This window comes from Ruegeria sp. CDSA034 (assembly GCF_059612275.1).
In genome coordinates this window covers 168,037-216,176 of sequence record NZ_JBXWQH010000006.1, presented here as the reverse complement: position 1 = coordinate 216,176, position 48,140 = coordinate 168,037, and the positions used below count along the sequence as shown (strand labels likewise).

At 56.4% G+C, this 48,140-nt stretch carries 52 protein-coding genes and 1 pseudogene (1 of these 53 running past the window's edge); 26 read left to right on the top strand and 27 right to left on the bottom strand.

From position 1 onward, the window contains the following. The 3 genes and pseudogenes from AC2FLJ_RS12925 to AC2FLJ_RS12915 all read right to left on the bottom strand — a co-directional run. On the bottom strand, positions 1-2,411 hold a 2,411-nt coding region (locus tag AC2FLJ_RS12925), incomplete at its 3' end, for a calcium-binding protein (RefSeq protein WP_496706119.1). A 19-nt stretch (positions 2,412-2,430) separates the two neighbouring features. After that, complete coding sequence (locus tag AC2FLJ_RS12920; RefSeq protein ID WP_496706117.1) at positions 2,431-3,015, bottom strand: hypothetical protein; 585 nt, start codon at positions 3,013-3,015, stop codon at positions 2,431-2,433. Between the two features lie 628 nt (positions 3,016-3,643). Continuing rightward, a pseudogene (locus AC2FLJ_RS12915) lies at positions 3,644-4,588 on the bottom strand (IS110 family RNA-guided transposase); the annotation flags it as partial. Positions 4,589-4,641: 53 nt separating this feature from the next. Here AC2FLJ_RS12915 and AC2FLJ_RS12910 point away from each other — a divergent pair. Continuing rightward, positions 4,642-5,399 (top strand): IS5 family transposase gene (locus tag AC2FLJ_RS12910; RefSeq protein WP_496706115.1). Its coding sequence is split into 2 segments (ribosomal slippage): positions 4,642-4,963 and positions 4,963-5,399, totalling 759 coding nucleotides; the frame shifts between segments, so codons are not numbered across the junction. Between the two features lie 99 nt (positions 5,400-5,498). On the opposite strand, the gene AC2FLJ_RS12905 is transcribed toward AC2FLJ_RS12910, so the two are convergent. Further along, entirely contained in the window at positions 5,499-6,611 is a 1,113-nt protein-coding gene (locus AC2FLJ_RS12905) for a thermonuclease family protein (RefSeq protein ID WP_496706113.1), read from the bottom strand. Between the two features lie 358 nt (positions 6,612-6,969). Here AC2FLJ_RS12905 and AC2FLJ_RS12900 point away from each other — a divergent pair, with 358 nt between their 5' ends. Further along, a complete protein-coding gene (locus AC2FLJ_RS12900) occupies positions 6,970-7,452 on the top strand; it encodes a hypothetical protein (RefSeq protein WP_496706111.1) in 483 nt (160 codons plus the stop codon). 38 nt (positions 7,453-7,490) lie between these two features. Here the strand turns inward: AC2FLJ_RS12900 and AC2FLJ_RS12895 are convergent, their stop codons facing one another. Beyond that, on the bottom strand, positions 7,491-8,414 hold the full coding sequence (locus tag AC2FLJ_RS12895; RefSeq protein WP_496706109.1) for a hypothetical protein: 924 nt from the start codon (positions 8,412-8,414) through the stop codon (positions 7,491-7,493). 511 nt (positions 8,415-8,925) lie between these two features. Here AC2FLJ_RS12895 and AC2FLJ_RS12890 point away from each other — a divergent pair. From AC2FLJ_RS12890 to AC2FLJ_RS12880, 3 genes are all read left to right on the top strand, one after another. Beyond that, positions 8,926-9,279, top strand: coding sequence for a hypothetical protein (locus AC2FLJ_RS12890; RefSeq protein WP_170467168.1), 354 nt, complete (start codon positions 8,926-8,928; stop codon positions 9,277-9,279). Positions 9,280-9,442: 163 nt separating this feature from the next. Then, positions 9,443-9,643 (top strand): hypothetical protein, encoded by a 201-nt coding sequence (locus AC2FLJ_RS12885; RefSeq protein WP_496706107.1) that lies wholly within the window; start codon positions 9,443-9,445, stop codon positions 9,641-9,643. A gap of 583 nt (positions 9,644-10,226) precedes the next feature. Then, positions 10,227-10,511: a hypothetical protein gene (locus AC2FLJ_RS12880; protein WP_170467164.1), complete on the top strand. Its 285-nt coding sequence runs from the start codon at positions 10,227-10,229 to the stop codon at positions 10,509-10,511. Between the two features lie 346 nt (positions 10,512-10,857). Here AC2FLJ_RS12880 and phbB read toward each other — a convergent pair whose 3' ends face one another. The 8 genes from phbB to AC2FLJ_RS12840 form a co-directional block, all read right to left on the bottom strand. Further along, on the bottom strand, positions 10,858-11,580 hold the full coding sequence (gene phbB, locus AC2FLJ_RS12875; RefSeq protein WP_109312925.1) for an acetoacetyl-CoA reductase: 723 nt from the start codon (positions 11,578-11,580) through the stop codon (positions 10,858-10,860). Positions 11,581-11,768: 188 nt separating this feature from the next. Beyond that, positions 11,769-12,944 carry an acetyl-CoA C-acetyltransferase gene (locus AC2FLJ_RS12870; RefSeq protein WP_109312924.1) on the bottom strand — a complete coding sequence of 392 codons (1,176 nt, stop codon included), beginning with the start codon at positions 12,942-12,944 and terminating at the stop codon, positions 11,769-11,771. Positions 12,945-13,127: 183 nt separating this feature from the next. After that, a complete protein-coding gene (locus AC2FLJ_RS12865; protein ID WP_496706104.1) occupies positions 13,128-13,961 on the bottom strand; it encodes an EAL domain-containing protein in 834 nt (277 codons plus the stop codon). Between the two features lie 103 nt (positions 13,962-14,064). Next, positions 14,065-14,253 carry a hypothetical protein gene (locus tag AC2FLJ_RS12860; RefSeq protein ID WP_282120095.1) on the bottom strand — a complete coding sequence of 63 codons (189 nt, stop codon included), beginning with the start codon at positions 14,251-14,253 and terminating at the stop codon, positions 14,065-14,067. A 90-nt stretch (positions 14,254-14,343) separates the two neighbouring features. Continuing rightward, positions 14,344-15,315, bottom strand: a complete 972-nt coding sequence (locus AC2FLJ_RS12855; protein ID WP_058278810.1) for a sterol desaturase family protein — start codon at positions 15,313-15,315, stop codon at positions 14,344-14,346. Next, entirely contained in the window at positions 15,312-15,698 is a 387-nt protein-coding gene (locus tag AC2FLJ_RS12850; RefSeq protein ID WP_496706102.1) for a hypothetical protein, read from the bottom strand. Before AC2FLJ_RS12850 ends, AC2FLJ_RS12855 begins: the two co-directional genes overlap by 4 nt. 60 nt (positions 15,699-15,758) lie before the next feature. Further along, entirely contained in the window at positions 15,759-16,088 is a 330-nt protein-coding gene (locus AC2FLJ_RS12845) for a hypothetical protein (protein ID WP_058278908.1), read from the bottom strand. A 92-nt stretch (positions 16,089-16,180) separates the two neighbouring features. Then, entirely contained in the window at positions 16,181-16,747 is a 567-nt protein-coding gene (locus AC2FLJ_RS12840) for a TlpA disulfide reductase family protein (RefSeq protein WP_058273552.1), read from the bottom strand. A 21-nt stretch (positions 16,748-16,768) separates the two neighbouring features. On the opposite strand from AC2FLJ_RS12840, the gene argH reads away from it, so the two are divergent. The 5 genes from argH (at position 16,769) to AC2FLJ_RS12815 (ending at position 22,473) form a co-directional block, all read left to right on the top strand. Continuing rightward, entirely contained in the window at positions 16,769-18,157 is a 1,389-nt protein-coding gene (gene argH, locus AC2FLJ_RS12835; RefSeq protein ID WP_496698740.1) for an argininosuccinate lyase, read from the top strand. Further along, positions 18,157-18,339, top strand: a complete 183-nt coding sequence (locus AC2FLJ_RS12830; RefSeq protein WP_496698742.1) for an argininosuccinate lyase — start codon at positions 18,157-18,159, stop codon at positions 18,337-18,339. Before argH ends, AC2FLJ_RS12830 begins: the two co-directional genes overlap by 1 nt. A gap of 82 nt (positions 18,340-18,421) precedes the next feature. After that, positions 18,422-18,571, top strand: coding sequence for a hypothetical protein (locus AC2FLJ_RS12825; RefSeq protein ID WP_496706099.1), 150 nt, complete (start codon positions 18,422-18,424; stop codon positions 18,569-18,571). A 53-nt stretch (positions 18,572-18,624) separates the two neighbouring features. After that, on the top strand, positions 18,625-19,890 hold the full coding sequence (gene lysA, locus AC2FLJ_RS12820; protein WP_496706097.1) for a diaminopimelate decarboxylase: 1,266 nt from the start codon (positions 18,625-18,627) through the stop codon (positions 19,888-19,890). Between the two features lie 36 nt (positions 19,891-19,926). After that, on the top strand, positions 19,927-22,473 hold the full coding sequence (locus AC2FLJ_RS12815; RefSeq protein ID WP_496706095.1) for a TIGR02302 family protein: 2,547 nt from the start codon (positions 19,927-19,929) through the stop codon (positions 22,471-22,473). A gap of 6 nt (positions 22,474-22,479) precedes the next feature. Here the strand turns inward: AC2FLJ_RS12815 and AC2FLJ_RS12810 are convergent, their stop codons facing one another. Then, on the bottom strand, positions 22,480-23,211 hold the full coding sequence (locus tag AC2FLJ_RS12810) for a zinc-ribbon domain-containing protein (RefSeq protein ID WP_496698748.1): 732 nt from the start codon (positions 23,209-23,211) through the stop codon (positions 22,480-22,482). A gap of 184 nt (positions 23,212-23,395) precedes the next feature. Between AC2FLJ_RS12810 and AC2FLJ_RS12805 the strand changes: the two genes are divergently transcribed. Genes AC2FLJ_RS12805 through AC2FLJ_RS12790 form a run of 4 tightly spaced genes read left to right on the top strand, consistent with a single transcriptional unit; the run spans position 23,396 to position 26,301 of the window. Then, positions 23,396-24,073: a cell division ATP-binding protein FtsE gene (locus AC2FLJ_RS12805; protein ID WP_058273548.1), complete on the top strand. Its 678-nt coding sequence runs from the start codon at positions 23,396-23,398 to the stop codon at positions 24,071-24,073. Continuing rightward, complete coding sequence (locus tag AC2FLJ_RS12800) at positions 24,070-24,969, top strand: cell division protein FtsX (RefSeq protein WP_282120101.1); 900 nt, start codon at positions 24,070-24,072, stop codon at positions 24,967-24,969. The genes AC2FLJ_RS12805 and AC2FLJ_RS12800 overlap by 4 nt, the downstream gene beginning before the upstream one ends. Then, positions 24,969-25,709 carry a lysophospholipid acyltransferase family protein gene (locus AC2FLJ_RS12795; RefSeq protein ID WP_496698751.1) on the top strand — a complete coding sequence of 247 codons (741 nt, stop codon included), beginning with the start codon at positions 24,969-24,971 and terminating at the stop codon, positions 25,707-25,709. Before AC2FLJ_RS12800 ends, AC2FLJ_RS12795 begins: the two co-directional genes overlap by 1 nt. Continuing rightward, on the top strand, positions 25,696-26,301 hold the full coding sequence (locus AC2FLJ_RS12790; RefSeq protein WP_282169813.1) for a pyridoxamine 5'-phosphate oxidase family protein: 606 nt from the start codon (positions 25,696-25,698) through the stop codon (positions 26,299-26,301). The genes AC2FLJ_RS12795 and AC2FLJ_RS12790 overlap by 14 nt, the downstream gene beginning before the upstream one ends. Positions 26,302-26,309: 8 nt before the next feature. Here AC2FLJ_RS12790 and AC2FLJ_RS12785 read toward each other — a convergent pair whose 3' ends face one another. Then, positions 26,310-26,903, bottom strand: a complete 594-nt coding sequence (locus tag AC2FLJ_RS12785; RefSeq protein ID WP_496698753.1) for an NAD(P)H-dependent oxidoreductase — start codon at positions 26,901-26,903, stop codon at positions 26,310-26,312. Between the two features lie 101 nt (positions 26,904-27,004). On the opposite strand from AC2FLJ_RS12785, the gene AC2FLJ_RS12780 reads away from it, so the two are divergent. Continuing rightward, the gene (locus AC2FLJ_RS12780; protein WP_496706094.1) at positions 27,005-27,583 is read left to right on the top strand and encodes a TetR/AcrR family transcriptional regulator; all 579 of its coding nucleotides are present in this window, start codon (positions 27,005-27,007) and stop codon (positions 27,581-27,583) included. A 19-nt stretch (positions 27,584-27,602) separates the two neighbouring features. Here the strand turns inward: AC2FLJ_RS12780 and lpdA are convergent, their stop codons facing one another. The 10 genes from lpdA to mdh form a co-directional block, all read right to left on the bottom strand. Further along, on the bottom strand, positions 27,603-28,991 hold the full coding sequence (gene lpdA, locus AC2FLJ_RS12775) for a dihydrolipoyl dehydrogenase (RefSeq protein ID WP_496698757.1): 1,389 nt from the start codon (positions 28,989-28,991) through the stop codon (positions 27,603-27,605). Between the two features lie 89 nt (positions 28,992-29,080). Continuing rightward, complete coding sequence (locus tag AC2FLJ_RS12770; protein WP_472722843.1) at positions 29,081-29,470, bottom strand: MAPEG family protein; 390 nt, start codon at positions 29,468-29,470, stop codon at positions 29,081-29,083. A gap of 84 nt (positions 29,471-29,554) precedes the next feature. Continuing rightward, complete coding sequence (locus AC2FLJ_RS12765) at positions 29,555-29,824, bottom strand: hypothetical protein (RefSeq protein ID WP_058273540.1); 270 nt, start codon at positions 29,822-29,824, stop codon at positions 29,555-29,557. A gap of 2 nt (positions 29,825-29,826) precedes the next feature. Next, positions 29,827-31,341 carry a 2-oxoglutarate dehydrogenase complex dihydrolipoyllysine-residue succinyltransferase gene (gene odhB / locus AC2FLJ_RS12760; RefSeq protein WP_496698760.1) on the bottom strand — a complete coding sequence of 505 codons (1,515 nt, stop codon included), beginning with the start codon at positions 31,339-31,341 and terminating at the stop codon, positions 29,827-29,829. A 3-nt stretch (positions 31,342-31,344) separates the two neighbouring features. Then, positions 31,345-34,302: a 2-oxoglutarate dehydrogenase E1 component gene (locus AC2FLJ_RS12755; protein ID WP_058278793.1), complete on the bottom strand. Its 2,958-nt coding sequence runs from the start codon at positions 34,300-34,302 to the stop codon at positions 31,345-31,347. After that, positions 34,299-34,841, bottom strand: a complete 543-nt coding sequence (locus AC2FLJ_RS12750; protein ID WP_496706093.1) for a DUF805 domain-containing protein — start codon at positions 34,839-34,841, stop codon at positions 34,299-34,301. The genes AC2FLJ_RS12755 and AC2FLJ_RS12750 overlap by 4 nt, the downstream gene beginning before the upstream one ends. Further along, positions 34,838-35,350, bottom strand: coding sequence for a DUF805 domain-containing protein (locus AC2FLJ_RS12745; protein WP_496706092.1), 513 nt, complete (start codon positions 35,348-35,350; stop codon positions 34,838-34,840). The genes AC2FLJ_RS12750 and AC2FLJ_RS12745 overlap by 4 nt, the downstream gene beginning before the upstream one ends. Positions 35,351-35,499: 149 nt before the next feature. Then, positions 35,500-36,381, bottom strand: a complete 882-nt coding sequence (sucD, locus tag AC2FLJ_RS12740; protein ID WP_058273535.1) for a succinate--CoA ligase subunit alpha — start codon at positions 36,379-36,381, stop codon at positions 35,500-35,502. 83 nt (positions 36,382-36,464) lie between these two features. Then, entirely contained in the window at positions 36,465-37,658 is a 1,194-nt protein-coding gene (sucC, locus tag AC2FLJ_RS12735) for an ADP-forming succinate--CoA ligase subunit beta (RefSeq protein WP_058273533.1), read from the bottom strand. A 363-nt stretch (positions 37,659-38,021) separates the two neighbouring features. Continuing rightward, positions 38,022-38,984, bottom strand: coding sequence for a malate dehydrogenase (gene mdh, locus AC2FLJ_RS12730; RefSeq protein WP_496706090.1), 963 nt, complete (start codon positions 38,982-38,984; stop codon positions 38,022-38,024). Positions 38,985-39,144: 160 nt separating this feature from the next. Here mdh and AC2FLJ_RS12725 point away from each other — a divergent pair, with 160 nt between their 5' ends. Then, positions 39,145-39,900, top strand: a complete 756-nt coding sequence (locus AC2FLJ_RS12725; RefSeq protein WP_496706088.1) for a sulfite exporter TauE/SafE family protein — start codon at positions 39,145-39,147, stop codon at positions 39,898-39,900. Here AC2FLJ_RS12725 and AC2FLJ_RS12720 read toward each other — a convergent pair whose 3' ends face one another. After that, positions 39,901-40,200 (bottom strand): hypothetical protein, encoded by a 300-nt coding sequence (locus AC2FLJ_RS12720; protein WP_282120109.1) that lies wholly within the window; start codon positions 40,198-40,200, stop codon positions 39,901-39,903. It abuts the gene before it with no gap. Positions 40,201-40,370: 170 nt separating this feature from the next. Between AC2FLJ_RS12720 and AC2FLJ_RS12715 the strand changes: the two genes are divergently transcribed. From AC2FLJ_RS12715 to AC2FLJ_RS12670, 10 genes are all read left to right on the top strand, one after another. After that, the gene (locus AC2FLJ_RS12715; protein WP_058278787.1) at positions 40,371-41,228 is read left to right on the top strand and encodes an HpcH/HpaI aldolase/citrate lyase family protein; all 858 of its coding nucleotides are present in this window, start codon (positions 40,371-40,373) and stop codon (positions 41,226-41,228) included. A 6-nt stretch (positions 41,229-41,234) separates the two neighbouring features. Further along, on the top strand, positions 41,235-41,789 hold the full coding sequence (locus AC2FLJ_RS12710; protein WP_058273530.1) for an NnrU family protein: 555 nt from the start codon (positions 41,235-41,237) through the stop codon (positions 41,787-41,789). A gap of 12 nt (positions 41,790-41,801) precedes the next feature. Further along, positions 41,802-42,008, top strand: coding sequence for a DUF1737 domain-containing protein (locus AC2FLJ_RS12705; protein WP_496698764.1), 207 nt, complete (start codon positions 41,802-41,804; stop codon positions 42,006-42,008). Further along, positions 42,008-43,036 (top strand): MaoC family dehydratase, encoded by a 1,029-nt coding sequence (locus AC2FLJ_RS12700; RefSeq protein WP_496698766.1) that lies wholly within the window; start codon positions 42,008-42,010, stop codon positions 43,034-43,036. The genes AC2FLJ_RS12705 and AC2FLJ_RS12700 overlap by 1 nt, the downstream gene beginning before the upstream one ends. Before the next feature lie 57 nt (positions 43,037-43,093). Then, positions 43,094-43,756, top strand: a complete 663-nt coding sequence (locus AC2FLJ_RS12695; RefSeq protein WP_109312898.1) for a DUF1194 domain-containing protein — start codon at positions 43,094-43,096, stop codon at positions 43,754-43,756. A 200-nt stretch (positions 43,757-43,956) separates the two neighbouring features. Further along, the gene (gene sdhC, locus AC2FLJ_RS12690; protein ID WP_058278905.1) at positions 43,957-44,340 is read left to right on the top strand and encodes a succinate dehydrogenase, cytochrome b556 subunit; all 384 of its coding nucleotides are present in this window, start codon (positions 43,957-43,959) and stop codon (positions 44,338-44,340) included. A gap of 11 nt (positions 44,341-44,351) precedes the next feature. Next, a complete protein-coding gene (gene sdhD / locus AC2FLJ_RS12685) occupies positions 44,352-44,723 on the top strand; it encodes a succinate dehydrogenase, hydrophobic membrane anchor protein (protein WP_496698770.1) in 372 nt (123 codons plus the stop codon). A gap of 24 nt (positions 44,724-44,747) precedes the next feature. Continuing rightward, on the top strand, positions 44,748-46,556 hold the full coding sequence (gene sdhA / locus AC2FLJ_RS12680; RefSeq protein ID WP_496698772.1) for a succinate dehydrogenase flavoprotein subunit: 1,809 nt from the start codon (positions 44,748-44,750) through the stop codon (positions 46,554-46,556). A gap of 133 nt (positions 46,557-46,689) precedes the next feature. Next, positions 46,690-47,301 (top strand): class I SAM-dependent methyltransferase, encoded by a 612-nt coding sequence (locus tag AC2FLJ_RS12675; protein ID WP_282169801.1) that lies wholly within the window; start codon positions 46,690-46,692, stop codon positions 47,299-47,301. A 34-nt stretch (positions 47,302-47,335) separates the two neighbouring features. After that, positions 47,336-47,992, top strand: a complete 657-nt coding sequence (locus tag AC2FLJ_RS12670) for a hypothetical protein (protein WP_496698774.1) — start codon at positions 47,336-47,338, stop codon at positions 47,990-47,992. 13 nt (positions 47,993-48,005) lie between these two features. Here AC2FLJ_RS12670 and AC2FLJ_RS12665 read toward each other — a convergent pair whose 3' ends face one another. After that, positions 48,006-48,140, bottom strand: the end of a protein-coding gene (locus AC2FLJ_RS12665; RefSeq protein ID WP_496706085.1) for a glycosyltransferase family 4 protein. 867 nt of this gene lie beyond the right edge of the window; only the last 135 of its 1,002 coding nucleotides appear in the window; its start codon lies off the right edge, out of view — the gene reads right to left on this strand; it ends in the stop codon at positions 48,006-48,008.

The window sequence follows — 48,140 nt, the reverse complement described above, 5'->3', positions numbered from 1 at the left end:
CCATAGATAACGTCGTCGCCCGCGCCGTTTTGATCGTTGATCGATTTGGTGACGATCTCCTGGAAGTTCAGCACCGTGCCATCGGCAAACTCGATCTCTTCCATATCATAGGTGCTGCTTCGGAAGTGATCCGTGACCGTCACGGTTTCGCCGTTGCTGAGCGTAATCACCAGATCCTGGCCCGCGTTCTGCGAGAAGGTCACATCATCGACATTCACATCCGTAAAGACCAGTCGGTCCAAGTGGCCACCAGCATAGCTTGAGTCAGATATCACATCATTGCCGTCGCCGAGGCTGTAGATATAGGTGTCAGCGCCTTCCCCGCCATTCAACGTGTCGTTGCCGAAACCACCCAAGAGAAAGTCGTCTTTGGCACCCCCATTGACGGTGTCGTCTCCAGCGTAGCCGAAAAGGAATTGTGGGGCCTCGTTTGCCGGAGAAAGATCGTCTGCAATATCTGTTCCAGCAACGAACTCATAATTAGCGCCGAACAAAATTCTTGCAAAGAACTCGTCTTGAAGGGTTAAGCCCAAATCTTGCCCAGCACTTCTAACATTCGCCTCAAACTCTGCAGCAGTTGGTCCAAAGTCATATGTTAGTAGGTGCCCGATGGAAGCCGCGTCGGCGTCGGCGAGGCTCCCGTCTATGACTAGATTCCCTAAAACTGCCAAAACAGTTCCGAGGCTGCCTTTAAGTTGCGTATCGTTTTCTGAATTCAAGTCTACGAGATAGGTCAGTCTATGGAGCGGGTGGTCCGCAAAGTCTTCCATAATCGACTGCCAGTCTGACTGATCCGGATTTTTCAGCATGGTTGAAGACGTTGCAGATTGAGCAACAAACCGGATAGACAGCCAATCACGGATAGCATCGTAACGAGCATTCAGTTCAGGGCCTGAAACATAGGTTGGCGTATCGCTGACAGAGATAACCTCACCAAAGAGCCCCAATTGGGTTTCAGTGTAATCTTGCCCGTAGATTGCTTCCAGCGCAGCAAGTTTTTGACCATCGACGTGAGGTCCACGCCCGTCGGAGTCAGCCGCGTTAGCACCTGTCCATTCCATAAAAAAGGCATCAAATGCATCGCGATAGGCAACTATGTTGCCCGCTTCCAGAAGGGTCAACAGATGGTCAGCCTGTTCCTGTAAAGCAGGATTCAATGTGAAAGCCACATCGGTTGAGGCAATTGCACCGGTGCCCGGAAGGTGCGGCATAAGCGCCGCCTCAGGGTCTATTTCAAAATCAGGATCGAGGACCGGAGTGCTGACAAACGGATTGCGCGCAAAGAAAACAGCAGCTATTTCTGATTGAGTTCCATCCGTGAAAGAAACTGTAGATGTTTTCGGAACCCAGTTCCCTTCGATCGATTGATTGGCTGTAGATGTGGCCAAGCTGATTGCTTCAATGCCAATGTCCTGAAGCGAAAAGAGTTCTCCATCGTCCGAAACACCATCCTGGTTCAGATCGCGCCAAATACTCAGACTAGTGAACACAGAGTCTGACGCGTCGATAACGCCGTCTAGGTTGCTGTCGAAGCTGGCAAGATTGAGGAAACCGTCTTCGAAGCCGTCGGTGTCCCCAAACATTTCAGAAATATCTTGAATGACCCCGTCATCGTTCAAATCTCTGACTAGGAAACCATCATCGGCACCCACCCAGCCAGTTCTTTCAGCAAATCCATTTCCATCCAGATCAAAGAGTGCTGACGAACTTTCTAATGCGACCAACTCGATACCATCGTTGTCTAGATCAATAACCAGTGGATCGCTTATCGTCTTACCAAAGCTACTTCCTTCGGCAGGAGATTCCTCTTCAGCTTCATTAGGTTCATCACAATCATGTGATTCTTCTTGGTTCTCTTCGTCGTCGCCAGAGTCCGGTTCCGGATCAACGTTAATGGGATTCGAAAAGGAAAGATCAAACCCGGGAATGCTTTTTATGACAGGGTTCCCGTCTGGGTCAGTTGCAAAGCCAGTTGCTTCCGGCAAGCCCGCGGCAATCAACGCCTGGTTGGCAAAGGTATTGCTGTTCTGTGATAATGGTCTGTATTCATAACCAGACGCGTCGATGCTGTGCTTAAACGATCTAATCGAATCCCACTGAGCACTTAAGTCGCTTCCTGTGGCGATACTTTCTGTTGGGTATTTCGCGTCATTTGCGGTCCCATCTCGTTCATACGTTTTCACATTTCCAAACGGTGAATCGCAATTTTGCTCCCCATTACTTAAAGCTTCTTCCTGAATCATTGCTATAGCCTTATCAAAATTGTTGTCAAAGCTATTGGTGGGACCCGCCTCAATAACATGGTGGTTTCCATCAGAATCAATGTAATTGATCGCCAAATGGGAGCCGCCCTCAATTCCAGTATGGGTCAGACCAGAGGCGAGGGAGTAAGACACGTAAATTCGTTCCATTTAAATTTTCCTGCTGACGTTATTTTCTTACAATTACATATGGTCGACGGTATTTGGTCTCCAATTCAGAGAACCCTATCCCCAAAGTGAAGACCTTGTTTTGAAAGGATACTGAAACTACTTTGTTTGTGTTTCCCGCCGTATAAAGACCTTGGAAGCCATACGTTGATTCAAAGTCTTCCAATATACTTAGCGGATGGCAAGAGCTTCCCACCCAGGAATTTATCTGTGTTTCAAGAACGCTTCCGCTTATGGATTCATTTGAAAACCAATTGCTGTATATTTCATCCTGCCTCTTCAATTCATGGCCAATTATGGCAAGGCTTGATATAATGCCCTGACAGGTTCTGTCAGTGTCCTTGATTTGGATTTCCACAACATAATACTCCTCAGGAGCAGTGAGCTTTCCCGCGATTGGCTTTCCATGCAGTGTTATCGGGTGATCATCATTTGCCTGATGACTAGCAGAGTATTCAAAATTTTGTTTTTCCAAGTCTTCTTGCAAAAGCTCCATTTCACCCAAAGCATGCAAGGGAGAAACAAAAAAATAAATTGAAACAGTGGAAAGAAAGAAAACGAAACTGAAAAAAGGATGTTCGGTCAAAAAAAAATCCCAACAATGCAATAAGTTATCGCTCAGGTTGCATAAGAGAAACAGTAAATGCGGGAGCTGTCAATACAGGATTTCATGCCTAAGCCCGGGTCCCGTTCATTTCTGAGTAGCGGCTTGGTTCACCGCTTGTGAAGCGAGCGATGATCGAAATACTGACATGGTCCCTGCTTATTTGTATAAAAGCCAATCCAAAACGTGGTCCGAACAGAACGCGCAGTCATGCATCTGGACCGGGAAAAATACAAGACAAATCAATAGCATAAAAGTTGCGCGTCGAACCGCGGCAAACTTTTGTATGAAACAGATTGCATCAGGGCTCTGTGCCGGAATAGCTGCGCACCACACGAATGGTTTCTCTATATTCCGACCGCCTTAAACGCGTCTCTCAAAATCCACCGCTGGTTACATGCTTCCGTCCGTAGTCAGCGTTAAGCTGCCACATGATACCTTGTCCAGACAGTTCCCGTGTGCCGATCTTGGGAGCGTATTTGACCTTGAAGTCAACACCAGGTTGAAAGCGGCATCAACGGGGACTGCGTCCCAGCGAGGGACCTCGGGTGATCAGCGCAATCAGCGCCACCCTATTCTCCTGTTAGATAAATCCTTTTGTTTGACCGATTCAGCAGGCCAGTTCTTCACGCGTAAACTTGAATGGCTGACCGTCGCACCACATACGATGCAGGACAATTCCGATGCGTCGGGCCAGGGCAATCGTCGCCCGCTTTTTGCCCCGGCGCTTTGCAACATCCATCGCCCAAGCCGTCAGCCAGTTGTGCTTGCCACGATTCAGCATCACTGTCGCAGCCTGATAGAGGGCCGTTCTTAATCCAATGTCGCCAGCCTTGGATATCTGGCCAACAATGTCTTTCTCTCCCGACTGATTGCGCCTCGGTGTCAGGCCAACCCAAGGCCCGACATCTTTTGATGACCGAAATCGTTCAGGGTCATCAATCGCTGACTTCACCGTAAGTGCGATCACAGTCCCTATTCCGGGCATAGTCATCATCAGTCGGCAGACCCCATCGTCCTTGGCCAGATCGAGAATACACTTTTCCTGCCGCGCAAGCTGTTCACGCAAAACCGTTCTGGCCGTCAGGATGGGGTCCACGGCGGCTTCCAGCATTGCATTGCCATCAGCCAGTTCACGGATGCGGGCTTCGTAGTTGCCTTTACTTACAGTCCCGATCTTGAGGCCAAAGTTGCGCAGGAGACCTCGGACTGAAAGCTCCATATTTGTGATAGCCTGTTTGAGTGTCTTGCGAGAACTCGGCAAAGCCCGTGTTTCCTGGGAAGAGATTGATTTGCAATGAACCGGCCGAAACCAACCCATCTGCAACAGGCGAGCAATCCCTTCCGCATCTCGCCGATCCGTCTTGATAGGCATCGCTTTCAGTGCACCCTTGACCTGACGGGTTTCCATCAAGACGGCGTCAAGCCCGATATCCGTCAGAGCTTTGTGCAACCACTGGGACAAAGGCCCCGCTTCGAGGCCAATTCTTGATATGTCGTATTGCAAGTTCTGAACAAAGCGCACAAGCGCCTCCGGCTCGCTAGGGTCAGGACCCATTGATTTTCGTTTTGCAGCATGATTCACGGTTCTAAAACTGAGCGGTGAACATGTCTGATCTCTTCTGGCTGACGGATGCGCAGATGGCGCGTATGGAGCCCTACTTTCCAAAGTCCCACGGCAAGCCACTCGTCGATGACAGGCGCGTCTTGAGTGGGATTATCTTCATCAATCGCAATGGCTTGCGCTGGCGCGACGCACCTAAGGAATACGGGCCGCACAAGACGCTGTACAACCGTTGGAAACGGTGGAGCGACAAGGGCATCTTCGCGCGGATGATGGCCGGTCTGGCCGCCGAGCACGGCGAACAGAAGACCGTCATGATCGACGCCACCTACCTGAAAGCGCACCGCACGGCGTCCAGTTTGGGCGTCAAAAAGGGGGGCGTGGACGCCTGATTGGCCGAACGAAGGGCGGCATGAACACCAAGTTGCACGCCATCTGCGACAGTCAGGGACGCCCGCTGAACCTGTTCGTAACCGCAGGACAGGTCAGCGACTACATTGGCGCGCGGGCGTTGTTGAGCGGCTTGCCAAATGTCGACTGGCTGCTCGGAGATCGCGGATATGATGCCGATTGGTTTAGGGAAGCGTTGAAAGACAAAGGGATACGCGCTTGCATCCCGGGCCGAAGGCAGCGCAAGAAACCTGTGAAGTACGACAAGCGTCGTTACAAAAGACGGAACCGGATTGAGATCATGTTCGGCAGATTGAAGGACTGGCGACGTGTGGCAACCCGCTACGATAGATGCCCGAAAGTCTTCCTGTCAGCCATCGCACTCGCCGCACTCGTCATCTATTGGCTATGAGTCCTGAGCCTAAACCTAACGGAAAGAGACAATCGGTGATACGGCGAGGTGAAGCCGAAAAGGTCGCCTTGTGGCGCTGACCGGTAATTCTATTGGAAATCAGGGGTAGGCTGCCCGATTTGAAATTCCAAAGCTGAGAACTTCAGTGCCGCAGGCGTCTAATATAGACGCGAGTACGTCACGAAACTGGTTGGTTTTGCAAGTTCCCAACTCAGCGCAGACAGCGGCCTCAAGGCTGGTTGTCGTATCGCAGAACTCTCCGCCACTTGCCTTGCAGATGCCCTGACCGATATTGGTTACAGCCCCACAGAACTCTCCGCCACTCGCTTTACATATACCTTGTCCAACATTGGTAACAGACCCACAGAATTCACCACCCGCCGCTTTGCATATACCTTGCCCAAGATTGGTTACAGTTCCGCAGAATTCACCACCCGCCGCTTTGCAGATCCCTTGCCCAAGATTGGTCACAGTTCCACAGAACTCGCCCCTCGCTGCTTTGCAAATACCTTGCCCAAGATTGGTTACAGTCCCGCAGAATTCGCCACCTGCTGCCTTACAGATCCCTTGCCCGATACTGGTTACGTCCCCGCAAAACTCTCCGCCTCCGGCTTCGCAAATAGCAGTTCCACTAGCTTCCACATAATCCAAGACTTCTGGGAGCCACATTTGGGCTGTATAACAGAATCCACGGTGAGCGTTCAGTTTAGGGTGTTCTGTATCCTCCCTTCGCCATTCCCACGGCTCTTGGACGTATCCCGACCAGATGTTTTTCTTGCCTCGCATCGCAGACAATTGGTCCTGGGCATAGTCTGTTGAATACTCCAGATAGGCCATTGCCCAACCTTGCTGTACCATCCAACGACCTATGTCGGTAATCCCGGCATGACATACGGTCACAAAGCGCCCGTATCGATCAACGGTGTTTGCTTTGCAGTTCAACAATCTCGCGCCAATAAATTGGTCTAAAGCAAGCGCTGCACGCTGACCGCAACGCCATTGCTCCCCGTTGGGGCGCTGGCAAAGCTGGCTCGCTTCGGGCGCATCAATTCCATGCAATCGTAAAGGGGTTCCATTAATTTCGATCGTGTCACCATCGATCACGGATGGGATACCGGTAATGGTCTGAGAGGCAGACGGGCTTGCTAGAAACAAAAAACAAAAAAACAAAGCATTCAGTACATGCCCTGGAGCAGTGAATGGTAGTGACATTCTGTCCTCAAATATTTGATTTAAAATGGGTTAATAGATTTTCTGCATAAGCGTCTTCAGTCTTGTGGCAAAACAACACCACAGGATGAGGTAATTCAACCCCTTGGGGGGCGGGGATCGGCCAAAACAACTGTGAGGGGCGCCAACCGCGCGGGGGAGGTTAGTTTACTGGTTTGCGCGGGTTTCGGCCCCAAAAGGCATTCCTAAGAGCAGCTTTCCGGATGTTCCCGCATCGGTGAACCAGTCAGCCCGATCTCAACGTTCCACAGTGTGGAGAGCGGTTTCGGCAATTTCACGTTAGTCTCCCGGGTTTTTACCCGTTATCTGTATACCGTCGCATACATAGCCGGAGTCCAAAATGTCAAACGTCGCAATCGAGAATCAGCCGAAACTGCAATACCTCCGAGCTCCACGGACACTGGAGACCGACGCACAGAAAGAAATCTTCCACCGGGTTGTGCATTCAATGCCAGCTGGTCATTTTACTGCTGAACACTTTGACTTGCTCGTAGCGTATACTAAGTCTGCGGACGAACTTACTGCTTTGACCAAGTGGAAAGAGGATCGTCTGGAAACACTGCCGGTTGAGCAGGCGTTGATGGAGCTTAATCCGACTACTGGAGCCGCCAAAATCCACCCTTTAGTCGGTCGTCTTGAACGCCTAACCAATGAGCTACAGAGTTTAGCGACTAAGTTACGTATTTTGCCATATGCAGCGCGCAACGAAGCGGCCAAAGAGCGTCAGAAGCAACTCGAGAAAACGCTTTCGGACGATGTGCACGGGTTGCTTGCCGGTTCCGGCAATCTGCAAGCTAATTATCAGGGTTCAAAATCCAGCTAGCCGCTTTCTTTGCCTAAGAAACAAATGGTCGGCTGCATTTAAGCGCAGTCATGAACTTGAGCCGAGAAAAGAGTATCCTGGCCTTCAGGCAAGGGAGTTTCTTCGCGGTATCTGTGGGTAACGCTTCCTTCGCTCGTAACTACTTTCCATTCCAGTTCGGGTAGACCCTGAAAAAGCCTTGGAAGTTCACCGGGAGGCGCCAAGCAGCCGATTACTCGAGTAGATTTGTTCCACTCCAGTGCCCAAAACCATTCATTATCAGGGGCTTCTCGTTTCATTAGCGCTTTGAAGTACCCATTGGCGGTGCTTATATTCGCGTAGCATGGCCACTTTTCGCAGCGGCGAGTAACTTCGATCAATTGTGAATTGCCCCAATCAGACCTTGGATAGCATCCCAGCACCCAGCAATTTTCCGATGGCAGCAAACCGACACTCAGCTTGTTTGTTGGATCTGATGAGGTGATCAACGCATAGAGACCCTGCACCTGAAGAAGCGCCAGCCGGTTTCGGTACCTTTCATTGGTTTGAGGTGGAGCTACTAGTCCAAATGAAAAATCCCCGAAATTCAAAGTAACAGACTCATTTGAGTCTGCTAACTTCATACTCTTTTGGGTTGGGTGATACGAACTATTGGACTTGCGTCGCGCAAGATCATCGACATTCTCGTCCATACCACGACCAGGGCTACTAATTAACGTTGTCGCCGAAACGTGATCTTCCAACCTGCTTTTGTCGGTATTGCATTGTTCACAAGCGCGGAAGACAAAATTAAACGCCCGGCCATTGTCAAAGCTGCCACCGGGAACAAAATTTTTGCCGATGAGGTGCTCTTTGTTTGACGGAATTTCTGACCCTTCGCCTATGAACCGCTGGCAATAGAGACAATACTGGTTTGAGCGTTTCTTTCTTCGATCATACCAAGTCACGGGTTGACCTAGTTTATAGCGGAAAATCCCGGTCATTCAATTTCGACTTTTCATTATTTTTGCAGCCGTTTGTGTAACTTATTCATTGGGGATCATAGTTCAAGTTCCGAGCCTTGCACTGCTTCGAGCGTTTCAAGCTGTGGAGTATTTCGCCGACAGCCCCATTCGGGCCTGAAGAAACACTTCTTGGGAAATCGGTTCACCCTCGCAAGCAACTTTGCGAAGGTGACGATGGTAGGGCCACGACTTAGTGCTCAATTCGCCAGTGAGCTCTAGGAGATGAGGACGTACACCAAAATCGCATATGCGATGGCATTAGTATGCTTTGTGCTCGGTGAGTGGGGCATAGCGAACTGGATTTCTTAGGATCGAGGTAGCTAACCAAAATAGTCTTTGTGTTGTTCTGTCCATGAACCTCGGGGCGCTGGTCCAAGATCAGCTGTAATTTCGGCAAGCAGTCAATAATCTGACAACCGGCTGAATCTTGGCGAATAATCGCAAGCCAGTTTGACCCGGCCTGAATATATGGCCGCCAGGAGTTACGGAAATGAAAAAGCTAATCTTCCCCGCGTTAGTGGGTTCTCTTTTGACGTCTGCATGCGCCCAGAAAGCCGAAAAGGTCACTGCCGCTTATGTGCCGACGACGTTGTACAGCGGCGAAAGCTGCAAGGACTTGAGGCTGGAACAGGCGCGCGTTGTCGCGCAGGTAAACCACCTTGCCGGTGAGCAGGACAAGAAGGCGCAAAACGACGCCGTGGCAATGGGAGTTGGGCTGGTGGTGTTTTGGCCTGCCCTGTTCCTGATGGCCGCAGACAAGGACGAAAGCAGTCAACTGGCCCAAATGAAGGGTCAATACGACGCCATCCAAGCGGCTGGCGCACAGAAGGGTTGCTGGACCTAACAAGAACAGCCCATCAAGCACTCACCTCGAAATAAAACCCCGCTCCCTCAGTTGCGAGAGGCGGGGTTTTATTTGCCGCCACCGCCGTTGCTTTCGTTGCTACTTTTTCTCTGGTTCTCGACAACACAACCGACGAGCAGGAGGCAGCGTTGCTGGATTTCGAATGAATGGAGCAGACCAAATGGATCAAAAAACGAAGCAAACCTTCGAAGAGGCGCGTGAAGAAATTAGGCTGGTTAACTCTAACTTGATTAAATTCGTACGGGCGTATTCGGAAGACTTCAAAAATATGACAGGGACGATGAATCTCTTCAATATTGTACAATTAATTTTGCTGGTTGTAATTCTCGGGCGGGTTTGGTGACCCCCTTCAAACGGGGATGTTCCATAAGGACATGACTTACCTTCCAGCCGTATTTGGCCAAGATACACGCGAACCCGCCCTACATTGAAGAATGATTGCCCCACCACGAGCGGGGTTTTTCACAAACACTACATTCGCTGGTCTTCTTCGGTGTAAGGCGTCGTGCGACCCAATTTCCAACCGACCCCGAAAGCCAACATCCCCGAAATAAACACAGTCGTGCTATGACCTGTGCCAATGGAGGTGTACATTAACATGCCAAAGGCGACAGCCATTAACAGTGTTTGTAGTTTGTCTCCTTTGGGCATCGATTGAATCCCCATATCTCACTCCAAGTTGATTATCTTTTTGCTCAACTGTTCAGCAATCGAAACTGGCATTCTACCCGCTACGTGAGGTCAACAATCCCCGGCACTAAACGGTTTTGCGGCTTTTCCAGCGCCGGAGCAGCCACTCTCGCGCTTGTGGTGCGGTCGGAATGGACGGTTACGCCCCCGCACTGTTATAAGCGATCCTACGGTCGGCTCCGCGCTGACACGCATACAGGATTACAGCAAATCTTACCTTTAGCTGGAGACCTGTTATGGCCCAATCAAACAACATCATTGAGTTCCCGCCCACACCCTTCGAGTTCGAGGTCGCTGATTCTGCCGACAGTGAACGCCTCGAATACTGGGACGAGCGCGGGAATATGTATTCCCATCCGTTGCCTGACCTTCGCCGTACCGAAGATTGGAAGGCAATAGTCGATGAGTTCGGATTAAAACCACATCTCGCCGCTCGTGCGTGGTTCGTTGTCTACGCCGCGCATCTTGAGGCTGTTGAACGAAACGGCGTTGCTTTGTTGCCGGAAGAGTTGGACAGATGAGAGTGACCGTCTGTGGGCATTACACAAAGACCGGACACGGTTTCACGATGATAAGCGTTTATTCTGGAGATCAACATTTTGGTGGGGTTGGATTGCCCAAACATCATAGCTGGGAAAGCAACGCGGCGCATATACGCAATTCTCCCAACCATAGTCCGGCAGTCAAACGATTGCTCTTGGAAGAGTGGAACCGCCGAAGGCCCGTCAATAGCTGAACCCGGCGTTTCCCCGGCGCTGAAATAGCTAACCCCCTGCAAACGCAGGGGGGTTCGCTTATAGCTTGCTTACGGGATAAAAAAGGGCCGGTCCGAAATGGACCGGCCCGTTGTCTTTTCTACGCTTCAAATCAGACGAAGAATTGCGCACCGTTGGCCGAGATGGTCGAGCCATTGATGAACTGAGAATCGTCGGATGCCAGGAACGCCACGCAGCGCGCGATTTCTTCGGGCTCACCCAGGCGACCTGCTGGGATCTGGCCGATAATGGATTCGCGGACTTTTTCAGGAACAGCCATCACCATCTCGGTTGCGATATAGCCGGGGCAGATCGCGTTGGCGGTAATGCCTGCACGCGCGCCTTCCTGCGCCAGCGATTTCACGATGCCCAGATCGCCTGCTTTGGTCGCGGCATAGTTCACCTGAGCGAACTGGCCCTTCTGACCATTGATCGAGCTGATGACGATGACGCGGCCGAACTTACGCTCGCGCATGCCGTTCCAGACAGGGTGCACTGTGTTAAACACGCCGGTCAGGTTGGTGTCGATTACCTGGTGCCACTGTTCGGGGGTCATCTTGTGGAAGGGTGCGTCGCGAGTGATGCCCGCGTTTGCAACCACGATGTCGATCGCGCCAACCTCGGCTTCGACTTTTTCAATTCCGGCTTTGGATTCGTCATAATCAGCGACGTTCCACTTGTAGGTGGCGATGCCGGTCTCTTCGGTGAACTTCGCGGCGGCTTCGTCGTTCCCCGCATAGGTGGCTGCAACATTGTACCCTTCGGCCTTGAGCGCCTTGGAAATTGCTGCGCCGATGCCGCGGGAGCCGCCGGTAACGAGTGCTGTACGTGCCATTTAGGAATCCTCCAATTAAAGTCGTCTTGGTAATGCTGTTACTTTGAGAGGTGATCGTGCGCAATATTGTTTCGTCATGATTCTCTAAATTCCGCGTGGCAATATCGTCGCATCTTTGGGTTAAGGCCCCAATGTAACAAAAAAAGGGCGCCCAAGGGACGCCCTTTTCTATTCGCTTGTCAAAGCACTTAGTCGCGCTCCACGCACAGGGCGACGCCCATGCCGCCGCCGATGCAGAGAGTGGCGAGACCTTTCTTCGCGTCGCGGCGTTTCATTTCGAATAGCAGCGTGTTCAGAACGCGGCAGCCCGAAGCGCCGATCGGGTGACCGATGGCAATGGCGCCGCCGTTCACGTTCACGATCGATGGATCCCAGCCCATGTCCTTATTCACGGCGCAGGCCTGTGCGGCAAACGCTTCGTTCGCCTCGACCAGATCCAGATCGTCAACGGACCAGCCCGCTTTTTCCAGCGCTTTGCGCGAAGCGTAGATCGGGCCTACGCCCATGATCGACGGGTCCAGACCGGCGGTTGCATAGGATGCGATACGGCCCAGTGGCTCGATTCCGCGCTTTTCAGCATTTTCGGCGGACATTAGCAGGGTCGCCGCCGCGCCGTCATTCAGGCCGGATGCGTTTGCGGCCGTGACCGAACCGTCCTTTGCGAAGGCCGGACGCAGCTTTGCCATCGCTTCCATGGTGGCGCCGTGGCGGATGTATTCGTCAGCGTCCATCACGATGTCGCCCTTGCGGGTCTTGATGGTGAAGGGCGTGATTTCGTCGGCGAACTTGCCAGCCTTTTGCGCGGCTTCAGCCTTGTTCTGCGACGCGACGGCGAATTCGTCCTGCATGTCACGGCTGATTTGCCATTTCTCGGCGACGTTTTCAGCGGTCTGGCCCATGTGATAGCCATTGAACGCATCCCACAGACCATCGCGGATCATCGTGTCGATGTATTTCATGTCGCCCATCTTTTGACCGGCACGCAAAGCGGCGGCGTGGGGCGAAAGAGTCATGTTCTCTTGTCCACCGGCAGCAACGATCTCGGCGTCGCCCAGTTGGATGTGCTGAGCACCCAGGGCCACGGCGCGCAGGCCCGAGCCGCAAACCTGATTGATACCCCAGGCTGCGCTTTCCTGCGGCAGACCAGCGTTGATATGTGCCTGACGGGCGGGGTTCTGACCCTGAGCTGCCGTCAGCACCTGTCCCAGTATGGTTTCGCTGACTTCGCCCTTTTCCACACCTGCGCGTTCTACTACAGCCTCCAGTACGGCGGCCCCAAGATCATGCGCGGGTGTGTTTGCAAACGAGCCGCCAAAGCTGCCCACTCCGGTGCGCGCGGCGGATGCGATTACTACGTTGGTCATTTAGACAATCCTTTACCGTCAAGGTCCTGCGGGATATTCGACGGCGCGGATCGCACAGAGACAACTCTGTGGCAGTAAGAGCGCCTCATGTTCCCCGCTCCAACTCCACATGGCATAGCGCAACGCTGCAGTTGCAGCAACGGTCAGCTTGCCTCAGGTCGGGCGTGGACCGGATAAATCACTCTAACTGGCTGTATGTTTGCGCTTTTCCGCCTTCCACGGGGCGGAAACGGTAGGGGCGCCAAACAGGAACCCCTGCAGGCAGTCGACGCCGTTGGCAATTAGGAATTCGGCATCCTTCTGTGTTTCGACTGATTCGGCGGTCACCAGAATCTCGAATTCTCGCGCCACGGCGATCAGGGCCCGTACCAAAGCCTGATTGTCCCGATTTTCGCCGATTCCGTGGATGAACTGGCCGTCGATCTTGGCAGCATCAAAGAAAAACTCGCGAAAATTGCGAAAGCTGAAATTGCTGGCCCCAAAGTCGTCAAGCGCAAAGGCGATGCCGCGCGGCTGCAGCCGGTCCATGAAATCGATCACCAGCTCAGGCACCGTCATAGCCGAGCTTTCTGAGATTTCCAAAATCAGCCTTTCGCCAATATTGGGGTCTTTCTTCAGAAACCGCTCCAGCACACGTGACCATCGCGCGTAACCGATCGAACGGGCAGACATGTTGATGGACAGGCGAATGTCGGGGTTTTTGGTCAGCGTCCGCAATCCCATTTCAAGCGCGACACAGTCCAGTTCGCGCCCGATTGGAGTGTTTTCCAGTTGTGGCATGAACTCGCGCGCGGGGATGACCCGACCGGTTTCATCCAGCACTCTGATGAACCCTTCATAGAAAGCGACGTCATGCGGCCTGTTCGCTTGCATCACAGGTTGAAAGGCCAGTTTGCACTGTTTGTGCTTCACCGCCTCGGTCGCCATTTCAATCGTCGAGGCATCGCGGGATTTGACAGCCGCGTTCAAGGGGCTGTCCCCACCTTCGGGCAAATCTGCCAGTACCTTCTTCCGCATGTGCAACCCGTTTCCCTTAACGCCGCCGGTCCGGTGACGATTTCAGAGGAAAGGTGTGAATCTGCGGTTAAGACAAACGCAATTGATTGAAGTCAGGTTTGGGTCAACGAGTCGTTTCCCAGATGCGTCCCAGCGCTGCAAAGCCACCGACCACCGCACCCATGAACCCCAAAAGCATCATACCAAAGCCCAACGCGACAATCCCCGTCGCGCCTCCAGCCAGCGCCGTCAACATAGCGAGCACCACTCCGGTAAGACCCATAACGGTGGAAAGGGTTGTCAGTCTGGTCATGTTGCCTCCGGTTACTCGCACTGCACACATCGATTGGATATGGGACGTGAGGGCCGGATTTCAAGAATCAGGTCGGATAGGTCGGCGGTATCAGGCCTGTTTTGCTTGCGTATTGGGCTGTTTGGTGTCGAATTGTTCGAATCCGGGCGTTCCACGATCTTCCGGGTGGCGGTCCAGATGCTTGGCTTTAATCTGTTCGGAATTGTCCCGGCTGCCATCATGGCTGTAGCCGGGGGGGGCAAAGCAATAAGCCAGTCGCTGACGCATTGTCAGGCCCGGTTGTGTCGCGTCGCGCCAAATTCCAACCCATTCGTGAAAGGCCACACGCAGCGGGTTGAAGGTGCCGATATTGTGAACCAACCCATAGTCGACGCGGTCGTCTTCCTGTTCCGGCACGAAGGTCCCGAACAGCTTGTCCCAGATGATGAAAACGCCGGCATAGTTGCAGTCCAGGTAGCGTGCATTGCGACCATGATGGGCGCGGTGGTGGCTGGGTGTGTTCATCACCGCCTCAAACCAGCGGGGCATTTTGCCAATCGCCTCGGTGTGAATCCAGAACTGATAGATCAGGTTCAGACCACCCACGAACAGCACCATCGCCGGATGGAAACCCAGTAGGATCAGAGGCGCGCGAACTACCATCATGAAGGTAAACGTATAGGTCCATGTCTGACGCAGGGCGGTGGTAAGGTTGTAGTGTTGCGAGCTGTGGTGGTTCACGTGGCTGGCCCAGACCCAGCGAATGCGGTGACCAAAGCGGTGCACCCAGTAATAGCGGAAATCATCCAGCACAAAGCACAGAAGGATAACAGGGATAGAGGTGCCCAGGTTCAGCGGCGTGATCTGCCACAGCCACATGAAGAATGCATAGGCGATAAACCCCAACAGAAAGCCGGATGCGATGTTGCCAGCTCCCATGATCAGCGATGTAACGGCGTCCCGCGTCTCATAGCGGCCGCCGCGTCCTTTGACGGCGATCCACAGAAACTCGGCCAGAATAGCAGCTATGAAAAAGGGGACGGCCCACTGCACGGCGTCCGGGAAAGTTACGTGGTCGGTCATGCGGGCTCCATCAGGTGCTGCCAGTGGCGGCGTTCGCGTTCGTCAAGGTGGATTATGGCTTTGGGCGTTCCGAAGTCGTGGAATTGAACCTGGAACCCTTGCGGGTGATCCAGCAGATCAAAGTCCAGCAGGTGCCGGGCAACGGTGTCTGCACCAAAAGACCACAGCAGACCATTTCCTGTTTCGGTTCGGATCAGGGCCGCGTGCCCGTCATGTGCAACGGTGACATCGATGATCGAATCATCCGGCGCATGACGCAGCCATTCTGACCACGCCAATTCGGGCGATAGCGCGCGCAATCGGGATCTGCCTGTCAGGTGCAGCAACAGGGTTATCCCGGCGATGCCTCCGACCACCAGAACCAATAGAATTTCAAGCGGCATTCCGTCCTCCTGCGCGGCAGAGTGCAAAGCGGCAGGCAGGCTGTCAAAGGTGGCGTCGCGTCAGCTATGTTCCAGACTGTCCAGAACCTCATACTGGACGACTCGCTGGACAAACGGCACCAAGCCGTCCGGCCCCGAGGCGCGATCCTTTAGGTGGATACAGATATCGGGCCTGCGCGCCGCGATGATGCCCACCATCTCGCCGCGTATCCTGTCATCAAGGCCGGCACCCATGATCGCGCAAGCGATGCGCGGCTCTTCGTCCAGCTGCCGTTTGACTTCTTCCTGATCATGCGCGCCAAGCCATTGGATCGGAAGGTGATCCAATTGACGCGCAACATCACCGATCACGTTGGGCAATTTTCCAATCAACAGAACTACCGGTTTCATCGTCGTCTCCCCTTCCTTCAGGTTGCAAACGAAAACCGGCCCATCTGGGCCGGTTTCAGCATACCACAAAACGTTCAGGAAGGCCTGATGCTTCAGCTGTTGCCCTCGACAAGGGTTGAAACGATGGCCTTGGCGCTGTCCGAATTCCACTCGGCATCGCCAATCAATCGAGCAATCTCATTGCCGTCGGGATCCAGAATGACGGTGATTGGCAGGGCGATCACGCCCATTTTGCGTGCAACTGCCGATTGGGGATCCTGATGACGTGGCAGGTTGTCGATGCCGTTTTCCTCGAAAAACTTCTTGATCCCGGCTGGCGAGTTACGCCCTGTGGCCAGTGTCACGACCTCGAACTTGTCGCCGCCGAATTCTTCTTGCAGCTCGGCGATCTGAGGCATTTCCTTGCGACACGGCGCGCACCAGGTGGCCCAGAAGTTCAGCAGAACATACTTGCCCTTGTAATCCGCAAGCGTCGCGGTGCCGCCGTCATCCTCAAGCTGAAATTCAACTGCTTCGACTGGCTTTGGCTCTTTGTGCAGGATCAGCCGTTTCAGGGAGTCCTCCCGGAGCGGTGCCAGAGTTTCGGCATCCGTGGCCAAAGCCGCGTTTGCACCCAACGCAAGGGCCATATAAAGGGGGATCAGACGAAATAGGCGCATATCAACTCCGGGTTTTCTTACATGACCGATCAATCTTCGAACCAGATGTGGGGCGGCCGCTTTGCCGCCGGTCCAGACGCGATCATGGAGGCGATCAACGCCTCGATCGGGTTCGATCAGCGGATGGCAGCCCAGGACATTGCAGGCTCGCGTGCCCATGCCGCCATGCTGGCTGCCACAGGTGTTATTACTGATAGTGACGCGCAGGCTATTCGGGAAGGGCTGCTCACCGTTTTGTCAGAAATCCAGAACGGAGAATTTCAGTTCTCGACCGCGCTGGAAGACATCCACATGAATGTCGAGGCGCGCCTGAAAGAGGTGATTGGCGAACCCGCAGGTCGTTTGCACACAGGCCGGTCGCGCAATGATCAGGTGGCGACCGATTTCAAACTATGGGTCCGCGATCAGTTTGATGCGGCTGAATCCGGCCTGCTGGCCCTGATCCGCGCGCTTTTGGCGCAGGCTGAGGCTGGCGCTGATTGGGTCATGCCCGGCTTTACCCATCTGCAGGTGGCGCAGCCCGTCACATGGGGCCATCACATGATGGCCTATGTCGAGATGTTTGGCCGCGATCTGTCCCGTGTCCGCGATGCACGCGCCCGGATGAACGAATCCCCCTTGGGTGCTGCCGCGCTGGCTGGAACGTCCTTCCCCATCGATCGTCAGATGACGGCTGAGGCGCTGGGCTTTGACCGCCCCGCCGCCAACTCGCTGGACGCCGTCAGCGACCGTGATTTCGCGCTGGAATTCTTGTCGACCGCCTCAATCTGCGCTGTACACCTGTCGCGTTTTGCCGAAGAGCTGGTGATCTGGTCTTCAGCCCAGTTCCGCTTTGTTACGCTGTCCGACCGGTTCTCGACCGGTTCGTCAATCATGCCGCAGAAAAAGAACCCTGATGCCGCGGAACTGATCCGTGCCAAAGTGGGTCGGATTTACGGTGCGAATACTGCGCTGATGATGGTGATGAAGGGCCTGCCTCTGGCGTATTCAAAGGACATGCAGGAAGACAAGGAACAGGTCTTTGACGCCGCCGACAATTGGATGCTGGCTCTGGCCGCGATGGAAGGCATGGTCAAGGACATGACCGCCAACCGTGAAAGCCTTGCTGCCGCCGCAGGGTCTGGTTTCTCGACCGCGACCGATCTGGCCGATTGGCTGGTCCGTGTGCCGGGCCTGCCGTTCCGCGACGCGCACCACGTTACCGGATCGCTGGTCGCCATGGCCGAAAGCAAGGGCTGTGACCTGCCTGATCTGACACTGGAAAACATGCAATCGGTCCATGCGGACATCACCGACAATGTCTATTCTGTCCTTACCGTCGAAAATTCGGTAAACTCACGCCAGTCTTATGGTGGCACAGCGCCGGATCAGGTGCGTGCCCAGGTCAAGCGGTGGAAGGCGCTAGTGTGATGCAGATACTACGTGTGGTGCTTCTTATTTCGGCCGGGGCTCTTCTGGTCGGCTGTGGAGCGGACGGCGAACCCATCCAACCCACGATGAGCGCAAATATCGGTGTTGGCAGCAGTGGCACCTATGGCGGTGTCGGGGTCGGCCTTCGACGCGGCGGGGTCGGCGTTTTCCTGGGGCTGTAGTCGTCAATAGCAATCTCGCATTACCATGCCTATTTGAACGGCATATTGGCCGAGTGCCAAATTCAAAAAAGAAGTCAAGACAATGAAAATCATCGGCCTGATCCTCTCGCTTGTCGTACTGGCAGCTTGCGACCCCACATATAAACCCCGCCCCGAGCACGCAGAGACATCAACCGGGAACGGCATCAAAATCTCGGGCTATGGCCGGGTCGGTGTTTCCACATCGAACTGATCTTGCGCGGAATCCATTGATCCGCGTGGCCATTTTGGTCTAAGCGCGCAGTCATGGATCACTTTCTCTACCGCGACGGCGCGCTATACGCCGAGGATGTCCCGATTTCCGAAATCGCAGCTGCGGTCGGAACACCATTCTATGTTTACTCCACCGCGACGTTATTGCGGCATTTCCAGCTTTTCGATGATGCGCTGGACGGCATGGATCATCTGGTCTGTTATGCGATGAAGGCGGCCAGCAATCAGGCGATCCTGAAGACGCTGGCACAGGCCGGTGCGGGGATGGATGTGGTCTCGGGCGGGGAATACCTGCGTGCCAAGGCGGCTGGCGTGCCAGGCGACAAGATCGTGTTCTCGGGCGTTGGTAAGACTGCGGATGAGATCCGCGCTGCGCTGAGCGGTGGTATCCGCCAGTTCAACGTCGAATCCGAACCCGAGATGGAAGTGATCAACGCCATCGCGTTGGAGCTGGGAGTGGTCGCACCAATCACCGTACGGGTGAATCCGGACGTGGACGCCAAGACCCATGCCAAGATTGCCACCGGTAAGTCCGAAAACAAGTTCGGCATTCCGATTGCGCGCGCCTCCGAGGTCTATGCACATGCGGCCAGCCTTCCGGGGCTGGAGGTGATCGGTATCGACGTCCATATCGGCTCGCAACTGACCGAGTTAGAGCCGTTCGAGATGGCCTACACCAAAGTCGCCGAACTTACCGAAAAGTTGCGGTCCGAGGGACACAATATCCGACGCCTTGATCTGGGCGGGGGATTGGGCATTCCATACACCCGCGCCAATGACGCTCCACCGTTGCCGGTGGAGTATGGCGCGTTGATCAAGAAAACGCTGGGCCATCTGGGCTGCGAGATCGAGATCGAACCTGGCCGCCTGATTGCCGGAAACGCCGGTCTGATGGTCAGCAAGGTAATTTACGTGAAATCTGGCGAGGGCCGTGATTTTCTGATCCTCGACGGCGCGATGAACGACCTGATCCGTCCGGCGATGTACGAGGCACATCATGACATCGTTGCCGTAAATGAACCTGCTCCGGGCGTTGAGCAGCAACCCTATGACATTGTTGGCCCGGTTTGCGAAAGCGGCGATACTTTTGCCAAGGAACGCAATATGCCGCCGCTGGCACCGGGCGATCTGGTCGCCTTCCGCAGTGCCGGGGCCTATGGCGCGGTGATGTCCAGCGAGTACAATACCCGCCCCCTGATCCCAGAGGTTCTTGTGCACGGGGATCAATTTGCAGTTATTCGTGAACGGCCAAGCTTTGACGAAATCATAAACCGCGATACCATACCTGAGTGGCTTTGACGCGATAGGCGCGTGGGCCCGATCAGGAGGCCCGCTTTGCGCGCAAAACACAACCTGCCGATCCCAAGACTGTCCCTGTGGCTGACGCACGCAGGGATGCTGGCCGAGCAGTTCTTGCGTGCATTTTGGCCCTTTTTCTCGGTTTTGATGGCGATTCTGGCGGCTTTGATGCTGGGTTTGCAGGACGAGGTCCGCGTTGAAATCGTCTGGGGCGTGGGCGCTGTCGCACTGTTGGGGCTGGCCGCTACGCTGTTTGTTGGTGCAAGGCGATTCCATTTCCCTTCACGTGCCGAAGCGCTGATGAGGCTGGATGCGGCGATGCCGGGGCGGCCTATCCAAGCTTTGATAGATGATCAGGCCATCGGCGCGATGGACGCGGATTCTGTTGCGTTGTGGCGCGCGCACCAGAATAGGATGGCGCGACGTGTTGCGCAGGCCGAACCTGTCAAACCCGATTTGCGGCTGGCGGATCGCGACCCTTATGCGCTGCGCTATTCGGCGTTGCTGGCGCTGGTGATCGCGGCGATGTTCGGGTCGTTCTGGCGCATCGGCTCGGTGGCCGAGATGACGCCGGGCGCCGCCGTGGCAGGGCAAGGTCCAAGCTGGGAAGGCTGGGTTGAGCCGCCCCGTTACACCGGGCTACCGACGCTGTATCTGGCTGATCAATCCGATCCGACGTTGTCCGTTCCGCAGGGCAGTCGTATCACTCTTCGCTTCTACGGGGAAATCGGCGCGCACAGTTTGACGGAAACCACCACGCCTTTGGGCACTGAGGCGGCCACCGAGCCGGAGCAGGATTTTGTCGTCGAACGCTCGGGCCAGTTCAAAATCGACGGCCCATCGGGCCGCGACTGGGCGCTGAACGTTATTGCGGATACCCGCCCACAGGTGGCCGTGGCCGGTTCCGCCGAGTCCGAGGCCGGCGGTCAGATGAAACTGCCATTTGCTGCCAGCGATGATTATGGCGTGGTATCCGGCTCGGCTGTGATCGAATTGGATCTGGCCTCAGTCGACCGGCAGTATGGTCTGACGGCTGCGCCTGAGCCGCGCGAGGTCATAACGGTTGAACTGCCCATGCCGATCACCGGCGACCGGGCGGATTTCACCGAAGATCTTATCGAGGATTTTTCACAGCATCCATGGGCGCATTTGCCGGTAAAAATCACTTTGATGGCCCGAGACGCGGCGGATCAAGAGGGGCAATCCGAGCCTTATGCGACTGCGCTGCCCGCCCGTCGGTTCTTTGATCCGCTGGCGGCTGCCGTAATCGAACAGCGCCGCGATCTACTGTGGACGCGCGAAAACGCGACCCGGGTTTCGCAGATGCTGCGGGCGGTATCGCACCTGCCCGAAGAGCTTTTCCGGTCCGACACCGCCTATCTGCGCTTGCGCGTGATCCTACGCCGGTTGGAAATGTTCAACGAGTACGGCCTGAAACAGGAACAGCAGGCAGAAATCGCCGAGGCGCTTTGGGAGCTAGGCGTTCTGATAGAAGACGGCACCCTTGCCGACGCGCTGGAACGCATGCGCCGGGCGCAGGAACGTCTGACCGAGGCGATGAAAAACGGTGCCACCGATGAAGAGATCGCCGAGTTGATGCAGGAATTGCGCGAGGCAACACAGGACTACATGCGCCAATTGCAGCGTCTGGCGCAGGAAAACGGCGATTTCGACGAGAACCAGCAAGGTCAGGACGGCGAGTCCATGCAAATGACGCAGGACGATCTGCAGCGCATGATGGACCGAATTCAGGAGTTGATGGAACAGGGCCGCATGGCCGAGGCGCAGCAAGCGCTGGAAGAGTTCCAGCAGATGATGGAGAATATGCGCGTTACCCAGGGCCAGGGTCAGGGACAACAGTCCGAAGGCCAGCAGGCGATGGAAGGATTGGCCGAAACTCTGCGCGAACAGCAGGGTCTGAGCGATCAAGCCTTCCGTGATCTGCAGGAACAGTTCAACCCCGGCGCGCAAGCCGGCGAAAGCCAGGGCAACGAAGGCCGCTCGGGTGGGCAGGGCCGGGGCCAGAGCCACGAAGGACAAGGCGGTCAGGGTCAGGGGACTGACGAACAGGGCAGCGGCAGCCAGCAAGGCCAGGGGTCACTTGCAGATCGCCAACAGGCTTTACGCGATGAGCTGAACCGCCAGCAGCAAGGATTGCCCGGAACCGGAACGCCCGAAGGTGACGCCGCGCGCGATGCGCTGGACCGTGCCGGGCGCGCGATGGAGGGTGCCGAGGAAGCCCTGCGCGGCGATGATCTGGCCGAAGCAATCGACCAACAGTCCGAAGCGATGGAGGCCCTGCGCGAGGGCATGCGATCCCTGGGCGAAGCGCTGGCGCAAAACCAGCAGAACCAGCCGGGCCAAGGTTCGCAGGAAGGCGACATGCAAGCCGACAACCGTGATCCGCTGGGCCGTAGCCCGGGGGCCAATGGCACAATCTCGACCGATGAAAATCTGCTGCAGGGTGAAGATGTCTATCGCCGCGCTCGCGAATTGCTGGACGAAATCCGTCGCCGGACTGGGGAATCGGATCGCCCCCAGATCGAACTTGAATACCTCAAACGCCTGTTAGAGAGGTTCTGATCTAAGTCAGTTCTGAGAGGTGCCAGACCCGGTCTGTGCCTCAAGCCACAAACGCGCCTGATCCACCAGAGAGACATAGCTGTTGAGAACCGGATCAGCCTGCGGCACCGCTTCGGAAATCTTCTGAGAATTGCTGTAGATCAGCAACAGGATCACGCCGATAATCAGAATCAGCAGGAACCCGCGCCGGAATCCGCCAGACTTGCGCGGTGGGGGCATGTCTTCGTCCAGCTTTGGCAGGGGGTCGTCGCTGCGTAGGCTGGAATTGATTGCCTCGACGTCCGGCAGCGCGTCTTTCTGACCGAAATCCTTTGCGGTTTCTGTCGCGATCAGGTCCTTAGCGGCTTTTTCCACTTCGGGCGGCGCGTCGAGTGCCAAATCGGTCTGCGTCTCAAGGCTGCCGCCTTCGTGGGCGCGCAGGTCTGCTTCGCGGGCCGCTTCTTCCTTGAGGATGTTGGCAACCGCCGGGTCGACATTGCCGGTCGAGGAATCTGCGGCAGGTTCGGGTTCTGATTTGGGCTCTTCGACAGGTTTCGCGACAATCTCTGGCGTTTCCGCCTTTGCCGCGGGTTCGTCCGCGGGCGGTTCCGGCTTTACCGGTTCAGATGCAGTTTCGGGGTATTTGGCCTGAAACCAAGTCTTTTCGCAGTTGGAACACTGCACATCGCGGCCTTCCTCGGGAATGACCTCGTCTGGCACTTCGTACTGAGCACCACAATTCGGACAAGTAAGACGCATGCTGCCTCCCGGTCGGGGGCCCGACCTGATAATAGTTTTTTCAGGGATGTTATTCCGTTAAGACCTGACCGCAAAGGGTGTTTTCGGTTTCACACGGCAAGTGTCACCAATTCGACCCGGTGCAGGCATTGAAACCACAACCGCGCTCGGGCAAGAAGGGCGGCAACAATAATTGGGGGCCCTTGTGATCGAGCTGGAAAACGTCAGCTACACCTATGGTGATGGTGAGTTGCTAAGCGACGTGTCGCTTCAGTTGCAGCCGGGGTCGTTCCATTTTCTGACCGGTCCGTCGGGTGCGGGCAAGACGACCTTGCTCAAGCTATGTTATGGCGCGTTGCTGGCCACATCAGGACGGATGACCGCATTTGAGCAGGACATTGCACGCCTGGACCGAGATCAGATGGCGCTGCTGCGTCGCCGGATCGGGGTCGTGCATCAGGATTGCCGATTTCTGGACCATATGACCTTGGCTGAAAACGTCGCTTTACCTTTGATGGTGTCCGGCAAAGGCGAGAATGCGCAGAAAGAAGACCTGCTGGAATTGCTGAACTGGGTCGGGCTGGGCACACGGCTCGATGCGCTTCCGCCGGAGCTTTCCGGGGGTGAGCGTCAGCGCGCAGCTTTGGCGCGGGCGGTTATCTTGTCGCCGGACGTTGTGCTGGCCGATGAGCCGACCGGCAATGTGGATTGGGAAATGTCCCAGCGATTGCTGCGCCTGCTGGTCGAGTTGAACAAGATGGGCAAGACCGTGCTGATCGCGACCCATGACCTGAGCCTGATCCGCGCGGCCAAAAGCCAGGTTCAGGCCCGTGTCCTTCGGATATCGCAGCGCCAGATTCAATTGGCGGGGGCGGATCTATGAACAAGGGCACCATCCGCAGCATGCTGGTGCGCGACAAACGCGCAGATCGGGTTGTTCCACCATCCGGCTACACGGCGCAGCTGACACTGTTCGTTTCTGGCGCGATGGCCTTTCTGGCCGTTTTCGCGCTTGCCTTGTCGCTGGCATCAGGCCGGCTGGCCGACCGTTGGGCATCGGAACTAGCAGGGGCTGCCACTTTGCGTATAAACGCGCCCGCCGAACAGCTTTCCGCCCAGACCGAGGCCGCGCTGACCGTGCTGGCCCAAACCCCAGGCGTTGCGTCGGCACGCGCCCTGACCGCAGAGGAACAGGTCGCGCTTTTGTCCCCGTGGTTCGGTCCTGATTTGCCGCTGGATACGCTGCCTATTCCGCAACTGATAGAAATCATCGAGGGCGAACCGGGTCTAGATACCGCTGGCTTGCGCTTGCGACTTGGCGCCGAAGTGCCCGGCGCCGTGCTGGACGACCATTCACGCTGGCGCGAGCCGCTGGTCGAGGCGGCAAACTCGCTGCGGCGATTGGGCTGGGTGTCTATCCTGCTGATTGGCGGCGCAACGGCGGCGATGATCACGCTGGCGGCCAATGCCTCACTGGCGGCCAATGCCCAAATCATCGAAGTCCTGCGCCTTGTCGGTGCCCGTGATCGTTTTATCGCCAGCGCATTTGTACGGCGGTTCACATATCGCGCTTTCTTCGGTGCCCTCGTTGGCGTGCTGTTCGGCATGACCGGTGTTCTGCTGTTGCCCGAAGCCTCAGTTGAAGGCGGGTTTCTGACCGGATTGGGTTTTCAGGGGGTTGGCTGGCTGTTGCCTGCGCTGATACCTCTGCTGGGGGCTGCGGTGGCGTTCTTGGCCACCTGGACAGCGGCCGTGCGCAAATTGAAGGAGCTTTCGTGATGGTTACAGCGATCCAATGGGTGCGCTCTTTGATCTTCATGATCGTGATTTATGCGTGGATGCTGATCCTTGGTATCGTTTTCGCGCCCTACGCGCTGTTTACCAAACGCGGGGCATTGCAAGCCTGTAAAACCTACGCGCGATCGACGATCTGGTTGGCCAGCTGGATGGTTGGCATCCGTTGTGAGGTTCGCGGAAACGTTCCCGTGGACGAGGTCGTGATCGGAGCCAAACACCAGTCCTTTCTCGACATCATCATGATTTTCAGCGCCATTCCGCACGGCAAGTTCATTATGAAAAGGGAACTGCTGTATACCCCGGTTATCGGTCTCTATGCCCGCCGCCTTGGGTGTATACCGGTTGATCGCGGCAGAAAGGGTGCTGCCGTCGCCAAGATGGTCAAAGACGTGGCTAAAGAGTTCTCTGAGCCCGGGCAGCTTGTGATTTACCCGCAGGGCACGCGCGTCGCACCGGGGGCGAAGAAACCCTACAAGGTCGGGACAGCGGTTCTGTATGAAGGACTGGGCTTTCCTTGTGTGCCGGTTGCGACGAATGCCGGTGTCTTCTGGCCGCGTACCGGGGTTATGCGCAAACCTGGTCTTGCAATCGTCGACTTTCTTGACCCGATCGAACCGGGTGTGGGGCGGGATCAATTTCTTGAACGTCTGGAAGACGTGATCGAAACACGATCCAATGCATTGATGCGAGAAGTGGGGTTTGAACCGGATGGAGCTCATTAAGAACATCGAAACGCTTGAGGCGCTCTACGGCACACCGGGCGCGCCTTCACTGCGCAAAGTGGCCAGACAGCTCACTCCGCTTTATCGCAAATGGATCATGGCGTCGCGCCTGTGCATCCTCAGCACCGTCGGGCCCGAGGGTGTCGATGGCAGCCCGCGAGGTGACGACGGCCCGGTTGTACTGGAACTTGATCCGCACACACTGGCGATGCCTGACTGGCGCGGAAATAACCGGCTGGACAGTCTGCGCAATATCGTGCGCGACCCGCGAGTGTCGTTGATGTTCATGGTGCCGGGGTCCAACAGTGTCGTACGATTGAATGGCACGGCGCATGTGACGGCTGATGAAAATTTGCGCGCGCAGTTCGAAAAGCAGGGCAAAAAACCAGCAACAGTAATCGTTATAGAAATCACTGAGATTTACACCCAATGCGCCCGCGCTTTGATGCGCGCCCGTACTTGGGTCAGTGGCGACGAGACCGCGCATGTGCCGACCGTCGGTGAAATCCTCGCCGAGGCGTCGGACGGCGAGGAAGGCGGCACGCAATATGATCAGGAGTGGGGTGTGCGCGCCGCGAAGACGATGTGGTAGGCGCGGGATCAGGCTGCCGCGGCACCGATCCGGGCTACCTTTGATATCCAACGATCCACGCTGCCGGGTTTGGGATAGCTGGCGCCCGAAAAGTAAGTGAACCGGGTCGGTTTGAAGCCGACAAATCCCAGAATCTGATCGCGGATCTGGCGGATCAGTGCTTGCCTGTAGATGAAACGCATGAACCAACCCGGCGTGTCAGATGTAAGGATGACCCGCGCCGTGCGCCCTGTCAGCATAGGTGCTGGAAAGCCGATCCTTGTAGTATTCCGCGTGTCGAAGGTGCGTCCGGGGATGAATGCCCTGTCAATCAAACCTTTCAGCTTGGCCGGTAAGCCGCCCCACCACATCGGCGCCGTCAGGACAAGGTGTTCGCTCCATTCAAAATCCTGCAGCACTTGTTCCAATGCGGGTTCTAACGGTTTGAAGTCCTCATAGTTTCCCTGACCGAAATCTTGGTCAAATTGCAGGTCGCTTAGGTGAATCATGCGAACGTCGTGCCCCTGTTGTTTGGCCGCGTCGGCATAGGTTTCTGCAAATGTTCGGGACAGGCTGGTTTCGCCTGGGTGTCCGTCGAGGATCAGGATTTTCTTAGGGTGCATCGCGAATCTCCAAAAATGACCGTGGTCGGTTTATTATTGGAAAAAATGACCACGGTCAATTACAAATTTGACCACGGTCAAAAAACATGCGAATAGAGCATATGCAAAAGACAGTTCAAAAGAGAACCCTCAAAACGCGCGCCCGATTAATCGAGGCCGCAGAGGACGTTACCGAAAGAAATGGCTATCAGGCTTTGCGAGTGGAAGACGTGGTTCAGGCAGCCGGGGTCGCAAAGGGAACCTTTTTTTCGCATTTCCGGGACAAAGACGCGCTAATGGAAATGCTGATTGGTGAGAGGCTGGTTGCCTGTTTCGATCAGGTCGAACAAGGTCCTGTCCCTCGCACGGCTCCCGAAATCGCCGATGCCCTGCAACCGATCCACGCCTTCATGACGTCCGAGCGTTATGTGTTCGATCTGATCATCCGGTACTCAGGCGCTACCGCAATCACCGAGATCGGGCCCATAGCGCGCTGCTTCGAACGCTATGTCCGACTGGTCGCTGGTTGGTTGGAAACCGCGAAAGTGCGCAAGGACATTTCCCCCGATTTGTTGGCCGAGGGGGTTCAGGCCTTTGCTATTCAGTCCATGTCGCTGAAGTTTTGCGCGCTGCATGAGGCAGAGAGCTTTTCAGATAGGTTAGAAATCTATCTGGACGCGTGGTTAACCCCGGCAGCCTGACGGCGGCCGGGGTTTCATATTAACTGTGAATCGGTCCGTCGCCACAGGCCAACGCAGCCTCACGCACGGCTTCCGAATAAGTTGGGTGGGCGTGGCAGGTCAGGGCCAGATCCTCGGCCGAGGCGCCGAACTCCATCGCCACACAGACTTCATGAATCAGATCGCCGGCACCGGGGCCGATGATGTGGCAGCCCAGAATGCGGTCGGTTTCCTTGTCGGCCAGGATTTTGACAAACCCATCGGTCATTAAGTTCGCCTTGGCGCGGCCGTTGCCCATGAACATAAACTTGCCGACCTTATAGGCGCGGCCCTGTTCTTTCAGGGTCTCTTCGGTTTCGCCAACATTGGCGACCTCGGGCCATGTGTAGATCACACCCGGGATGACGCCGTAGTTCACGTGCCCATGCTTGCCCGCAACCTGCTCGGCTGCGGCCATACCTTCATCTTCGGCTTTGTGCGCCAGCATGGGGCCTTCTGTTACGTCACCGATGGCGTAAATGCCCGGCACGTTTGTCTGCCAATCGGCCCCCACTTTGATCTGACCACGCGGTGTCATTTCAACACCCAACGCTTCCAGACCCAAACCATCCGAGTACGGTTTGCGTCCGGTGGCGACCAGTACTGTATCAGCCTCGATCACATGTTCGCTGTCATCCTTGCGCAGTTTGTAGGTCACCTTTGCCTTGGTCTTGGTGGCTTCGGTCTTTTGGACCGCCGCGCCCATGACAAATTTTAGGCCTTGTTTCTTGAGGATGCGCTGGAAGGTTTTCTGAACTTCGGGGTCCATGCCAGGGGTGATCGCGTCGAGGAATTCAACCACAGTCACCTCCGCGCCTAGACGCTGATAGACCGAGCCCAGTTCCAGCCCGATCACGCCCGCGCCGATCACCACCAACTTCTTTGGCACCTTGTTCAGCGACAGAGCGCCGGTCGAAGTCACCACAACCTTTTCGTCAACGTCGACACCGGGCAGTGAGGACGGTTCGGACCCAGATGCGATAATTATGTTCTTGGCGGTGTGAACCTCGTCGCCCACTTTGACCTGACCCGCGGCAGGGATCGAGCCCCAACCTTTCAACCAGTCGATCTTGTTTTTCTTGAACAGGAACTCGATACCCTTGGTATTGCCGTCGATCGTTTCCTGCTTGTAGCCCTGCATTTGTTTCCAATCGACCGAGGGGCTTTTGCCCTTCAGGCCCATCTTGGCAAAGTTATGCTCGGCCTCGTGAAGCTGATGGCTGGCATGCAGCAGCGCCTTCGAGGGGATACAGCCCACGTTCAGGCACGTGCCGCCCAGAGTTTCACGCCCTTCGACGCAGGCAGTCTTCAGACCCAGCTGAGCGCAACGGATGGCGCAAACATAGCCGCCGGGGCCTGATCCGATTACGATAACGTCATAATTTGCCATGTGTCAGGTCCTTATCGTTTACGGGGATGGCGGCAATTTTCTGCACGCCGGGGCGTTTCCCCATTACATTATCCATGCCAGCGACTGAATCAAAAGACAGCCGCCAGCAACATTACGGTGTTGGCCGCCAAGCCAACGATCCAGATCACGGTTCGCCAAGGCGTCCAACCCAATGCGTAGGCGGGGACGTAGAGGATGCGGACGATCAAATAGATCCAGCTACAGGCCGCAGTGAGCCCGTTCGACTGGCCCGAAACCGTCACGACAAGCGCCGCAATTGCGAACAGAACCAACCCTTCGGTGTGGTTGCTGAGGGCACGGTGCAGACGCCCCGAAACCCCCGGTTTGTCAAAAGGGATATCTCGCGGGCCAACCGCAAGACCAAGGTCAATCTTACCGTGCCCGGCAGCCAGGTAGACTACGAATTGTGCGACCCAAAGTAATGCGGCAAGGGTCAGGACGGTTAGTTCCGTGGTCATCCAGTGGTTCCCTTTGAGCAGTCGAAAGTCATCGCGTTACCCGTTCGTGCCGCGCCCCCAATGGGCAGGCGCAGCTTCATGCTTTCAGACAGGGTCCAGAACCTTGGTCTGGATATGTGCCACGCCACCACGTTCGTGGTGCATGGCCAGCTCTTCGGATTCGATGAAGCTCTGGGCCCGGTCGAGATCGGTGATCTCGAACAACGCGACCGCGTGGTCCTTGCGATCAGGGTCTTTCCAGATATGGAGGTCGCGGATGCCCGCGGCCTCTCTCATCGGTTTGTCTTCTTCAAACACCTTCAGCCAGACATCAAAGTCGGCCACGTCGGCTTGCCAGAGTACATGTGTCGCCATGATTACAGATCCATCAGCAGACGGCGCGGGTCTTCCAGCGCCTCTTTCACACGTACAAGGAACGTCACCGCGCCCTTGCCGTCAACAATCCGGTGGTCATAGGACAGTGCCAGATACATCATCGGGCGGATCTTGATCTCACCATTGATGACCATCGGACGGTCCTGGATCTTGTGCATGCCAAGGATACCCGACTGCGGTGGGTTCAGGATCGGCGAAGACATCAGCGAGCCATAGACACCACCATTCGAGATGGTGAAGGTGCCGCCCTGCATCTCTGCCATGGACAACTTGCCGTCGCGGGCGCGCTTGCCCTTTTCGGCGATAGCCTTTTCGATATCCGCGAAGGACATGCTGTCGGCGTCGCGGATGACAGGAACAACCAGACCTTGCGGCGTACCGGCGGCAACGCCCATGTGCACGAAATTCTTGTAGACGATGTCCGTGCCATCGATCTCGGCGTTGACTTCCGGAACCTCTTTCAGCGCGTGACAGCATGCCTTGGTGAAGAAGGACATAAAGCCCAGTTTCACGCCGTGCTTTTTCAGGAACAGGTCTTTGTATTCATTGCGCAGGCCCATCACCTCGGTCATGTCCACCTCGTTGAAGGTGGTCAGGATTGCCGCAGTGTTCTGCGCATCCTTCAAACGCTTGGCGATGGTTTGGCGCAGGCGGGTCATGCGCACACGCTCTTCGCGGGCGGCATCCTGTGCTGCGACCGGTGCCCGAGGCGCTTGCGCCGGTGCCGGTGCTGCCGCCGTAGGTGCCGGGGCCGCAGCCGTAGCCGCTGCGCGGGCAACATCCTCTTTCATGATCCGCCCATCACGACCGGTGCCTGTGACCTGATCCGCGGACAAACCGGCCTCTGCCATAGCTTTTTCGGCGGATGGCGCGTTGGCGATGTCCTTGCCGGTGCTTGCTGCTGCAGCCGGGGTTGCCGCCGCAGCTGCCGGAGCAGCGACGGACCCTGCCGCTGCGCCGGAAATCACCGCCAGTTTGGCCGACGCCTCAACTGTTGCGCCTTCGGGGGCAACGATTTCTGCCAGAACACCCGCAGCCGGGGCCGGAACCTCGACCGAGACCTTGTCGGTTTCCAGCTCACACAGCATCTCGTCCTGTGCGACGCTGTCGCCGACCTGTTTGAACCATGTCGAAACGGTCGCTTCAGTCACGGATTCACCCAAGGTCGGCACCATGACGTCAACACTGCCGCCAGACGCCGCCTGAGCAGCCGCAGCCGCCGGGGCCGGTACGGCTACCGGGGCAGGAGCTGCGCCTTCACCTGCAGCGATGGTGGCCAGCAGAGCGTCAACGCCAACGGTTTCACCTTCTGCGGCGACGATTTCGCCCATCACGCCAGCGGCAGGAGAAGGGACTTCGACGGTGACCTTGTCAGTCTCCAACTCACACAACATTTCATCAACCGCGACGGCGTCGCCGGGTTTCTTGAACCATGTCGCAACCGTGGCTTCGGTAACCGACTCGCCAAGCGTGGGAACTCGAACTTCAATGGACATCGATTATTTTCCTTCAATGCTCAGCGCTTCGTCGACCAGCGCTTCTTGTTGGGCTTTGTGTTGGCTGGCCAGACCCGTTGCGGGAGAAGCCGATGTGGAGCGGCCGACATAACGCGGCCGTGTGTGCTTGGCGCCGATGCGGGTCAGAACCCATTCGATATTCGGTTCGATAAAGGTCCATGCACCCTGGTTCTTGGGTTCTTCCTGACACCAGATCATTTCGGCACCCTTAAAGCGCTCCAACTCATTAATCAGCGAATGCGCCGGGAAGGGATAGAACTGCTCAATCCGCATCAGGTAGACATCATCGATGCCGCGCGCATCGCGTTCTTCCAGCAGATCGTAGTAGACCTTGCCGGAACACATCACCACGCGTTTGACCTTGTCGTCCTTGACCAATTTGGTTTCCGAGTTTCCGTGCTGTGCATCGTCCCACAACACGCGATGGAAGCTTGAACCAGTGGTGAACTCTTCTGCTGTGCTGACCGCCAGCTTGTGGCGCAGTAACGATTTGGGCGTCACCAGGATCAGCGGCTTGCGGAAGGTCCGGTGCAGCTGACGGCGCAGGATGTGAAAGTAATTCGCAGGGGTCGTGCAGTTGGCCACGATCCAGTTGTCCTGACCACACATCTGCAGGAACCGTTCCAGACGCGCTGACGAGTGTTCAGGCCCCTGACCTTCGAAGCCGTGTGGCAACAGGCAAACCAGACCGGACATGCGCAGCCATTTGCTTTCGCCCGAGCTGATGAACTGGTCGAACATAATTTGCGCGCCGTTGGCAAAATCGCCAAACTGCGCTTCCCACAGGGTCAGTGCATTTGGTTCCGCCAGTGAGAATCCATATTCAAAGCCCAGCACCGCATATTCGCTGAGCATCGAGTCGATTACATCGTATTTCGACTGGCCCTCACGAATGTTGTTCAGTGGGTAGTACCGTTCTTCAGTTTCCTGATGTATGAAACCCGAGTGACGCTGACTGAACGTCCCGCGCGTCGCATCTTGCCCTGACAGGCGCACCGGATAGCCTTCGGTCAGCAGAGAGCCAAAGGCCAGGGCCTCACCAGTCGCCCAGTCAAACCCTTTGCCGCTTTCGAACATCTGTTTCTTTTGATCCAAAAGACGTGAGACGGTACGGTGCACTGCGATATCTGCTGGTGTGTGGCTCAGCGCGTTGCCAATCTGCGCCAGCGTTTCCGGTTTAATTGCTGTGTCACCGCGGACATATTCATCTTTGTTCTTGTCCAGATGCGACCAGCGCCCGTCCAGCCAGTCAGCCTTGTTGGGCTTATAGTCTTTGCCCGCCTCGAACTCATCATTCAGATGCGCCTGGAAGGCGGCCTTCATATCCTCGATTTCGCCTTCGGGGATAAGGCCGTCTTTCACGAGACGCTCGGTGTACAGCGACAGCGTGGTCTTATGCGTCTTGATCTTCTTGTACATGATCGGGTTGGTGAACATGGGCTCATCGCCCTCGTTATGCCCGAACCGGCGATAGCAGAAGATGTCGATAACCACGTCCTTGTGGAACTTCTGCCGGAATTCGGTCGCAACCTTGGCGGCATGTGTTACAGCCTCGGGATCGTCGCCATTCACGTGGAAGATCGGTGCCTCAACCATCAGGGCGATATCGGTGGGGTAGGGGCTGGAGCGGCTGAAATGCGGCGCGGTGGTAAAGCCAATCTGGTTGTTCACCACGATATGCATCGTGCCGCCGGTCTTATGACCCTTAAGGCCGGACAGGCCAAAGCCTTCGGCGACAACACCTTGACCCGCAAAGGCCGCATCGCCGTGCAGCAGGATGCCCATAACCTTGGTCCGGTCTTCGTCACCCAACTGATCCTGTTTTGCGCGAACCTTGCCCAGAACAACCGGGTTCACAGCCTCAAGGTGGGAGGGGTTTGCAGTCAGCGACAGATGGACACTGTTGCCATTGAATTCACGGTCGCTGGACGCGCCGAGGTGGTATTTCACATCGCCTGAACCATCCACATCTTCGGGTTTGAAGCTGCCGCCCTGGAACTCGTTGAAGATGGCGCGATAGGGTTTGCGCATCACGTTGGCCAGAATGTTCAGGCGGCCCCGGTGCGGCATGCCGATGACGATATCACTGACACCCAGCGCACCGCCGCGCTTGATGATCTGCTCCATCGCGGGGATCAAGGCTTCGCCGCCGTCCAGGCCGAAACGTTTGGTGCCCATGTATTTAACGTGCAGGAACTTCTCGAAGCCTTCGGCCTCGACCATCTTGTTCAGGATCGCCTTGCGGCCTTCCTTGGTGAACTGAATTTCCTTGCCGTACCCCTCGATCCGTTCCTTCAGCCACGCGGCTTCTTCCGGATTTGAGATATGCATGTACTGCAGCGCGAATGTGCCGCAATAGGTCCGTTTCACGATCTCGACAATCTGGCGCATGCTGGCCATCTGCAAACCCAGCACGTTGTCGATAAAGATCGGGCGGTCCATGTCGGCTTCGGTGAAGCCATACGTCCTGGGGTCCAATTCCGGGTGGGTGCTGGCGGCGCGCATGCCCAACGGGTCCAGATTAGCAGCAAGATGGCCCCGGATACGATAAGCCCGGATCAGCATCAGCGCCCGCAGACTGTCCAGAACGGCGCGTTTGATTTGGTCTTCGCTGACCTGAACGCCCTTGGCCTCGGCCTTGTCCTTAATCTTGTCGCCTGCCGCCTTGGCGTCGATTTCGGCCCATTCGCCCGTCAACGCGCCAGTAAGGTCATCCGTCGGCATCGGAGGCCAGTCGGTCCGAGCCCAGGATGGCCCTTCGGCCTCGCGCTGGACGTCCGGCGTGGCGTCGCCCATCGCCCGGAAAAAATCGACCCAGGCCGCATCTACAGCGTTCGGGTCCTTGGCGTACTGGGCATAAAGCTGCTCCAGATATTCAGCATTATGCCCCTGCATAAAGCTAGAAGCATGAAAGGCAGAATTGGGCGTATGTTCGGTCATTGGGCTACCTCATGTGGGTTGGGACCGTATTGATTGGTGCCTGGTTGGCTGGGGCGGGTCAGCCACCACAGAACCAGGAGGGGCGACACAAACAAAACAAGCAGTGTCGGGATAACGACCAGCAACGTGGCGCGGGTGAATAGGATGTCCAGATTACCGCCATGCTGGAAATGGGATGCGAGGCCGATGCCAAAGATCAGCACGGCAAAGGCGCCGGCAATCAGCAGGATCGGAAGCAAGGCAAAAAGCCCACTGCGCCCGGTGTCATGCATCCGTCGCCACGCGACGGCCAGATGCGGAATGAACACGATCAAGCTGACGATGCTTTGCACCGGCTGGTTGGATGTCGCGGTGACTTGTTTGACTTCATCGGTCTGTGTCGTGGCGACCTGTGTGAAGAACTGCCAGTCGATGATCCCGGCGATGACGTTCCAGATCACGATGAACAGGAAAAAGAACCAGTACTCGGGCCGCGAGGCACGACCTGAGAAGGTGAAAAACTTGGAGAAACAAGTGCGTATGGCGTCGGAGAAGGTCATGGGGTCACTCCTAACTCGGGCGCTCCGAAACGATTGCTTTGCGGATCTGATGCTACAAGCATCATGCCAATAACGTTGGCGGCAATTAGCGCGCTTGAGATAAATCCAACAAGGAGCACAATTGCTACTAGCACCAAAGCGAATAACCCCAGAAAAAGGATTCCGAAACCGCTACCGGTTAGCAGCACCAACCCGAGCCAGTACATCATCTGATAACCGAGCCAGAGAGTAATCAGAGGCATGAAAGGATAGAATGCCTGACGACCCTCCTCCCCAGTGTCTTGTAACCGGCGGCTCATGGCCGATAGCAGAGGAACAGATGCTACCATTACTACAAACAGTTGCCAGATGCCCAAAATCTCGGCGTTCTGCCAGTTAAGTTGTGTAATCGCTAACATCGGAAAGACCAGCGCGACCGGCGCAAACCACCAGAATTCTGAGCGTGTGGCTCTGCCGGAATAAACCAAGGTTTTCCGCAGTCCGGTCGATATAGCCTGCACTGGTCCCATCAATATTGACCCAACCGGTGAGCATTGCCGGGCAGCGCCCGACCCGCCTCGTTTTGCCGAAGGCAAACCAATGTTTTGGTGGGCGGGCGCATTGCACCCACCCTCGGGCCGGGCGCTGCCCTCAGAACATATACCCGGCCCTCGGTCACTTACCCAATCGCTTCCAGCACAGCCTCACCCAACTGGGCGGGGCTTTCGGCTACGACAATACCGGCCGAGCGCATGGCTTCGATCTTGTCCTCGGCACCGCCTTTGCCGCCGGCGACGATCGCGCCTGCGTGGCCCATGCGGCGGCCCGGAGGAGCCGTGCGACCCGCGATAAAACCAGCGGTGGGTTTCGAGCGGCCCTTCTTGGCCTCATCCGCCAGGAACTGCGCGGCTTCTTCCTCGGCCGAGCCGCCGATCTCACCGATCATGATGATCGAGTGGGTTTCGTCATCCGCCAGGAACCATTCCAGCACGTCGATATGTTCAGTCCCTTTGATCGGGTCGCCGCCGATGCCCACACAGGTGGACTGGCCCAGGCCTACGTCTGTTGTCTGTTTCACAGCTTCATAAGTAAGCGTACCCGAGCGGGAAACGACACCCACGCTCCCGCGTTTGTGAATGTGGCCGGGCATGATGCCGATCTTGCAGGCGTCGGGCGTGATCACACCGGGGCAGTTCGGCCCGATCAGGCGTGACTTGCTGCCTTCCAGCGCGCGCTTCACCTTCATCATGTCCAGAACCGGGATGCCTTCGGTGATGCAGACGATCACTTCCATCTCGGCATCAATCGCTTCGAGGATCGAGTCTGCTGCAAAGGGCGGCGGTACATAGATCACGCTGGCATTGGCTTCGGTCACATGCTTGGCCTCGTGGACCGAGTTGAATACGGGCAGGTCAAGATGGGTCATCCCGCCTTTGCCGGGGGTCACGCCGCCGACCATCTTGGTGCCATAGGCGATGGCCTGTTCAGAGTGGAATGTGCCCTGCGAGCCGGTAAAGCCCTGACAGATCACTTTGGTATTTTCGTCGATGAGGACTGCCATTTGGCATTCTCCTGTTTTAAGCGGGCCTGAGCCTGCCTGAATTCGTCGGAAAGGTGGGCAAATCCCACCCCACTGAATTGGGATTAGCCTTTGACGGCCTTCACGATCTTCTCGGCACCGTCTTTCAGGTTGTCCGCCGCGATCACGTCCAGGCCAGAGGTGTTGATGATCTCTTTGCCCTTCTCGACATTGGTGCCTTCCAGACGCACGACCAGCGGAACCTGCAGGCCGACCTCTTTCACTGCGGCGACGACGCCCTCGGCGATGACGTCACAGCGCATGATGCCACCGAAGATGTTGACCAGGATGCCTTTGACCTGCGGGTCAGAGGTGATGATCTTGAATGCCTCGGTCACTTTCTCTTTGGTGGCACCGCCACCCACGTCGAGGAAGTTTGCAGGCTCAGCCCCATACAGCTTGATGATGTCCATGGTCGCCATCGCCAGGCCGGCACCGTTGACCATGCAGCCGATCTCACCATCCAACGCGATGTAGTTCAGGTCGTATTTAGAGGCTTCCAATTCCTTGGGGTCTTCCTCGGTCGTGTCGCGCAGCTCAGCGATGTCGGGGTGGCGGTAGACCGCGTTACCGTCAAAGCCGACCTTGGCGTCCAGCACCTTGAGGTCGCCCTTGTCGGACACGATCAGCGGGTTGATCTCCAGCATCTCCATGTCCTTCTCGACGAAGGCGGCATACAGCTGGCTCATCAGTTTGACGCACTGCTTGACTTGCGCACCTTCCAGGCCCAGCGAGAAGGCGATGCGACGGCCATGATAGGGCTGATAGCCTGTTGCCGGATCGACCGAGAAGGACAGGATTTTCTCGGGCGTTGCCGCGGCAACCTCTTCGATGTCCATGCCACCTTCGGTCGAACACACGAATGAGATGCGGCTGGTCTGGCGATCCACCAGCAGGGCAAGGTACAGTTCACGCTCGATGCCGGAACCGGCTTCGATGTAGATGCGGTTGACTTGCTTGCCCGCGGGGCCGGTTTGATGCGTGACCAGAGTACGGCCCAGCATCTTCTTGGCTTCCTCGGATGCTTCTTCCACCGACTTGGTCAGACGAACACCGCCTTTTTCACCGGCGTCAGCCTCTTTGAAGGAGCCCTTTCCGCGGCCACCCGCGTGGATCTGTGCTTTGACAACCCAGAGCGGGCCATCCAGTTCACCGGCTGCGGTTTTGGCTTCCTCAGCGCGCAGAACCGCGCGACCTTCGGAGACCGGAGCGCCATAGCTGCGAAGAAGCGCTTTGGCCTGATATTCGTGAATGTTCATCGAAACTGTCCTGTCTGACTGCGTTACACCGTTATAGGGGTGTCTAGGGGGCAAGTTTAAAGGGTTTTTTGACAGGGAAGCAGTTTTTCACGAAGATTTTCATTATTTGTGATCACGGTTTTTTTGGGTGTGATCACAAAATGCAATGAAGGTCACCCGTTTGATTCGTCGTCGTTGACGGCCTTTAGAATAAAGAGAGAATTCAGCTAGCGCTAAACCTAGCCGGTCCGCCGAGATGGCGGATTCAAACGATTACATGGCAGCTGTGCCGGGGAAATGTCGATTCAATGGCGCCGCAATCGTCCAAAGAAAAACCCGGCTCACCAATGGTAAACCGGGTTCTGAATTACAGCTGAAGAGGGATCAGGCCAGCGAGCTGTCGATGTCCTTGCAAGCTTCGATCAGACCTTTGACGGCATTGACCGAATTGTCGAACCCGGCTTGTTCGTCTTCGTTCAGCTTGATGTCGACGATCCGTTCGACGCCACCGGCGCCGATCACGGTCGGAACGCCGACATAGAGACCGTCAACTCCCAGCTCGCCGCTGCAGTATGCGGCGCAAGGCAGTACGCGCTTTTGGTCTTTCAGATAGGCTTCGGCCATTTCGATCGCCGAAGTGGCAGGCGCGTAGTAAGCCGAGCCAGTTTTCAGCAGGCCAACGATTTCGGCACCGCCATCACGGGTACGCTGAACGATGGCGTCCAACTTATCCTGCGTGGTCCAGCCCATCTCGACCAGATCGGGCAGGGGGATACCGGCAACGGTCGAATAACGCACCGACGGCACCATTGTGTCGCCGTGGCCGCCCAGAACAAACGCGGTGACGTCGCGCATCGAGACGTTGAACTCTTCCGACAGGAAGTGCGCGAAACGGGCCGAGTCCAGAACGCCAGCCATGCCGCAGACTTTGTTGTGCGGCAGGCCCGAGAACTCACGCAGAGCCCAGACCATCGCGTCCAGCGGGTTGGTGATGCAGATCACGAACGCGTCGGGCGCGTGGGCTGCAATGCCTTCGCCAACCGACTTCATGACTTTCAGGTTAATGCCCAACAAGTCATCGCGGCTCATGCCGGGTTTGCGGGCGACGCCAGCGGTGACGATGCAGACGTCTGCGCCTGCGATATCGGCATAATCGCTGGTGCCGGACATGGCTGCGTCGAACCCTTCCGAAGGGCCGGATTCAGCGATGTCGAGCGCTTTGCCTTGCGGCAGCCCGTCTGCGATGTCGAACAGGACTACGTCACCCAGTTCTTTGACAGCTGCGAGGTGCGCAAGCGTGCCGCCGATGTTCCCAGCGCCGATAAGCGCAATCTTGGGTCTGGCCATTTGGAAAATCTCCGGTCGGAATTGAAATCGCGGCTGTGCTAGTCGCTAAATGGCTTTCGCGCAAGTGTTCAGCGGCGCGGCATGCAACCGCATACCGTTTGCACTGCCTGTGCTGATTGCGCTAAACGGCCAAGGATACAGGCCGAAACCGGGGCGCTGCATGTTCGAATTGAACCTGATGTTTTTTGTTGTAGCGATCCCGGCTGTGATCTTTGCGGGTATTTCGAAGGGTGGCTTTGGCTCGGGCGTGGCCTTTGCGTCCTCATCGATTCTGGCGTTGATATTGGAGCCGGGGCAGGCACTGGCGCTGATGCTGCCGATTTTGATGGTGATCGATGTTGCAACTCTTGGGCCCTATTGGAAACGCTGGAGCTGGCCGGATTCGCGCCTGTTGATCCTTGGGGCCGTGCCTGGCGTGGCGTTGGGCGCATGGCTTTATCGCGCCACCGATGATGATCTGCTGCGCCTACTGATCGGGGGGATTTCCATTGGTTTTGTCGTTTGGCACGTCAGTCAATCCAAAGGCTGGGTGCGCGGCTTCACAAACAGACTGCCTGCCCCCGCCGGACTGTTCGCTGGACTGGTTGCCGGCTTCACCAGCTTTGTCAGCCATGCGGGCGGCCCGCCAGCCGCCGTTTACCTGCTGTCGCAACGCCTGTCGAAGACCGAGTTTCAGGCCAGCACTGTATTGGCCTTCTGGGTCATCAACATCACGAAATTTGTGCCTTACGCCTATCTTGGCCTTTTCACTTGGCACACCGCGTGGGCCGATCTGCTTTTGACACCATTTGCGATTCTTGGTGCCTGGCTGGGCGTCCGGGCGCATTTCATGCTGTCCGAGCGCCTGTTCTTTGGCATCGCCTATGTGCTGCTGGCGCTCACGGGCAGTAAACTGATCTGGGACGCTTTGACCTGATCAGACGTTGGGCGGCAGGGCATCGGCGATCATTTCATAAGCCTGACCCGAGGCAACAAGGCAGGTCATTCCATCCGGCAATGTCACGGTGATCGTCCAGCTGCCGCTTTGGTCCGACGCATAGAGCTCCATCACCGCGCCTTGACGCGCGATGCCGATCCCCTGGCGCGTTTCGCCGTAAGTTTCGGTCAGCCGTTTTATCACCTCGTCACGTGGTGCGCAGTTGCGGGCGTGGGCCTGTTGCGCAGCCAGAACCATGATTCCGAGGCCCATCGTCATCTTCAGCAGTGTCTTGTGCATCTTTGACCCTTTTCGATTTCTTTTGCCGGTCAGGGTGCCGCCGTTGGACCGAAATCCGGTTAAAGGAACGCACGTTGCGTCGCAAATGCTGCGATGCGGCGATTTTGCGCTTGAACTTTCCGACAAAAAATGCCCAATTCCGCGCAACTTTATTTCTTCGGGAGAAGCCAATGGACTCGCGCCAGCGCCCCTATCGTTCTGTTCTTTATATCCCCGGTTCGAAAGACCGGGCGTTGGACAAGGCACGCACTTTGCCTGTGGACGCGATCATTTTTGATCTTGAGGACGCGGTTTCTGCTGATGAGAAGGGCAATGCACGCGAAACGCTTAAGGCGGCTCTGGCCGCGGGCGGTTATGGGGAACGGGTCAAGATCGTGCGCATCAACGGTCTGGATACCGAATGGGGCCGTGCTGACGCTGAGGCCGTGCGCGAGATGGATGCCGATGTGGTCCTGCTGCCCAAGGTGAATTCAGCTGCGGACGTGGACGCATTGGCCGCGATTACCGGTGACCTGCCAATCTGGGCGATGATGGAAACCCCGCGCGGGATGCTCAATGCGGCCGAGATTGCCGCCCATCCGCTGATGGCGGGGTTTGTCATGGGGACAAATGATTTGGCGAAGGAGTTGCAAACCCGCTTCCGTCCAGATCGCCTGCCCCTGATGACTTCGCTGGGCCTGTGCCTGCTAGCCGCCAAGGCCGAGGGGCTGATCGTTGTCGATGGTGTCTACAACGCATTCAAGGACGCCGAAGGTCTGGCCGCCGAATGTGCGCAAGGCCGCGACATGGGTTTTGACGGTAAAACCCTGATCCATCCCGCACAGGTCGATGTCACCAATGCAGCCTATGCCCCGTCGGAGACCGAGATCGATCTGGCCCGTCGCCAGATTGCCGCTTTCGAAGAGGTTGAGGCGCAAGGACAGGGCGTTGCCGTGGTCGACGGCAAGATCGTTGAAAATCTGCACGTTGTAACTGCCCGCGAAATTCTGGCAAAAGCGGAGGCAATTACAGCTTTGCAAGCGGGGTAAGCCAGCATGGGCTTTGTTCTTCTCATTCTCGGTGTGGCACTTTGGTGGGCCGCGCATCTGTTCAAACGTGTGATGCCAGAGCGTCGCGCTGCGATGGGCGACGCCGGCAAGGGCGCGGTCGCGCTGGCCTTGGTGGCATCGATCCTGCTGATGATCTTCGGCTATCGCATGACCGACTTCATCCATGTCTGGGCCCCGCCGAGTTTTATGATCCATATCAATAACCTGCTGGTGTTGATTGCGATCTACATGATGAGCCCCGCCGGAACCAAGGGCCGCGTACTGAACAAGCTGCGCCATCCGATGCTGGGCGGGTTTAAACTGTGGGCTTTTGCGCATTTGCTGGTCAATGGCGATCTGGCCTCGATCATCCTGTTCGGCGGGTTGTTGGCTTGGGCCGTTGTCGAAGTGATCGTGATCAACAAGTCGCAGCCTGACTGGACCCCCGGTGAACCCGGAACCTATGGGAAGGACGCGATGTTCTTTGTGGCCTCGATCGTGCTGCTGGGTGTCATCGGCTACGTTCACGGGCTGGTCGGCCCGTCGCCGTTCCCCTCGTAAGGATCTGACATCATGGCAAAACTCTACCGTTTGTTGACCGAAGAAGACACCTCGGCCTTCTGCCACAAAGTAACAGACGCATTGGCAAAAGGGTGGGAGCTCTATGGCGACCCGTCCTATGCCTATGACGAAAACAGCCGCATGATGCGCTGCGCGCAAGCCGTGACTAAAGAGGTCGAGGCCAACTATTCACCTGACATGAAACTGGGACAGCAATAATGGCAAAAACCAATTCGGGCCGCTTTTTCGAGGATTACTCCATTGGTCAGGTGTTGCACCATGCCGTGCCGCGCACGGTGACCAATGGCGAGCGGGCGCTGTACCACGCGCTCTATCCGGCGCGGCATGCGCTGTATTCCTCGGACGAGTTCGCCCGGAATTGTGGTCTGCCGCAAAGCCCGATTGATGATCTTGCTGCATTCCACGTCGTGTTTGGCAAGACTGTCCCTGATGTGTCGCTGAATGCGGTCGCCAATCTGGGGTATGCTGAAGGGCGCTGGCTTAAGCCGGTCTATCCCGACGATACCTTGCGTTCGGAATCCGAGGTGATCGGCCTCAAACAGAACTCGAACGGCAAGACCGGTGTTGTCTGGGTGCGCACGCGCGGTCTGAACCAGCGCGATGAGGTTGTCATCGAATACGTGCGTTGGGTCATGGTGCGGAAATCGGATATGGATGCGCCCGCGCCCGAGACTGTGGTGCCTGAACTGAAGAAGTCGCTGGATGCGAAGGATCTGATCGCGCCCGAGGGCCTTGATTTCTCTCAGTACGATTTCGCTCAGGCTGGTGAGGCGCATCGCTGGGGCGACTATGAGATTGGCGAGAAAATCGATCACGTCGATGGCGTCACGGTCGAAGAGGCCGAACATATGCTGGCGACCCGCCTGTGGCAGAACACCGCCAAGGTGCATTTCGATCTGACCTTCCGCCCCGAAGGGCGGCTGATCTATGGCGGTCACGTGATTTCCATGGCGCGGACCCTGTCGTTCAACGGGCTGGCTAATGCACAGATGATCGTTGGCCTGAACGGTGGCGCGCACGCTAACCCCTGTTTTGCGGGCGACACGATCAAGGCCTGGTCCGAAGTTCTGGACAAGGCGGAAACTGCCATTCCGGGCGTCGGCGCCGTGCGCCTACGGTTGGTCGCAACCAAGGGCGGCGCGCCGTTTGAGTTGAAAAACGAAGACGGTCGTTATCTGCCCAATGTCCTGCTTGATCTGGATTACTGGGCTTTGATGCCGATCTGATACTCGTGGTGACATTCATTTGATCGCAGCCAGCGCCAATCGTGTTAGGCTGTGGTCATGACCTTGCTTCGCACAATAGCTGCCTGCGTCTGTCTGACGCCACCTGCATATGCTTGCGATTTGGCATTGGCACTCGCTGTAGACGTCTCGGGGTCGGTCGATTCGACTGAGTATCGAATACAAATGGATGGCCTAGCAGCCGGTTTGCGTGACCCGATCGTGTCCGAGGCATTGGTGCGCGGGAAAGCCCGCGTGATGCTGGTGCAGTGGACAGGGTCCTCTCGTCAGATGGTCACTGTTCCGTGGACACATATCGACAGTTTCGAGGCAATTGATCAGTTTGCTGTAAAAGTGGCCAACGATCCAAGGGTCTGGCGCAACTTTTCCACCGCAATTGGCGAGGCGCTGGAATCGACCATGTCTTATTTCGATACGGTGTCAGATTGCAAACGCCACCTGATCGATATCTCTGGCGATGGGGTGTCGAACGAGGGGGTTGAACCATCGGACGTCCACAGAATTCTGCGGACACGCGGTGTGACGGTGAACGCGATTGCAATCGAAGAAAGCGAACCGGATCTGACCGCATATTTCTTTGAAAATGTGATCGTGGGCGAGGGGGCGTTTGTCGTCTCAGCCTCAGGGTTTGCTGATTATCCCGAGCGGATTCGTAAGAAACTGCTGCGCGAGGTGACCCAGCAAACCGCTGATTTGAAATAGCCGCACAACAGAATCGAATCTGAAGGCGCTAACATCGTGATGGATGGAAAACATTTTGTGATCACGAGTTTATTTTGTGTGATCACATAATGCAAATATCCGTCATTTTGCGTCAATTGTGAACTTTTTTGCATCTGCAGCACGTGACAGAACCGCAAAAAACAGTAAAACCTTCGGAAGCCAACCGTAAAGGAGCCAACATGGCCGATGTAAATCGGGGCAACCGCCCTCTTTCACCTCACCTCACGATCTACCGCCCCCAACTGACTTCGATGACATCGATCCTTGTGCGCATCACGGGTATTGCGTCACTTGCGATCGCATTCTTTGTCGTCTGGTGGTTTCTGGCGGCGGCAACGTCCGAAACGGCATTCAACTTCATCGATGGGCTGATGAGAAGCTGGCTGGGTGATCTGGTGATGTTCGCTGCGACCTGGGCGATCTTCTATCACATGCTGGGTCGTCTGCGTCACGTGATCTGGGATCTGGGGTATTGCGTAGATGTCGGTATCTCCGAAAAGATGGGGATCGGCATGCTGGTGTTGGCCACCATCCTCGCCTTCATCACGGCAATTGCGGTTTAAGGAGATTGGCCATGAATTACCTCACTGACCGCAAACGCGCGCAGGGTGCCGGTGCCGGAGGCGAAGGTACGCATCATCACTGGCAGATGATGGTAAGCTCGGCGGCACTTGTCTTTCTTGTACCGCTGTTTGTCTTCGTCTTCGCAAACGGATTGGGCAGGTCATACGAAGAAGTCCTGGTTTATTATGGCCGTCCCTTCCCGGCGATTGTGACCGGGCTGACAATGGTTGTCGTCATCATCCATCTGGTCCACGAAACTCAGGTCGCAATTGAAGACTATGTCCATGGTGTCGCAGAAAAGCTGAGCCTCATGGCCGTCGCGGCGTTTGGCTACACATTGATAGCTGCCGGGCTGTTTGCCCTGATCAAGCTGGCTCTGTGAAACGCGCGGTAAGGAAATAATCAAATGACAGCTGCATACGAATACGAAACACACGAATATGACGTGGTTGTTGTCGGCGCTGGCGGCGCTGGTCTGCGCGCCACGCTGGGCATGGCAGAACAAGGTCTGCGCACGGCATGTGTCACGAAGGTGTTTCCGACACGCTCGCACACGGTTGCCGCGCAGGGCGGAATCGCCGCATCTCTGTCCAACATGGGCCCGGACCACTGGCAGTGGCACATGTACGACACCGTCAAAGGCTCGGACTGGCTGGGTGACACCGACGCGATGGAATACCTTGCGCGTGAAGCCCCCAAGGCTGTGTACGAACTGGAACACTATGGCGTGCCGTTCAGCCGGACTGAGGAAGGCAAGATCTACCAGCGTCCCTTCGGCGGTCACACCACCGAGTTTGGTGAAGGCCCGGCCGTGCAGCGGACCTGTGCGGCTGCTGACCGGACCGGTCACGCAATCCTGCACACGCTGTATGGTCAGTCGCTGAAGAACAACGCTGAATTTTATATCGAATACTTCGCCATCGACCTAATCATGTCCGAAGACGGGCAGTGTCAGGGCGTTGTCTGCTGGAAGCTGGACGACGGAACGATGCATGTCTTCAACGCCAAGATGGTAGTGCTGGCAACCGGCGGTTACGGCCGCGCCTACTTCAGCGCAACATCGGCCCATACCTGCACCGGCGATGGTGGCGGCATGGTGGCCCGCGCGGGTCTGGCCCTGCAGGATATGGAGTTCGTTCAGTTCCACCCGACCGGCATCTACGGCTCTGGCTGCCTGATCACCGAAGGCGCGCGTGGTGAGGGCGGTTACCTAACCAACTCCGAAGGCGAACGGTTCATGGAGCGTTATGCGCCCCAGTACAAGGACCTCGCGCCGCGTGACTACGTCTCGCGGTCGATGACAATGGAGATCCGCGAAGGCCGTGGCCATGGTGATGGTGGCGACCACATTCACCTGAACCTCAGCCACCTGCCGGCCGAGGCGCTGGCCGAACGTCTGCCGGGGATTTCCGAGTCTGCACGTGTCTTTGCGGGCGTAGACGTCACCAAGGAACCGATACCGGTTCTGCCGACCGTGCACTACAACATGGGCGGCATTCCAACCAACTATTGGGGTGAGGTTCTGAACCCGACCGCTGACAACCCGACGGGCGTTGTCCCCGGATTGATGGCTGTGGGTGAAGCAGGCTGTGCCTCGGTTCATGGGGCGAACCGTTTGGGCTCGAACTCACTGATCGACCTCGTAGTGTTTGGCCGCGCTGCTGCAATCAAAGCGGGCAAGGTTGTGGATGCCGAGGCACCGAACCCGGTGCTGAATCGGGCGTCCGTCGATAAGGCGTTCGATCGCTTTGACGCGGTACGCAATGCCAGCGGTGCAATCGCGACCGCCGATCTGCGTCTTGAGATGCAGAAGACCATGCAGGAAGACGCAGCGGTCTTCCGGACAGCAAAAACCATGGCCGAGGGCGTCGACAAGATGACGGCGATCGCCGCCAAGATGGACGACCTGAAAGTCAGCGACCGCTCGCTGGTCTGGAACAGCGATCTGATGGAGACGCTGGAGCTGACCAACCTAATGCCAAGCGCGTTGGCCACGATTGTCGGCGCCGAGGCGCGTAAGGAATCCCGCGGCGCGCACGCGCATGAGGATTTCACCGAGCGTGATGATGAGAACTGGCGCGTTCATACTGTGTCGCGTGTTGATGGCAACCAGGTTGATCTCAGCTATCGCCCGGTCATTGCCGATCCGCTGACAACCGAAGACGAAGGCGGCATCAGCCTGAAGAAAATCGCGCCCAAAGCGCGGACGTTCTGATGTCGTAAAACCTAAAGACGCGACAGAGACCGAGGGGCGACGCGGTGATTACTATCGTTGAGAGAAAAGGACCATACGCACCCAAAGACCGTGGAACCCGTTTCTGCGGCCCCGCTAGTGTCGATGTGCGAGCATGAGTAATTTTTCCTCAAACGAATACTGGACCAATCGTTACGCGCAGGGCAGAAACTCTGGCGCTGGGTCTTATGGCCGGTTGGCGGTTTACAAGGCCAATTTCATCAACACCCTAGTCGAAGTTGAAGACGTACAATCGGTTGTCGAATTGGGCAGTGGCGATGGCAATCAGGCAAGCCTTTTTGATATCCCTCAATTCACAGGTCTGGATATCTCGGAAGAATGCGTGCGCAAGTGTAATGCCCAATTCAGCGAGCGTTCAGGCTGGACGTTTCTTCCGGCAGATGCGGAGGTCGAGCCGCACGACGCTGCATTGTCCCTGGACGTCATTTATCATCTGGTCGAAGACGAAGTTTTTGAGGCCTATATGAATCGGCTGTTTTCTTTGGCAAAACGGTTTGTGGTGATTTATTCGTCCGATTTCGTCTTTGACCCAAACAACGCTCATGTGCGCCATCGTGAGTATTCGAACTGGGTCGCAGACCGGTTCTCAAATTGGAAGATGTATTGCGGTGAGACAAACCCGTTCAATCGGGACGGCCACGGCAATTCCCGCAGATACAGTTTCGCTTCGTTTAAAGTTTTCGAAAGGTTGAGTGATGGCGGTTAGAGCACATATGGCCTCCTACCCTTTACGGGAAAAAATGTTACCCCTTGCCGTGCAGTCGATCATCGATCAGGTGGACGCGCTGTACCTGTGCCTGAACGAATGGGGTGAAGTTCCGACGGAGTTTAGAGACAACCCCAAGATAAACGCCTTTGTACCGGAAGAGGATCAGAAGGATGTCGGTAAGTTCTTCACGACACCCGACCCCGACGACATCGTTTTCTTCGTCGATGATGATCTGATCTATAGCGAAATTTTCGTAAAGCACATGGTTCAGCGGCTCGAGGAAAAGGGGCCGGAGAAAGTGGTTTTTGGAACACACGCGTCGACCTACACTGACAAGGCTCCGACCAGCCATCGGCAACGAGATGTGGTCAAGGGCGGCCAACCATTGCGCCGGATGCAGCGCGTTGATCAACTTGCAACATGTGGCATGGTCGCGATGGGTAAGAACGTCGCTCCGTATGAATTCATGAAAGACAGCCAGAAATTCGTGGATGTCCGCTATGCGCGTTGGCTGTACGAAAATGGAATCGAAAGCTGGGCAATTGACCGGCAGGAATGGGGATTTGTCCGGCGTGTGCCCACCGAAGGTGAGCACGAAACAATCTTCAAGACTTTTACCAGAAGGACGCCCCAAGCAGTTTTGGATGAAATCGCGGTTTTTGCCGCGCGAACGACGGGTATTGTGTAACAGGTGATCGCATCTAGGTCAGTTCAATCAACGCGCGTTTTAGGTCGCCGGATATTCGGTGCGGGCTGCGTTCAACCGCAAAGTCGAGACAGGCCTGACGTTTTTCGGCCAGTTCCTCATCGGACATGCTGAGCACACGCATCATCAT

What these genes read in the sequence shown, in the direction of transcription:
- AC2FLJ_RS12905 (WP_496706113.1), bottom strand. Translation starts at nt 6,611, where the DNA reads ATGTCACTACCATTCACTGCTCCAGGGCATGTACTGAATGCTTTGTTT.
- AC2FLJ_RS12900 (WP_496706111.1), top strand. Translation starts at nt 6,970, where the DNA reads ATGTCAAACGTCGCAATCGAGAATCAGCCGAAACTGCAATACCTCCGA.
- AC2FLJ_RS12895 (WP_496706109.1), bottom strand. Translation starts at nt 8,414, where the DNA reads ATGACCGGGATTTTCCGCTATAAACTAGGTCAACCCGTGACTTGGTAT.
- AC2FLJ_RS12890 (WP_170467168.1), top strand. Translation starts at nt 8,926, where the DNA reads ATGAAAAAGCTAATCTTCCCCGCGTTAGTGGGTTCTCTTTTGACGTCT.
- AC2FLJ_RS12885 (WP_496706107.1), top strand. Translation starts at nt 9,443, where the DNA reads ATGAATGGAGCAGACCAAATGGATCAAAAAACGAAGCAAACCTTCGAA.
- AC2FLJ_RS12880 (WP_170467164.1), top strand. Translation starts at nt 10,227, where the DNA reads ATGGCCCAATCAAACAACATCATTGAGTTCCCGCCCACACCCTTCGAG.
- phbB (WP_109312925.1), bottom strand. Translation starts at nt 11,580, where the DNA reads ATGGCACGTACAGCACTCGTTACCGGCGGCTCCCGCGGCATCGGCGCA.
- AC2FLJ_RS12870 (WP_109312924.1), bottom strand. Translation starts at nt 12,944, where the DNA reads ATGACCAACGTAGTAATCGCATCCGCCGCGCGCACCGGAGTGGGCAGC.
- AC2FLJ_RS12865 (WP_496706104.1), bottom strand. Translation starts at nt 13,961, where the DNA reads ATGCGGAAGAAGGTACTGGCAGATTTGCCCGAAGGTGGGGACAGCCCC.
- AC2FLJ_RS12860 (WP_282120095.1), bottom strand. Translation starts at nt 14,253, where the DNA reads ATGACCAGACTGACAACCCTTTCCACCGTTATGGGTCTTACCGGAGTG.
- AC2FLJ_RS12855 (WP_058278810.1), bottom strand. Translation starts at nt 15,315, where the DNA reads ATGACCGACCACGTAACTTTCCCGGACGCCGTGCAGTGGGCCGTCCCC.
- AC2FLJ_RS12850 (WP_496706102.1), bottom strand. Translation starts at nt 15,698, where the DNA reads ATGCCGCTTGAAATTCTATTGGTTCTGGTGGTCGGAGGCATCGCCGGG.
- AC2FLJ_RS12845 (WP_058278908.1), bottom strand. Translation starts at nt 16,088, where the DNA reads ATGAAACCGGTAGTTCTGTTGATTGGAAAATTGCCCAACGTGATCGGT.
- AC2FLJ_RS12840 (WP_058273552.1), bottom strand. Translation starts at nt 16,747, where the DNA reads ATGCGCCTATTTCGTCTGATCCCCCTTTATATGGCCCTTGCGTTGGGT.
- argH (WP_496698740.1), top strand. Translation starts at nt 16,769, where the DNA reads ATGACCGATCAATCTTCGAACCAGATGTGGGGCGGCCGCTTTGCCGCC.
- AC2FLJ_RS12830 (WP_496698742.1), top strand. Translation starts at nt 18,157, where the DNA reads ATGCAGATACTACGTGTGGTGCTTCTTATTTCGGCCGGGGCTCTTCTG.
- AC2FLJ_RS12825 (WP_496706099.1), top strand. Translation starts at nt 18,422, where the DNA reads ATGAAAATCATCGGCCTGATCCTCTCGCTTGTCGTACTGGCAGCTTGC.
- lysA (WP_496706097.1), top strand. Translation starts at nt 18,625, where the DNA reads ATGGATCACTTTCTCTACCGCGACGGCGCGCTATACGCCGAGGATGTC.
- AC2FLJ_RS12810 (WP_496698748.1), bottom strand. Translation starts at nt 23,211, where the DNA reads ATGCGTCTTACTTGTCCGAATTGTGGTGCTCAGTACGAAGTGCCAGAC.
- AC2FLJ_RS12800 (WP_282120101.1), top strand. Translation starts at nt 24,070, where the DNA reads ATGAACAAGGGCACCATCCGCAGCATGCTGGTGCGCGACAAACGCGCA.
- AC2FLJ_RS12795 (WP_496698751.1), top strand. Translation starts at nt 24,969, where the DNA reads ATGGTTACAGCGATCCAATGGGTGCGCTCTTTGATCTTCATGATCGTG.
- AC2FLJ_RS12790 (WP_282169813.1), top strand. Translation starts at nt 25,696, where the DNA reads ATGGAGCTCATTAAGAACATCGAAACGCTTGAGGCGCTCTACGGCACA.
- AC2FLJ_RS12785 (WP_496698753.1), bottom strand. Translation starts at nt 26,903, where the DNA reads ATGCACCCTAAGAAAATCCTGATCCTCGACGGACACCCAGGCGAAACC.
- AC2FLJ_RS12780 (WP_496706094.1), top strand. Translation starts at nt 27,005, where the DNA reads ATGCAAAAGACAGTTCAAAAGAGAACCCTCAAAACGCGCGCCCGATTA.
- lpdA (WP_496698757.1), bottom strand. Translation starts at nt 28,991, where the DNA reads ATGGCAAATTATGACGTTATCGTAATCGGATCAGGCCCCGGCGGCTAT.
- AC2FLJ_RS12770 (WP_472722843.1), bottom strand. Translation starts at nt 29,470, where the DNA reads ATGACCACGGAACTAACCGTCCTGACCCTTGCCGCATTACTTTGGGTC.
- AC2FLJ_RS12765 (WP_058273540.1), bottom strand. Translation starts at nt 29,824, where the DNA reads ATGGCGACACATGTACTCTGGCAAGCCGACGTGGCCGACTTTGATGTC.
- odhB (WP_496698760.1), bottom strand. Translation starts at nt 31,341, where the DNA reads ATGTCCATTGAAGTTCGAGTTCCCACGCTTGGCGAGTCGGTTACCGAA.
- AC2FLJ_RS12755 (WP_058278793.1), bottom strand. Translation starts at nt 34,302, where the DNA reads ATGACCGAACATACGCCCAATTCTGCCTTTCATGCTTCTAGCTTTATG.
- AC2FLJ_RS12750 (WP_496706093.1), bottom strand. Translation starts at nt 34,841, where the DNA reads ATGACCTTCTCCGACGCCATACGCACTTGTTTCTCCAAGTTTTTCACC.
- AC2FLJ_RS12745 (WP_496706092.1), bottom strand. Translation starts at nt 35,350, where the DNA reads ATGGGACCAGTGCAGGCTATATCGACCGGACTGCGGAAAACCTTGGTT.
- sucD (WP_058273535.1), bottom strand. Translation starts at nt 36,381, where the DNA reads ATGGCAGTCCTCATCGACGAAAATACCAAAGTGATCTGTCAGGGCTTT.
- sucC (WP_058273533.1), bottom strand. Translation starts at nt 37,658, where the DNA reads ATGAACATTCACGAATATCAGGCCAAAGCGCTTCTTCGCAGCTATGGC.
- mdh (WP_496706090.1), bottom strand. Translation starts at nt 38,984, where the DNA reads ATGGCCAGACCCAAGATTGCGCTTATCGGCGCTGGGAACATCGGCGGC.
- AC2FLJ_RS12725 (WP_496706088.1), top strand. Translation starts at nt 39,145, where the DNA reads ATGTTCGAATTGAACCTGATGTTTTTTGTTGTAGCGATCCCGGCTGTG.
- AC2FLJ_RS12720 (WP_282120109.1), bottom strand. Translation starts at nt 40,200, where the DNA reads ATGCACAAGACACTGCTGAAGATGACGATGGGCCTCGGAATCATGGTT.
- AC2FLJ_RS12715 (WP_058278787.1), top strand. Translation starts at nt 40,371, where the DNA reads ATGGACTCGCGCCAGCGCCCCTATCGTTCTGTTCTTTATATCCCCGGT.
- AC2FLJ_RS12710 (WP_058273530.1), top strand. Translation starts at nt 41,235, where the DNA reads ATGGGCTTTGTTCTTCTCATTCTCGGTGTGGCACTTTGGTGGGCCGCG.
- AC2FLJ_RS12705 (WP_496698764.1), top strand. Translation starts at nt 41,802, where the DNA reads ATGGCAAAACTCTACCGTTTGTTGACCGAAGAAGACACCTCGGCCTTC.
- AC2FLJ_RS12700 (WP_496698766.1), top strand. Translation starts at nt 42,008, where the DNA reads ATGGCAAAAACCAATTCGGGCCGCTTTTTCGAGGATTACTCCATTGGT.
- AC2FLJ_RS12695 (WP_109312898.1), top strand. Translation starts at nt 43,094, where the DNA reads ATGACCTTGCTTCGCACAATAGCTGCCTGCGTCTGTCTGACGCCACCT.
- sdhC (WP_058278905.1), top strand. Translation starts at nt 43,957, where the DNA reads ATGGCCGATGTAAATCGGGGCAACCGCCCTCTTTCACCTCACCTCACG.
- sdhD (WP_496698770.1), top strand. Translation starts at nt 44,352, where the DNA reads ATGAATTACCTCACTGACCGCAAACGCGCGCAGGGTGCCGGTGCCGGA.
- sdhA (WP_496698772.1), top strand. Translation starts at nt 44,748, where the DNA reads ATGACAGCTGCATACGAATACGAAACACACGAATATGACGTGGTTGTT.
- AC2FLJ_RS12675 (WP_282169801.1), top strand. Translation starts at nt 46,690, where the DNA reads ATGAGTAATTTTTCCTCAAACGAATACTGGACCAATCGTTACGCGCAG.
- AC2FLJ_RS12670 (WP_496698774.1), top strand. Translation starts at nt 47,336, where the DNA reads ATGTTACCCCTTGCCGTGCAGTCGATCATCGATCAGGTGGACGCGCTG.